Here is a 55406-nt window from a genome sequence, read left to right on the forward strand (position 1 = left end):
AGGGGTGTCAACTCGACGAAAAGCGTGTCGAGTTGACACCCCTGACCTGATGCAGCAAGAGCTATGGCGCGACTCGTGACGGGACCCCACCGCCCAGCCCGTTCGGTAAAGACGGCTCGCCTTCGGCTTTGCGGTGGGTGGGGTGGTGCGTCAGGATCGCGTAAAGATCACCCGGTCGTGCTGAGCGTTCGTGTTGGTGCGCGGTTATCTTGCGGGCACCAGGCGGTCTAGGGGGTTGTTCGTGGCTGATCAGCAGGTTTCCGGCGCGTCGTCTCGGCGGAAGCTCGCGCATGATGGCGTTCGGCTCGCTGTGATCGTTGGGGCGCTCGGTGTTGTCTTTGGTGACATCGGTACCAGCCCGATTTATACGATTCAGACGGTGTTCAACCCCTCTGACCCGCATCCGGTGCCCGTTAGCGTGGACAACGTTTATGGGGTTGTGTCGCTGATCTTCTGGTCGGTCATGATCGTTGTGACTGTCACCTACGTGTTGCTTGCCATGCGTGTTCACAACGATGGTGAGGGTGGGATCATGGCCCTCATCACCCTGTTGCGGCGGTGGAAGGCCAAGCAGGGGCGGAAGGCTGCGGCCACGTTGGCGGCGCTTGGGGTTTTCGGTGCTGCCTTGTTCTTTGGCGACAGCATGATCACGCCTGCTATTTCGGTGTTGTCCGCTGTGGAGGGGTTGAAGGTCGTCGAGCCCGAGTTGGAGCGGTTCGTCGTGCCGATCACCGCTGTGATCATCGTTGGGCTGTTCCTGGTGCAGCGGCGGGGGAGTGGGGTGGTCGGGCGGTTCTTCGGGCCCGTGATGATCCTGTGGTTCGCCGTGATCGGGGTGGCCGGGATCGTGGGGATCGCCGGTCATCCGGAGATTCTCAAGGCGTTGTTGCCCACGTACGCGGTTGGGTTCTTGTTCGGGCACTTCGACATCGCGTTCTTCGCGCTTGCCGCTGTGGTGCTGGCGGTTACTGGTGCTGAGGCGTTGTACGCGGACATGGGGCACTTCGGGCGGCCGGCCATTGCTCGTGGGTGGTTGTTCTTGGTGTTTCCGGCTTGTGTGCTCAGTTACATGGGGCAAGGGGCGTTGATTCTGGACGACCCCGCCAACGTCAGCGGGCCGTTCTTCCTGTTGGTGCCCGAGTGGGCGCGGTGGCCGATGGTTGTGTTGGCCACGGCGGCTACCGTGATTGCATCGCAGGCTGTGATCACTGGGGCCTACTCGGTGGCGTCGCAGGCTGCGCAGCTCGGGTACCTGCCTCGGTTGCGGATCGCGCACACGTCTGAGTCGACTATCGGGCAGATCTACGTGCCTTGGATCAACTGGATGTTGATGATCTCGGTGCTGACGCTGGTGTTCGCGTTTCAGACGTCGGCGGCGTTGGCGTTCGCGTTCGGGATGGCCGTTACCGGGACCATCACGATCACCACTACGTTGTTCCTGTTCATCGCTCGCTTGAAGTTCGGTGCTCCGGCTTGGGCGATCGGGCTCGGCTGTGTGCTGTTGCTGGGTGTGGACCTGCTGTTTCTTGCCGCCAACATGACGAAGTTGTTGCATGGTGCGTGGTTGCCGTTGTTGATCGGGCTGACCGCGTTCACCGTCATGACGACCTGGCAGCGTGGGCGGGCGATCGTCACCAAGGCTCGGCGGGAGGCTGAAGGGTCGTTGCAGGCGTTCGTCGAGGAGCTGCACTCGCAGCAGCTGACGCGGGTGCCCGGGTGTGCGGTGTTCCTCAACCGCGGCAAGGAGACCGCGCCGCTGGCCATGCGGGCGAACGTTGAGCACAACCACGTGTTGCACGAGCGGGTGGTGATCGTGTCCATCGAGACCGAGCCGGTGCCGCGGGTGCCGCAGGAGCGGCGGGTTCAGGTCGACGAGCTCGGGTATGCCGACGACGGCATTGTCTACGTGAGCGCTCGTTTTGGGTACATGGAGACGCCGGACGTGCCTGCGGCGCTGGCGTTGCTGGATCCGGCGCAGACCGAAGGGGCGCTGGATCTCTCGCAGGCGCGGTACTTCCTGTCGAAGATCGAGCTGCAGCGCGGGCCGAAGCGCACCATGGCCGGGTGGCGCAAGCGGTTGTTCGTGGCGACGTCGTACATCACGGCTGACGCTGCCGAGCACTTCGGATTGCCCCGAGAGCGAACAGTGATCATGGGTGCGCACATCGATGTTTAGGTGGGGCCATGACGGACCTCTACCTGAACCTCGAACCCACGACGGAGCGTCCTGTCGTCGTGCTGGTCGCCGGGATTCCCGGTGCGGGCAAGAGCACGCTCGCGGAGTCGCTGGCTCGTCGCCTGCGGACGCCGATCTTCTCCCAGGACTGGGTGATGGGGGCGTTGGTGCTGGGGCGCGCGATCACCGACGAGAACGCTTACGAGGTGGGCGATCTGCAGCTTCGTGCTTCGGTGGCACGGCACGTCCAGCTGGGGATCGACGTGATCGTGGACGCCACCGGGCACACCCGCGAGGAGCGTGGCCGGTGGCGTGAGCTCACTGAACGGCTCGGGGGCGTGTTCGTCGGCGTCGAGTGCGTCTGTTCGGACGAAGTCGTGCATCGGGAACGCGTCGAAGGCCGGGAACGGGGGATTCCTGGTTGGCACGCAACGGTTCCGTGGCAGCACGTTCAGCGCATGCGCGGCCTGTGGGAGCCGTGGGAGGACGACCACCTGGTGCTCGACTCGGCCGTCGAGACTCCGGACAGTTCGCTTGAACGCGTCCTGGAGGTGGTGCGGGGCCTGCGGTCAACAGGGGAGACCGCAGACCCCGTGATCCTGGGCCGCTAGGCGCTTTCCGCCGCTGCGGCGCGGCCTGCCGCGCGTCCGGAGAACAGGCAGCCGCCGAGGAACGTGCCCTCCAGCGCGCGGTAGCCGTGCACGCCGCCACCGCCGAAGCCGGCGACCTCGCCCGCCGCGTACAGGCCGCGGACCGGCTGGCCGTTCGAGCCGAGCACGCGGCCCTGCAGGTCGGTTTGCAGGCCGCCCAGCGTCTTGCGGGTCAGGATGTTCATCCTGATCGCGATCAACGGGCCGGAACCGGCGTCGAGGAGCTTGTGCAACGGGGCCGTGCGGGCGAGGCTGTCGCCGCTGTAGGCCAGGGAGTTGCGGATGCCCATCACCTGGACGTCCTTGGTGAACGGGTTGTCCGTCTGCTGGTCGCGGACGGTGATCTGCCGGCGCAGGTCGTCGAGGTTGATCAGGTTCTGCCCGGTGAGAGCGTTCATCCCGGCGACGAGGTCCGGCAGGTTGTTCTTGATGACGAAGTCGACGCCCTTGTCCATGAACGCCTTCACCGGCGGCGGTGTGCTGTTCAGCAGTCGCATCGCGAGGTAGGCGATCAGGTTCTTGGCGGTGATCTCCGGGTTCTGCTCGGAACCGGAGAGCACGAACTCCTTGTCGATGATCTTCTTGTTGAGCACGAACCACGAGTAGTCGTAGCCGGACTTGCCGATCAGCTCCAGCGTGCCGAGCGTGTCCAGCGACGGGATGCCGGGGTTGGGGAAGCGCTTGCCCCTCGCGTCGAGCCACAGCGACGACGGCGCGGCCAGCACGCGGATGCCGTGGTCCGGCCAGATCGGCGTGTGGTTGATCATGCCCTCGGTGTAGTGCCACATGCGGTCGCGGTTCACGATCCGGCCGCCTGCCAGCTCTGTGATCGCCAACATCCGGCCGTCGACGTGCGCGGGAACGCCGGTGACGAGTCGCCGCGGGGCCGGGCCGAGGCGGGCGGGCCAGTTGCGGCGCACCAGGTCGTGGTTCGCGCCGATGCCGCCCGACGTGACGACCACCATCGGCGCGTACAGCTCGAAGTCACCGACCTTGGTGCGGGAGCTGGGGGTGCCGCGCGCGGCGCCGCTGGGTTCGAGGACGGTGCCGCGCACGCCCGTCACGGCGCCGTTGCTGACGATCAGCCCGTCGACCTGGTGGCGGAACTTGAAGGTGACCTTGCCGTCGCGGACGGCGTCGCGCACCTTCTTCTCGAACGGCTCCATCACGCCGGGGCCGGTGCCCAGCGTCATGTGGAAGCGCGGCACCGAGTTGCCGGGCCCGTCCGCGAGCTGGCCACCGCGTTCGGCCCAGCCGACGATCGGCACCCAGCGCACGCCCAGGCCGTACAGCCAGTCGCGCTTCTCGCCCGCGGCGAAGTTCAGGTAGGCCTCAGCCCACTTCGCCGCCCAGTAGTCCTCGCCCAGGGGATCGCTCACACCGCGGTCGAAGCCGGCGGTGTTGAACCAGTCGGCGCGGGCCAGCTCCAGCGAGTCCTTGATGCCCGCGGTCCGCTGCTCCTGCGAGTTGACGAAGAAGAGACCGCCGAGCGACCAGAACGCCTGTCCACCCAGGCTCGCCTCGGGTTCCTGGTCCAGCAGCAGGACCTTGCGACCCGCCGCGGCCAGTTCGGAGGTCGCGACGAGACCGGCCAGGCCGTGCCCGATGACGATCACGTCCGCGTCGACTCTCGGCGCCGCCCCGGCGACTGCCTGCCCCAGGGTCCCGCTCGCGGCGATCGCGCCGATCGCTCCGCTGGCGGCGAGCAGGTTGCGGCGGCTGATGTTCCGGTCTGACATCCCAGGGCCTTCCTCGTTGAAGGGTGGTGCCAACGCGAATTACTCTCGCGTAAAGCAACTAACCAGTAACCGGAGAGCGGGGGATAGGGGCCCGTCACCAAACGGCGACGGCTGTGTTGTGGCCGTCACACAACGTGGTGTTTGGAGGCGCTGTGCCGGGAATGTCCGCGATGGTCCGCCGGGTGCTCGAAGCCGTCGCCGCCGACGAGAAGGTGGTCGAACGGGTCGTCGACGCCGCCCGCGGCAACTCGCCGGAGGTCGCCAGGCTGCCCGCGGAGGAGAACCGCAGGCACATCGCCTTCCTGCTGGCCGAAGGGATCGCGCACCTCGAACGCGGCGGCGCGCCCGACGACGGCGACTTCTCCGCCGCGTTGTCGCTGGGGGCTGATCGCGCTGCTCAGGGCGTGTCGATGGCGGGACTGCTGCGCGGCGTGCACGCGGGGCGCACCGAGTTGATCAGGGCGAGCGTCGAGCTGGCGCGGTCGCTGGGCGTGGCCGACGGCACGATCCTGGACTTCATGATCGACCTGGACCACTACGTCGGCGCGGTCGAGCGGCACATCATCAGCGGCTACCACACGGCCGAACTGCAGCTGTCCCGCACGGCCAGGGATCTGAACGCCCAGGTGCTGCGGCGGCTGCTGGTGACCGGCGAGTTCCCGGACGCCTCCGAACTCGCTCGCACCGGCCTGCGTCCCGATGGTCGCTATCACTGCGTGGTGTCCGGGGTGACCGACCCGAGTCACGCGCGGACGCTGGAACAGCGGTTGCACACGTTCGGCGGCGTGTACGGGCTGGTGGAAGGACGGCTCGCGGGGCTCACGCACGTGCCGCCGTCGTGGTCGGACGACCTGCTCGTGGTGTCACCGGCGACGGCGCTGAAGTCGTTGCGGGGCACGTACTCCCTGTGCACGCGGGCGCTGGCGGCCGCGGGGGCCGCCCTGGGAGTGCGGCTGCTGACCGATCTCGCTGGTGAGACCGCTCTCGCGGCGGTCCCGGCGCTGGCGGACACGCTCGCCGACTCGTTGCTCGGCCAGCTGGATCCGAAGAGCACGTTCCACCACGAGATGGTGGTGACGGCGTTGTGCTACCTGGACAACGGTGGCCGGCTCAGCGCGACTGCCTCGGCGTTGCACATCCACGCGAACACCGTGCGGTACCGGCTCGACCGGCTGGTGGAGCTGACCCTGGTCGACCTCGGTGAGAACCCGCACGTGGAACGTTCACACGTGCTGACGACGCTGCACACCTGGTGGGCGCTGCGGTCGTGGATCGACCGCAGCGCCAGGTGAGGCGTCAGAGGCGGTAGAAGTTCGCGTAGTGGTCCGGGGAGAAGTAGACCGCGCCGGCGGTGCGGTCGACGATGATCCGGTACGCGTCCCGGGACGCGCCGCAGGCACGCGGGTAGACGTCGAACTCCAGGTAGCTGTGGCCGGCGGGCAGCTGGCCCTCGCGGTTCTGGTGGACGCCACCGGCGTAGTTGCACTGGCTGCCCGACCAGTTGCTGACCCAGCCGCGCGTGCTCGGGTAGCCCTTCGCCTTCCACGTCGTGTTGGCGGAACGGGCCGCGGAACAGCGCGACTGCGTGCAGGAGCTGTAGACCGCGGCGTCGGCGGCAGGGGCGACGACCGTGGTCACGCCGAGAACCGACGCGATGACGGCGAGGGCGGCGAGGGTGCGACGTGTCCAGTGCTGTTGCAGGGTTTGCACTTCAGACCTCCATCGGCAGGGTACGAGGGAACGTCCTGATCCTGACTGTTGATCACCACGAGCCGATGAACGGCAGGGAACCATCCGCGCAACTGTGGCCTCTCCACGCTCGCACACCCGGCGTCGTCCCGCGAGGCTTGACCGTCCACGACTCTGAACGCCGGAGTTGATCAACTCCGAACAGTCGATTGCGCATGCTGCCTCCGGCGATAAGTTTGTCCAATGGCAGCACGGAAGCACTTGTTGGTGCTGTTGACCTTGCTCGTGGCCGGGTGCACGGCCCCGCAGGACGGCAGACCTTTCCCCGCACCACGCGTTTCTTCTTCCTCAGCGGAGAAAGAGCCGTCCACAAAGGTGCGTGCTGTTGTGGACGGCCGCACCGTCGAGCTGGCCGACGGTACGCGCGCCCGCATCGCGCGCCTGGCCGAGCCTCCGTCGTGCGCCGCAGCGGTCGCCCTCGACTTCGCCACGAAGACGTTGCTGGACAAGGAAGTCCGGGTGAGCAGCATCACCCCCGGCGAGGTCTCGCTGACGCTGCCGGACGGCGCCGACTACGCGTTGCTGGCAGTGCAGTACGGCATCCTGCGCACCGCGGGCGTGGACGGCGGCCCGCTGGTCGAGGCGGAGACCAAGGCCTCGAAGGCGAAACTCGGTCTGTGGGCGCAGGACTGTCCCTCCTCGACCGCCCCGCCGCCCTCCTCGACCGCTGCCACGCCCCCGCCCGCGGCGCCCTGCGTCGTGGTCTACCGGATCACCAGTCAGTGGGCCGGCGCGTTCCAGGGCGAGGTGACCGTGCGCAACGTCAGCGGCGCGTTGGTCCAGGGCTGGACGGTGCGCTGGCGGTTCGCCGGCGGGGAGACCGTGACGCAGCTGTGGAACGGCACGGTCGCCCAGTCCGGCGCGGATGTGAGCGTGACCAACGCCGACTACAACGCGCTGATCGTCACGGACGGCTCGGTGTCGTTCGGTTTCAACGGCTCCGTCACCGGTCCCAGTTCGCCGCCGGCCTCGTTCAGCGTGAACGGCGCGGCCTGCACGACCGGTTAGTTGTTCTTCTGCCACCAGGTGGTGACGATCCGGGCGTACTCGTCCGCGTTCTCCTCCCACACGAAGTGCGCGGCGTCCACGACGTCCAGCCTGCTGTTCGGCAACCGCTCGTGCAGGTACTCCGCGTTGGAGACCGGCACCACGGTGTCGTGCCTGCCGTTGATCAGCTGGACGGGCGTCGTGATGCCCGGCAGGAGCTTGCTCAGTTCCTGCAACTCCGCCGGGTACGCGCGCACGTACGCCATCTGATCGACGAACCGCTCGCCCTGGTAACCGGCGAGGTAGTCCTGCCGCACCACGTCCGGCAGTTCGTAGCCCTGGATGGCGTCCATGGCAACGTTCACGATGTCCTTGGGGCCCAGCGCCCGGTAGGGCGTGAGGTCCTCGTCGTGCACCCACTCGTGCAACGGGGTGCCCAGATCCGTCGGTGACAGCGCGCCGCCGCTGCCGATCACGATGCTGCGGAACCTGTCCGGTGCCTTCTCCGCGGCGAACAGCGCCGCGCTGGTGCCGATGTCGGGACCGACGACGTGGGGCTGCTCGAGGTCGAACTCGTCGGCGATGCGCACGAGGAAATCGCCCATGGCCTTGGGGGACAGCAGGTCCTCGCGCAGGTCGGAGTGCCCGAAGCCGGGCAGGTCGACCGCGATCAGGCTCGCGTGCTCCGCGAGTCTCGTCCAGGTCGGGTCGTAGGCGTAGACGCTCTCGGGCCACGGGCTGAGCAGCAGCGCGGCCGGCCTGCTGTTAGCGCTCACGGCGTAACGGATGGACAGGCCGTCGATGGTGCGGAACCTCGGTTGGATGTCGCTCATGACTTCAATATGACCGGTCGTCTTGAGTTCGTCAAGAGGTAAGACGGTCGGTCGTATTGAGCCGGGTCTCAGTGCAGGACGACCTCGAAGGCGACCGTGAAGAACGCGGCGAACGCCGACCCGTCCTTGGCCGCCCGTTCGCCGACGATGGCGCCTTCCCAGGAGTTGAGCAGGAACTTGGCCAGGGTCTCGGGGCTCTGGGTGGTCGTCACGTCGCCGGCGTCCTGTGCCTCGCGGATCACGGCGGCGATCGCGTTCCCCCAGAGGTCGAAGGCGGTCCTGACCCCGTCGCGGATCGCGGGGATGTGGTCTGCGGCCTCGACGCTGAAGTTGCCGTAGACGCAGCCGCGTTCGTAGCCGAAGTCCACGATGTCCTGCGCCAGCGCGTCGAAGTGGTCGCGCAGCCGGGTGAGCGGGGCGGTCTTCGGGGTTTGGAGCTTCTCCAAGTGCCGCGTCTGGCCGTAGCGGTCCATCACGACGAGGGCGAGCGCTTCCTTGCTCTCGAAGTGGTTGTAGAACGAGCCCTTGGGCACGCCCGCGCTGTCGGTGATCAGCTTGACGCCGCACGCGTTGTAGCCGTGCTTGTGGAACTGCTCGAACGCGGCGTCCACGATCTGCTCTCGCACACTTGCCCTGGGCATACCACCAATATGAGCGGTCGTCTCGGAGGCGTCAAGTTGGTGCGCGGCTTCCGTTCAGTGGAAAGCCTTGGTCGACTCCGGCGTGGTGCTTGCCTAGCGTTCGAAGGCGTGACGACCAGCCAGCACGAGATCAGCGACGAGATCGCGAAGATCCAGGCCGACTCACCGAGGGGTGCGCCGCTGCTGGACTTCGCGCCGTACCGCAGTACGACGTTGCGCCACCCCACCAAGGAACCGCTGCACGTCGACCCCGAGGGCGCCGAGCTGCTCGCGCCCGTCTTCGGCCACTCGGACGTCGACGCCGTCGAGGCCGACCTGACCCTGCAGCGCGGCGGCGAGCCGATCGGCGAACGCATCCGGGTGCACGGGCGCGTGCTCGACGGTGACGGCCGTCCGGTGCGCCGCCAGCTCGTCGAGGTCTGGCAGGCCAACGCCGCCGGCCGCTACTCGCACCAGGGCGACCAGCACCCGGCGCCGCTGGACCCGAACTTCCACGGCGTCGGCCGCTGCCTGACCGACGACGACGGCTGGTACTCGTTCACCTCGATCAAGCCGGGCCCCTACCCGTGGCGCAACCACCACAACGCCTGGCGGCCCGCGCACATCCACTTCTCCTTGTTCGGCACGGACTTCACCCAGCGGCTGATCACGCAGATGTACTTCCCCGGCGACCAGTTGCTGGCGCTGGACCCGATCGCGCAGTCGATCACCGACCCCGCCGCCCTCGCCCGGCTCATCGCGTCGTACGACCACGCGCAGTCCGAGCACGAATGGTTGCTGGGCTACCGCTGGGACATCGTCCTGACCGGCAGCCACGCGACCTACCTGGAGCCGTCCGATGACTGACTCGACGCCCGGCCAGACCGTCGGCCCGTTCTTCCACCACGCGCTGGCGTTCCCCGGCGACTCCGAACTGGTGCCGTTCGGCTCGGCCGGATCCGTGGTGCTGCACGGCTACGTCTACGACGGCGCGGGCGATCCGGTGCCCGACGCGATGATCGAGATCCGCCAGTCCGACGCCGCCGGTGTCGTGCCGCGGACCGGCGGGTCGTTGCGGCGGCGCGGCGCCGGGTTCACGGGCTGGGGCCGGTCCTGCACCGACGGCGCCGGGCACTACTGGTTCAGCACCGTCGAACCCGGACTGCCGTTCTTCGCGGTGACGGTCTTCGCGCGCGGGTTGCTCGACCGGTTGTTCACGCGCATCTACCTGCCTGGTGCTCAGGATGCCGTGGAGGGGCTGGTGTCGGAGCGGGAGGACGACGGGCGGCTGCGGTTCGACGTTCACCTGCAGGGGCCGTCCGAGACGGCGTTCTTCAAGTTCCCGCGGACGTGATCGTGCTGCCCGGTTCCCATCGCGCCGCCGGCCTCGTCGACGATGCCGCGCTGGTGCGCGCGATGCTGGAGGTCGAGGTCGCCTGGTCGCGCGTGCTCGGGAGCTCGCTCTCGCTGGGCGACTGGGTTCCCGCGCTGGACCCGGTCGAGGTCGAGGCGGCGGGCAATCCCGTGCTGCCGCTGGTCTCCGCTTTGCGCGCTCGTGTTTCCACGCCTGTCCACACCGGACTGACGAGTCAGGACGTGCTCGACTCCGCGCTGATGTTGCTGGCGCGCGGGGCTTTGGGGCGGGTGTCGGCGGATCTGGGACGGGTTGGCGTCGCGTTGGCCCGGTTGGCTGACGAGCACCGGTCGAGCGTGATGGCCGGGCGGACGCTGACGCAGTACGCCGTGCCGATCACGTTCGGGCTCAAGGCCGCGCGGTGGCTGGTCGGGGTGCTGGACGCGCTGGACGAGCTGGACGCCGTGGCTCGGCGTTTGCCGGTGCAGTGCGGAGGCGCGGCGGGGACGTTGTCGCGCGTCGCGGATCCGGTCGCTTCGGCGTCGGCCTTCGCCGGGCATCTGGGGCTGGTGTGGCCGGGGATGCCCTGGCACACCAGTCGCGCGCCGATCACCCGGCTCGGTGACGCGGTGGTGCGGTGTTGCGACGCGCTCGGGGTGATGGCGGCGGATCTGCTGACGTTGGGGCGGCCGGAGGTCGGCGAGGTGCGCGAGGGGTTCGTGGCGGGGCGGGGTGGGTCGTCGACCATGCCGCACAAGCGGAACCCGGTGCTGTCGGTGCTGGTGAACAGCGCGGCCCTGCGGGCTCCCGGGCTGGGGGCGCAGCTGCACCTGTGCGCGGCGCGGGCGGTGGACGAGCGGCCGGACGGGGCCTGGCACGCGGAGTGGCCTGCGTTGCGGGCGCTGCTGGAGCTGGCGGTGGTGGCGGCTTCGCAGGCCGCGGAGTTGGTGGAGGGGCTGGAGGTGCACGCGGACGTGATGGCTCGGCGGGCTGCCGAGGCTGCTGGGGAGTTGCTGGCGGAACGCGGTGGTGGCGGCGATCCGGGCTCTTATCTCGGGGCGGCCGAGGTGTTCGTGGACGAAGCGCTGAAGAGGTGGGCGGCGCGATGACGGCTGAGCTGAGCCTGACGCGGCTTGCCGGGGCCGAGGGTTCCGGGCGGCTTCTGGTGGTCGGGCCTTCCCTGGGCACGTCGGTGGCCCTGCTGTGGCGGGACTGCGCGAGGACGCTCGGCGGCGAGTTCGAGGTGATCGGCTGGGACCTGCCCGGGCACGGCAGCGGCGGTCCGGCGGAGGAAGCCTTCACCGTGCAGGACATTGCTGACGAACTGGTGGAGCGCACAGGAGCGCTGGCCGGTGGGCGGTCGGCGGCGTATGCCGGGGTGTCGTTCGGCGGGGCGGTTGGGTTCGAGCTGGCATCGCGGGCGGAGGGGCCGTTCGAGGCGGTCGTCTGCATCGGGGCGGCGCCGCGGATCGGGCTGCCCGAGATGTGGCGGGATCGGGCGGCACTGGTCCGGCGGGCCGGGACTCCGGTGACGGTGGACGGGTCGGCTCAGCGGTGGTTCGCGCCGGGGTTCATCGCGCGGGCGCCGCAGGTGGCCGGGGCGTTGCTGCGGGCGTTGGCGGAGGTCGACAAGGAGTCGTACGCGTTGGCGTGTGAGGCGTTGGCGGTGTTCGAGGCCGGTACGGCTGTCCGGCCTTTGCGGGTGTTGGTGGGCGAGCACGACGTCGTGGTCTCGCCGGACGGCGCCGACGTCGTGCTGGCGGGGTGTGGGCACTTGCCGCCCGCCGAGGAGCCGGCCGCGGTGGCGCGGACGTTGGTCGAGGTGCTTGAGGAGATGCGGTGTCCTACGACGACGGCATGAAGGTTCGGCGCGAGGTGCTCGGGGACGCGCACGTCGACAGGGCGACGCCGGACGAGTTCACGCGCGACTTCCAGGAGTTCATCACCAAGTACGCGTGGGGCGAGATCTGGACGCGGCCCGGGCTCGACCGGCGGATGCGCAGCGCGATCACGCTCACGGCGTTGATCGCGCAGGGGCACTGGGACGAGTTGAAGCTGCACGTCGCGGCGGCGGTGCGCAACGGGCTGAGCGAGGACGAGATCGGCGAGGTGATCCTGCAGAGCGCGATCTACTGCGGGGTGCCCGCGGCCAATCACGCGTTCGCGGTGGCGCGGTCGGTGCTGAAGGAGGGCGTGTGAACGTTCACAGCACCCCGCTGGAGGCCGTCGCGGACACGCCGGACGGGGCGACCGTGCTGATCGGCGGGTTCGGGCCGGCGGGGGAGCCCGTGGAGTTGATCGAGGCGCTGCTCGAGTGCGGGGCGAAGGGGCTCACGGTGGTGAGCAACAACGCCGGCTCCGGGGAGAACGGGATCGCGGCGCTGATCCGGGAGAAGAGGGTGGCGAAGATCGTGTGTTCGTACCCCCGTCAGGTCGACTCGCGGCACTTCGACGAGGCCTACCGGTCGGGACGGGTCGAGCTCGACCTGGTGCCCCAGGGGAATCTCGCCGAACGGATCAGGGCCGGTGGCGCGGGCATCGGGGCGTTCTTCACGCCCACCGGCTACGGCACGATGCTGGCCGAGGGCAAGGAAACCCGCGTGATCGACGGCAAGGGCTTCGTGCTGGAGTACCCGATCAAGGGTGATCTGGCGCTGGTGAAGGCTCACAGGGCCGACGACCACGGGAATCTCGTCTACCGCAAGACCGGGCGGAACTTCGGGCCGATCATGGCGGCCGCCGCGACCACGACCGTCGTGCAGGTCGAGGAGTTCGGCGGGATCGACCCCGAACACGTGGTGACGCCGGGGATCTACGTGAACCGGATCGTCCACATCGGACGTGTGGCATGATCGACCGGCGGACTCTGGCGAAGCTGGTGGCGGCGGACATCCCGGCAGGGGCGTTCGTGAACCTCGGCATCGGGCAGCCCACCGAGGTCGCGGACCACCTCGCGCCGGGCAGCGGTGTCGTGCTGCACACCGAGAACGGCATGCTCGGGATGGGGCCGCAGGCGCAGGGTGACGACGTCGACCTCGACCTGATCAACGCGGGCAAGATCCCGGTCACGGAACTGCCGGGCGCCTCGTACTTCCACCACGCCGACTCGTTCGCGATGATGCGCGGCGGCCATCTCGACGTGTGCGTTCTCGGCGCGTACCAGGTGTCGGCGCGGGGCGATCTCGCGAACTGGCACAGCGGGTCGCCGGACGCGATCCCCGCGGTCGGCGGCGCGATGGACCTCGCCGTCGGTGCGAAGCAGGTGTTCGTGATGATGAACCTGCTGACCCGCGACGGAAAACCGAAGCTGCTCGACGAGTGCACGTATCCGCTGACCGGACTGCGGTGCGTGAGCCGCGTCTACACCGACCTCGCGACGTTCCTGATCACCGGCGACGGTGTGGTCGTGCGCGATCTGCACGGCATCTCGTTCACCGATCTCCAGGCACTGCTCGATGTTCCGTTGAAGGAGCTCTCATGACGCGCACCCAGGTCGGCATCGTCGGAGCGGGACCTGCCGGGCTGATGCTCTCGCATCTGTTGTCCCTCAACGGGATCGACAGCGTTGTTGTCGACAACAGGACCCGTCTGGAGATCGAGAACACCGTCCGCGCCGGCATTCTGGAAGCCGACAGCGCGCGGTTGCTGGCCGAGACCGGGGTGTCGGACCGGGTGCTGCGCGACGGGCATCCGCACGAGGGCATCGACCTGCGGTTCGGCGGCGAGAGCCATCGCGTCGACTTCCGCGCGCTGGTCGGCGAGTCGGTCTGGCTCTACCCGCAGACCGACGTGTTCGTGGACCTGGCGAACGCCCGCGAACGCGACGGCGGCGACGTCCGGTTCGGCGTCAGCGACACGTCGGTCGACATCACCGAGCCCGCGATCCGGTTCGTCGACAGCGACGGCGTGCGGCAGGAGGTGCGCTGTGACCTGCTCGTCGGCGCGGACGGCTCCCGTTCGATCTGCCGCGCCCAAGTGCCGGAAGCCCTGCGCACGCACAGCTTCCGCGAGTACCCGTTCGCCTGGTTCGGCATCATCACCCAGGCGCCGCGCAGCGCCCCCGAGCTGGTCTACGCGCACTCGCCGCGCGGGTTCGCGTTGATCAGCCAGCGCACCGAGACGCACCAGCGCATGTACTTCCAGTGCGACCCGGAGACCGATCCCGCGGCGTGGTCCGCCGATCGGATCTGGGAGGAGCTGCAGGCGCGGGTCGCCGGGCCGGACGGGTTCACTTTGAAGGAAGGGCCGATCACCGAGAAGACGGTGCTGCGCTTCCGGTCGTTCGTCGCGGAACCCATGCGCCACGGCAAGTTGCTGCTCGCCGGCGATGCCGCCCACACCGTGCCGCCGACCGGCGCGAAGGGCCTGAACCTCGCGCTGCAGGACGTCCGGGTGCTCGCCGAGGTCATCGAACGCGCGCTGCTCAAGAACGACGACGACGCACTGGACGAGTACGGGCCGCGTGCGCTGGACCGGGTGTGGAAGGCGCAGCACTTCTCGTACTGGATGACCACGATGCTGCACTCCCTGCCCGGCGCTACGGACTTCGACGTGCGCAGGCAGCTCGGTGAGCTGCGCTCGGTGGTCGGGTCGGAGGCGGGATCGAGGTTCCTCGCGGAGGGGTACACGGGCTGCTGGCCCGCTTGAGCGGGACTGGAGCGCGGCCCGCCAGACTGTCCTGATGGACATCGCGGCGCTGCGCCTCGGCAACATCGGGCGGCTCCAGTCGGCGGAGGACGTCGTCCGCTCACTGGGAGCCGTGCAGGGCCAGGACTACGGCCAGTCGCTGTGGGCGATCGGCCTGCGCACGGCGGATGGGCGCATCGCCGACGTCGAGGAGGCGCTGCAGGCCGGACGCGTCGTCCGCACGTGGCTGATGCGCGGCACGATCCACTACGTCCTGGCCGAGGACGTCCGGTGGATGCTGGGCCTGTTCGGCGCCCGCGACCTCGCCAGGCTCACACCCAAGGCGTGGCAGTACCACCACATGACGCCCGAGCTGATGTCGTTGGCGCGCAAGACGTTCGTGGAGGCGCTCACCGGCGGCGGCTGCCTCACCCGGCGCGAGATGATCGACCTGATGGCGGGCGTCGGCATCCCGGACGACCGGCAGCAGAGCTACTTCACCTTCATCCATCTCGCCCAGGAGGGCCTGGTGGTGCCGGGACCGCCGCGCGGCAAGGAGCAGACCTTCGTGCTGCTGGACGAATGGGCGCCGAAGCAGCGTTCGCTCGAAGGCGACGAGGCGATGGCCGTGCTGGCGTCGCGGTTCTTCGGCAGCCACGGCCCGGCGACGCTCGCGGACTTCGCGAACTGGTGCGGCATCGGCGTGCGCGAGGCCTCCCGCGGACTGGAGGCGGTGAAGCACGAGCTGGTGTGCGAGACGTTCGACGGCAAGGAGTACTGGCTGCCGCCGGACCTCACGCCGGGCTCGGGCGCGTTCGTGCTGCCCGCGTACGACGAGCTGGTGATCGGGTACAAGGACCGCAGCGCGTTCTTCACCCGCTACGACGAGATCCCGATCTCCACGTACAACGGCATGTTCTACGCGACGATCATCGAGGACGGCCAGATCGCGGGACTGTGGCGGCGGGTCATGAAGAAGACCTCGGTGGACGTGGAACTGCGGCCGCTGCCGGGGTTCGACGTCGACCGGCTCGCCGAGCACACCGCCCGGTTTGGCGACTTCCTCGGACTGCCGGTGCGGACCGTCGTGAAGGACGCGCCCGAGGCCGGTTCGTCGAAGGTCAGCTGGCGTTCACGCAAGTAGCTCCACCTCGCCGCCCTGGTGGCCGGGCGGGACGACCGCGAGGGCGTCCGCCAGTGCCGCGCCCCGGAGCGAACCGGGGCGGTCGTGGCCGACCGGGGTGGCCGCGTTGCCATGCCTGGTGACCGGGATCAGGCGGGTGTCGCGGGGGTGAGCGTTCACATCGCTCAGGTGGGCCGTGACCGGTGGGCGGGTGGTGTGGCCGCCGAGGATGTCCAGCAGCGGGTGGAGCAGGGTCAGGACTGCGGCGAGGGCGGCGAACGGGTTGCCGGGCAGGCCTACCACGCATCTGCCGTCGGGTAGGACGGCTAGCAGCATCGGGTGGCCGGGGCGGCAGGCGACGCCGCTGACCAGGATCTCGGCGTCGAGGTCGAGCAGGACCCGGCGGAGGTGGTCGGCCGGGCCCACCGAGGTGGCGCCGCAGGTGACCAGGACGTCGGCCTGGTTGAACGGGAATGCGTTGGCGTGGGTGGACGGATCGTCGGACTGGGGAGCGTAGGCGAGGGCGGACGGATCGCCGGACTGGGGAGCGTAGGCGAGAGGGGAAGGGTCGTCGGGCTGGAGGGCGTTGGCGAGGGGGGACGGGTCGTCGAACCGGAGGGCTCGGGCGAGCGCGGACGGGTCGTCGCGCAGGTGGGTGGTGCCGATCAGGTCCGCTCTGGCGAGCAGACCGGGGAGCATCGGGCCGATGGCGTCGCGGACCCGGCCTGGCCTGGGTGGGCCGGTGTGGAGGAGTTCGTCGCCGGTGACGATCACGGCCACCCGCGGGCGGCGGTGGGCCAGGAGGGTGTCGTGGCCTGCTGCGGCGGCGAGGCCCAGGACGGCGGGGGAGATGAGGGAACCGGCGGGGATCAGCTCGTCGCCCGCTGACCAGTCCTCGCCTCGGCGGCGGATGTGCTTGCCCGGCGGAGGGACCTCGTGCTGGTGGGTGTGGCCGTCGAGCGGCAGGCCTTCGCAGCGGGGATCCGCCGGTGGATCTTCGGGTCGGTGAGTGTGGTGGCCGGCCGGATCGTCGTGCCGTCGGCGATCGTGGCTGCCGGACAGGTGACCTGTGGGCTCGCGGCGGTCGCCGGCGCGGTGACGTGGTGCCTGTCGATGTTGCGCGTCCGCGGTGTGCCGGAGCAGCGTGCCGTCGACGGAGCAGCGCTCCACCGGGACCACCGAACGCGACCCGTCCGGCACCGGCGCGCCCGTGGCCACGCCGAACGCCTCGCCGGAGCGCAGCACCACCAAGGGCACCGGGTCTCCCGCCGCCACGCGTCCCACGACGGTCCACGGGCCGGGGCCCGCCACCGCGTAGCCGTCCATCGCCGACGTGTCGCAGGTCGGCTGGCTGGTGAGGGCGCGCACGGTCGAGGCGAGTGCGAGGCCCAGGGCGTCGGGCAGGGCTCGTTCGGCCGCGTCCAGTGGTTTGGCGGCTTCGCGTGCTGTCTGGCGGGCGAGCGTCCAGGGCATGTTCATCAGGGCTCCCGTGGTATAGCCTACCGAATACTGTATGCAATCCTCGGGACGGGGTGAAGGGCATGTCGGTCGCGACTTACGTCCGGGATCACGTCGGCAGGCTCTACCGGGTGGGGGAGACCGACGTCGAAGCGTCGGGGCGTTCGCGCCGCACGGTGCTGTGGGCCGCTTGGGCGGCGATGCTCGCGGCCGGCATCGGGCAGTACGGGTTCGGGGCGCTGATCCCCCAGTTGCAGGACCGGTGGAGTGTGCCGGAGTTGTTCTGGGCACTGGCGTTGTGGACCGTCTGTCAGGCGGGCACGGCGTTTCCGGTGGCCTGGCTCAGAGAGCGGAAGAGGCTGACGTCCACCGGCGCGATGTGGATCGGCGCGATCCTGTGCGGCGCCGGGCTTCTGACGCTCGGGCAGGGGCAACTGGTCGGGTACGCCGTCCTCGGCGGCATCGGCGCCGGGCTGGTCTACGCGACGTGCCTCGGCACGGTCGTCCGCTGGTATCCGGAGCGCGTGACGCGGAAGGTCGCGTTCGTCAGCGGGGCGTTCGCGTACGGGTCGGTGCCGTTCGTGCTGGCGGCCGGGATCTTCTTCGGTGGCGGGTTCCTGACGCAGGCCGGGATCGCGATCGCCGTGGTCGTGGCGGTGGCGGGCGCGGTGCTGAAGGACCCGCCCGAGCACTGGTGGCCGCCGCACATCCCGCCGCGCGAGTGGGCGCTCGACCGGGCGCGCGTGCCGAACCGGTCTGCTCTCAAGGAGTTCCGGACGCACGAGGCCATGCGGTGCGGCACGTTCTGGTGGCTGTACGGCGGTGTGGCGTTCGCGGCGGCTGTTTCGCTTTACGACCTGGCGTACCTGCCGCTGTTCGTCGGCGACGAGGTGCTCGGGGCCGTCGCACTGGCGACGCTGGCCGCGGCGACGGGCACCGGGCGCGTGCTGGTCGGGTGGATCTCCGACCGGGTCGGGCGGCGGAAGGCGCTGGTCTGGACGCTGGCGACCGGTGGGCTGGCGCAGTTCGTATTGCTGTACTCCCAGAACGTGCCAGGGCTGCTCATCGGCGCCACGCTCGCGGGTCTCGGCACCGGCTGCTGCTACTCGTTGCTGGTCGGCGTCACCAGGGAGTACTTCGGCGAGACGAACGGCGCGCAGAACTTCGGCGTCCTCTACACCGCCAAGGCCGCGGGGGCGTTGATCGCCGCGATCGTCCTCGCGTCACAAGGACCCACGTTCGCGTTCATCGCGGCGGGCGTGCTCGGACTGGCGGGCGCGGTGCTCACCGGGCACCTGTCGCAACCGGGAAGGCCACGCCTGTGAGCCGCCTGCCGCGGCTCTCGAAAGGCTGGCACCAGACGCCCGCGGACGGCTGCTGCCTGATGGAACTGACGTCGGTGCTCGCGGGCGAGGTGTGGTCGGACCGGCCCGCCTGCGTGCACCCGGTGCTGGCGTGCGTGGCCCGATGCGTCAACGACCAGTCCACAGACGACGGACGCCGAAAGCTCTTGCCGTTCGCCACCAAGGTGATCGGGACGCGGAAGGCACCCGCCGAACGTCTGATAGCGCACTGCACGAGCAGGGCCGGGATCGTCGCGCCGAGGTGGTGGCCGCGCAACTGGGTCGTGGCCAAGGCGGTCAGGGCGATGTCCGGGGACGAGGTGTTGCGGCGCCTGCTCGACGAGTGCGTCGCGATCTGCTGGGAGGTAAGGCATGGGACGAGTGACGAGCAGGCGGCGCGTCGTGCGGTTGGTGGACGACGCGGTCACCGTGCGACCGGACACGCTGGCGGTCGAGGAACCACTGGAGATCCGCGTGCGGGGCAAGTCCCTCGCCGTGACCATGCGCACGCCGGGTGACGACTTCGACCTCGCCGCGGGCTTCCTGGTCAGCGAGGGCGTGGTGCGCGCGCCGTCCGACATCGCGTCGATCCGCTACTGCGCCGGCGCCACGGCGGACGGCAGCAACACCTACAACGTCCTCGACGTCGGGCTCGCGGACGGCGTCGCGCCACCGGACCCGTCGATCGAACGCAACTTCTACACCACCTCTTCGTGCGGCTTGTGCGGCAAGGCGAGCCTGGACGCCGTGCGCACCGTGGCGACCTGGCAGGTCGCGGCCGACCCGATCCGCCTCGACCCGAAGCTGATCACCGAGTTCCCGACGAAACTCCGTGCCGCGCAACGGGTCTTCGACCGCACCGGCGGCCTGCACGCGGCCGGTCTGTTCGACGCCCAGGGCAACCTCCTGTGCCTGCGCGAGGACGTCGGCCGCCACAACGCGGTCGACAAGGTCGTCGGCTGGGCCACGCGCGGCGGACGGCTGCCGCTGACGAGCACCGTGCTGATGGTGAGCGGCCGGGCGTCGTTCGAACTGGTGCAGAAGGCGGTCATGGCCGGGATTCCCGTGCTCACGGCGGTGTCCGCGCCGTCGTCGCTCGCCGCCGACCTGGCAGAGGAGATGGGCGTGACGCTGATCGGCTTCCTGCGCGGGACGTCGATGAACGTCTACACCGGCGGGCACCGGCTGGGGGTCACCGCCGGAGTCCGCTAGTGCAGGACCAAGCCGCCGACCGGGACCGCAGCGACATGCCCGGTCGGCGGCATCCCCAGGGCGAGCGCGAGTCCGACGTCGACCAGCGCGGCCCTGCGCAGAGCGGCTACGTCGGCCAGCGGTGTCCACACAGGATCGACGGTCGCCCCGTTCGGCTCCGGCCGCGGTTCGCCGGTGATCCGGACCGCGTAGAAGACACCGATGTTCTGGTGCGGCCCCTTTTCCGGCATGTGGCGCTCGGCCGCGGGGATGAACCGGGAGTCCACGCCGAGCAGCCGTTCGACCTCGCCGGCGCACCCGGTCTCCTCGGCGACCTCCCGGACCACGGCGTCGAACGGGTCCTCGCCGTGCTCCACCGCGCCACCGGGCAGCGACCAGTGGCCCTCGTCGAACGCTGATGTGCAACGAACGAGCAGCACGCGGTCGTTCTCGATGCTCACGGCGTAGGCGGCCAGCCGGAAGGTCGTCATGCGGGGCACGTTAGCCCGTAAGGGGTCCTCCGCGAGGATGATGCCGCGCGGCGGACGCGATCTTGAACGCCGCGACCTACCGTTCTCCCCATGTTGACTGTCAGGGGGATCAGCCGGAGCTTCGGCGATCACAAGGTGCTCGACGAGGTGAGCTTCGACGTCCGGCCCGGCCGGATGACGGGCTTCCTGGGCGCCAACGGGTCGGGCAAGACGACCACCATGCGCATCGTGCTGGGGGTGCTCGCCGCCCACGGGGGAGCGGTGAGCTGGCAGGGGGCCGAGGTCGGGCCGCAGAACCGGCCCGACTTCGGTTACATGCCGGAGGAGCGCGGGCTCTACCCGAAGATGAAGGTGCGCGACCAGATCACGTGGCTGGCGCGGTTGCACGGCATGGACCGCGAGACCGCGCAGCGCAACACCGACGCGCTGCTGGCGGACCTGGAGCTGACCGACCGGGCCGGGGACCGGCTCGAGGAGTTGTCGCTCGGCAACCAGCAGCGCGTGCAGATCGCGGCCGCGCTGGTGCACGACCCGGCCGTGCTGATCCTGGACGAACCGTTCTCCGGCCTCGACCCGATCGCCGTCGAGACCGTGCTGGACGTGCTGCGCAAGCGGGCGGCGGGCGGCGTGCCGGTGTTGTTCTCGAGCCACCAGCTGGCGATCGTGGAACGGCTCTGCGACGACGTCGTGATCATCTCAAAGGGACGGATCGTGGCCAACGGGTCACGCGAGGAGCTGCGCGTCAAGCACGCGGGCGAGCGGCACGAGATCGTCGTGCAGGAGGACGCGGGCTGGGTGCGCGACGTGCCCGGCGTCCGGATCCTGGAGCTCGATGGGCCGCGCGCGGTGTTCGAGGCGGAACCCCAGCAGGTGCTCAGGGCGGCACTGGACCGCGGCGAGGTCCGCTCGTTCACGCCGGTCGTGCCCACGCTGGACGAGATCTTCAGGGAAGTGATCTGACATGGCTCGCGCCTCCTTCAGCCAGGCGACGTGGCTCGTCGCCGAACGTGAGATGAAGACCCTGGTCGGTACCAAGGGCTTCTGGATCGGCTTCCTCTTCACGGTCGTCGGGTTGTTCGCGCTCACGATCCTGCCGACGGTGTTCGGCGGCGACGACCCCAAGGTCGCGGCGGTCGGTTCCGCCGTGCAGACGTTGCAGGGCAAGGCACTCGACGTGCAGGAGGTCGGCAGCGTCCAGGAGGCCGCCGACCTGGTCAGGGCCGACGACGTCGACGCCGCCATCGTGCCGGACGGCGCCGGGATCAAGGTCCTCGCGCTCAACAGCCCGCCCAACGGCGTGATCCGCCAGCTCGTCGAGTCGCCCCCGGTGGAGTTGCTCGAGGCCTCGGCGGTGACGTCCGGCCAGCGCTCCGTCACGGTGATCGTGTTCGGGCTGGTGTTCCTCATGTTCGGCATGGGCGGCGCGGCCATCGCGCAGAGCACCGTGACCGAGAAGCAGACGCGGATCGTGGAGATCCTCGTGTCGACCGTGCCGGTGCGGGCGCTGCTCGCCGGCAAGATCCTCGGGCACACGATCCTGACGCTCCTCCAGGTCGTCGTCCTGGCGCTCGCGGCACCGATCGCGTTGCGGGTCGCGGGACTCGGCGAACTGCTGGGGGTGGTCGCGCCCGCGCTGGGCTGGTTCATCCCGTTCCTGATGCTCGGGTTCGTGCTGATCTCGTCCATGTGGGCCGTGGCGGGTGCGCTCGTCAGCCGTCAGGAGGACCTCGGCTCGACGATGGGCCTGGTCATGATCGCGGTCATGGGGCCGTACTTCGGCGTGCAGTTCTTCTACGAGAACCCCGTCGTGCTCAAGTGGATGTCGTTCGTGCCGTTCACGGCCGGCGTCGCGATGCCGGTGCGGTTGTTCTCCGAACAGGCCGCGGCGTGGGAGGCGGTCCTCTCGCTCGGCATCCTCGCGGTGACCGTCGTGGTGATCCTGCTGGTCGCGTCGCGGCTCTACACCGGCTCGTTGCTGCAGACCGGTGGGCGGGTGAAGCTCTCCAAGGCCTGGGCACCTGCAGAATAGGCGCATGATCGCTGACCCGATTCGCCTCGCCGTCGTCGGCCTGGGAGCCATGGGCACCCGGATGCTGACGGCGGCGCTGGCACATCCAGACTTCACCGTGGTCGCGGGCGTCGACGTCGCACCCCGCACGCTCGACGTCCCGGTCGTCACGAACCTGGACGACGTGCTGTCCGAAGTGGACGCGGTGTACGTCTCGACGCCACCCGCCTCGCACGCCGAGCTGACCACGAAGGCGTTCCAGGCCGGCAAGGCGGTGTTCTGCGAGAAGCCCCTCGCGGTCGATCTCGCCGAGGCCCGCGCGATGGCCGATGCCGCCCAGGGCCGGCCGAACGCGGTGAACTTCGCGTTGTCCGACATGGTGGCGACGGTCGAGATCGAACGGCGGCTGCCCGAACTGGGCATGGTGCGCGGCATCGAGATCCGGCTGCAGTTCCCCGTCTGGCCGCGCGCGTTCCAGGCGGACGCGACGTGGCTGTCGCGGTCCGAGCAGGGCGGGTTCGTCCGCGAGGTGTTGTCGCACTTCGTCTACCTCACCGACCGGATGCTCGGACCGCTCACCGTCGAGTCGGTGTCGTCGGACTTCCCCGAGCCCGGTGCGGCCGAGGTGGCGTCCCGCGGCGTGCTGCGGGGCGGTGGCGTGCCGGTGCACGTGTCGGCGTTCTCCGGACTGGCCGGGCCCGAGATCTACGAGTGGACCGCCTGGGGCACCGAACGGTCGCTGCGCCTCGACCAGTGGGCCCTGCTGTCCACTTCGGACGGCGGCGCGTGGGAACCCGTGCCGCTGGAGCAGACCGGGTCCGACTACGCGCGGCTCACGCTGTTCGCACAGGCCGTGCGCGGCGAGCACCCGCGTGACCTGGCGGACTTCGCCAGCGGGCTGCGCGTGGCCGAGGTGATCGAGGCCTTCCTGCGGTAAACCGCTTGACCCCGTTCGGCAGGATCGGGCCAATGGGGATCTTGTTCGTCACGCTCGCAGGCCATGGCCACGTCACGCCGACCCTGGCGGTCGTCGAGGAGCTGGCCAAACGCGGCGCCGAGGTCGACTACGCGACCGGCGCCGAGCACGCCGAGGCGGTGATCGGAGCGGGCGCGCGGTGGGTGGAACTTCCCGCGCTGCCCGACTTCCGGCCCGTCACCGCCAACCCGATCGACGAGTGGTTTCCGCACTACTTCCGGGCGATGAGCGCGACCTACCCGGTCCTGCTCGACCGCTGCCGGACCACCGAACCCGACCTGATCTGCTACGACTCCACGAACTGGCCCGCCAGGCTGATCGCGCACGCACTCGGTATACAGGCTGTACGCACGGTGCCGCACACGGCATCCAACGCGCATTACAACCTGATGGACGCGAACCTGGCGCGCTACATCGCCGACGACCTGGTGGAGTTCACCAGCCGGTACGACGTCGAGCTCGACATCCCGAGCACCATCGAGGCACCCGAGGCGTGCAGCATCGTGTTCGTGCCACGGGAGTTCCAGCCTCACGAGGAGACGTTCGACGAGTCGTTCCACTTCGTCGGCCCGGTGCTGGGCAGCAGGCTCGACGAGGAGTGGTCACCGCGCCGCGACGACCTGCCGCTGCTGTTCGTCTCGCTCGGCTCGATCATGAGCGACGCCGGCTTCTACCGGGCCTGTGCAGAGCAGTTCGGCGACGGCGCCTGGCAGGTCGCGATGACCGCCAAGGACGTGGAGAGCACGGGGGAAATCGACGTCCGGCCGTGGTTCCCGCAGCCCGCGGTGTTGAAGCACGCCAAGGCGTTCATCAGCCACGGCGGCATGAACTCCACGATGGAGGCGCTGCACCAGGGCGTGCCGCTGGTCGTCGTGCCGCAGACGCCGGAACAGGTCGCGAACGCCGACCGCGTGGCCGAACTCGGTCTGGGCGAACGGGTCGACGACCACGCGGACCTGCGGGCGGCCGTCGAACGGGTGGCGGCCAGCGGCACGATCCGGCGCAACCTCGACCGGATGCGTGCCGCCATCGCTCACGGCGGTGGCGCCGCGAAGGCCGCCGAGATCATCCTCAGCCGAGCACCTCGCGCAGCCTGACGCCGAACTCCTCCGGCTTGCCCGCGTAACCGAACTCGCCGCCGAGGAAACCACCGTGGTGGCTGGGGAACACGGTGGCTTCCTGGCCGAGCAGCCGTGCCGTGTGGACGGCCGTGCGTCCGGTGAACGCGTCGCCCGTCTCCTCGCCCACGGCGATCACGACGCGCGTGGACGCGGCCGCCAGAGCCTGCACCCGCGGGTAGTAGTCGGTGATGGCGAGCGAGGCGGCGCTGAGCAACGGGTCTTCGCGCTTGCCGTCGTCCTCGGCCGGCATCCCGAACTGCGCGGGATCCGGCAACGGCAGCGCGAAGTACTCGTCGGTGTACTCGCCCTGCCACGAGGTCATGTGCATGAACGCCGCCATGCCCGCGCCCCAGCCCTTGGCCTGGTAGGCGTTCATGAACCCGTCACGGGCCCGGCGCGCCGGGGGAGCGTCGGGCAGGACGTCGATGAGTGGCGGCTCGTGCGCGACGAGCGTGACGACGTCGTCCGGGTAGGCCGCCACCAGTTCGAGGGCCGTGACCGCGCCGCCGCTGGACGCGAACAGGTCGACCGGACCGCCGACGGCCTCGATCACCGCGTGCACGTCGGCGGCCTGGATCTCGGGCGTGTTCTCGGTGCGACCGTCGGAACGGGTGCTGCGGCCGAGCCCGCGCGGGTCGTAGGTGATCACCGTGCGGTCGGGGAACTGCTCGCGCAACGCCACGAAGCCGCTCGCGTCCATCGGCTGGCCGATCATCATCAACGGACGGCCGCCTTCACCGCTCACGTCGTAGGTGATGGCCGCTTTGTCGGTTTCCAGAACGTGCGTTTCCATCGGATTCTCCCCAGCGGAGTAGGTCTGAGCAGCCTAGTCACAGACGTGAAATCCGCTGGGCCAACAGGCCGATCGACCTGCATGTATTCCCCTGTTATCAAAGGTCGCATGACACGAACAGCAGTGGTGACCGGCGGCGGCACCGGCATCGGCAGGGCGGTGGCCGCCCGGCTCGCCGAGCAGGGCCTGGACGTGGTGATCACGGGCAGGCGCGAGGACGTGCTCAAGGCGGCGGCTGGGGAGATCGGCGCACGGGCGGTCGTGTTCGACGCGGCGGATCCGGACTCGGTCGAGGCGGCGCTGAACGACCTGCCGTCCTCAGTGGACGTTCTGGTCAACAACGCGGGCGGCAACATGACCCGCCGCCTGCCCGCGCCGCAGAACCTGACCGACGTGCGGAACCTGTGGCTCGCGAACTACGAGTCCAACGTGATCAGCGCCGTGCTCGTGACGACCGCGCTGGAACCGCGCCTGGCCGACAACGCACGGGTGGTGACGCTCGGTTCGATCGCGGGCCGGCGGGGGTCGGGTGCCTACGGCGCGGCCAAGTCCGCGGTCGAGGCGTGGACGGCGGACCTCGCGTTCGCCGTGGGGGCGAGGGGGATCACGGTCAACGTGGTGTCGCCGGGCGTCACCGAGGACACCGAGTTCTTCGGCGGCACCCTGAGCGAGGAACGGCGCAAGAAGCTCGTCGGCGCTCCGGCGAACGGCCGCGCGGGCACCCCGGCCGACGTGGCCGCGACGATCGCGTTCCTGACCTCACCGGAGGCCGGGCACATCACCGCGCAGGTCATCGGGGTGAACGGCGGAGCTGGCCTCGGACGCTGAACCCGATGACCGCGACCAGCACGACGACGAGCGCGATCCACGAGAACTCCGCGAGGTAGTGCTCGGCGGCTTCTCCTACGAAGTAGACAGCCGCCGTCGTGCCGCCGGCCCACGCGATGCCGCCAGCTGCGTTGGCCAGCAGGAACTTCCCGTAGTGCATGCCCATCGTGGCCGCGAGCGGTCCGGACAGGATCCGCAGCAACGCCACGAACCGGCCGAAGAAGACCGCCCAGGCGCCGTAGCGCTCGAACAGCGCCTGGGCGCGGCCGACCTTGTCCGGACTGAAGTGGCTGGGGAACTTCTCGCCCGCCCAGCCGAAGATCCGCTGCCCGAACCGCTTGCCCAGCGCGTACCCGACGCTGTCGCCGATGATCGCCCCTGCCGACGCGGCGATGCCGACCCACAGCGGGGAGATGCCGTCGTGGTGCGAGGCCATCAGCGCCGCCGCGACGAGCACGACCTCGCCCGGCAGCGGGATCCCCATGCTCTCGACACCGACCACCAGGCCCACGACGACGTAGACCAGCAGCGGTGGAACGGTCTGGAGCCACGAGGTCAGCACATCCGCGATCTTCCTCCAACCGGATGGGTTCGGCCACGAGACACGGCCGTCTCGGTACCCTGCTGATCATCAGGACGAGGGGGCGGTTGTGGCGAGCCAGTTCGGCTTACTGCTGCGTCAGTGGCGGCAGCGGGCCGGCTTGAGCCAGGAGGCGCTCGCCCAGCGCGCTGCCGTTGGCATTCGTACCGTGCGTGGGCTGGAGACCGGCGAACGCACCGATCCACGCATGGGCACCGTGCGCGCGTTGGCCGACGCACTGGAGCTCACCGGCGCCGAACGCACGAAGCTGTTCTCCGCCGCCGGGCGCGACGAACCCGTGGCCGCCGTGGAGCCCGTGCGGTTCGATCCGCTGCACGAGGCCGTCGAGACGTTGAAGGTCGCGATCGAGGCGCGGTGGCGGCGCGAGGAGGAGCAGCGGCAGATCCACGACCCGGTGCCGCTGCCGGTGCGGTGGGACGCGGCGCCCGCGCCGTTGATGGACAGCTGGCTCAACATCGGCGGTGAGGCCGCGCTCGGGGGACGGCTGGACCAGGTCGTCGAGGTGTATCGCGGAGTCGGGTCGCGGCGGTTGGTGGTGCTGGGGCGGGCCGGGTCCGGCAAGACGGTGCTGACCACGCGGTTCGTGCTGGACCTGCTCGGTGCGCGCAACCCGGCCGATCCGGTGCCGGTGATCTTCAGCCTCGGGGCGTGGCATCCCGGACGGACCGGGCTGCGCGACTGGCTCGCCGACCAGCTCACGCGCGATCACCCGTTCCTCGCGGCTCCCGGTCCGAGCGGCGGGACGCTGGCGGCGGCGCTGGTCGACTCGCAGCGGGTGCTGCCGGTGCTGGACGGCTTCGACGAGATCGCGACCGGACTGCACCGGCCCGCGCTCACCGCGCTGAACACCACCACTCTGCCGTTGCTGCTGACCAGCCGGGTGGACGAGTACCGCGACGCGGTCGAGGGCACGGACGTGCTGACGTCGGCCGCCGCGGTCGTGCTGGCCGATCTGACGTGCGACGACCTCGCGGACTACCTGCCGCGCACCACGCGCAAGACCGGGCCGGGCGGCAACGTCTGGAAGCCCGTGCTGGACGAGGTGCGGTGTGGCGGTCCGCTCGCCGAGGTGCTGACGACGCCGTTGATGGTGGCGCTCGCCCGGCGGATCTACAGCGACACCCCCGACCACGATCCGGCCGCGTTGCTGGACCTGCATGAGCCCGACGAGATCGAACGACACCTGCTCAGCAGCTTCGTACCGGCTGTGTACGGGGTGCATGCAGAGCGTGTACGGCCGTGGCTCGGTCATCTCGCCGATCATCTGACCAGGCTCGGAACGCACGACGTGGCGTGGTGGCAGTTCGGTACGTCGTCGGCGGTGACCGGACTGAGCATCGGGCTCGCGGTCGGGGTGGCCGACCTCGTGCTCGAAGCCGTTCTCGTCGGAGCGCTGATCGCCAGGGGCGTGCTGTTCGCGGTCATGATCGGGCTGGTCACCGGGCTGCTGTTCGGGGCGGCGCACCGGTACGTGGTGCGCAGGAACCCGCTCGAACCCGTGCGGACCCGGCTGCGGTGGCGTGGCAGGGCTGGGCGTCGGGTGTGGTCGCGGGGGCTGCTCGGGCTGGCGTTCGGCGGGGCGGTCGGAGCCGCGTACGGGCTGGTGCGCGCGATGGCGTTCTGGCTGGTCACGCCCGATGTTCCGTGGTCGGCCGGGGTGCTGGTCGACATCGGGGTGTTCGGCCTGGTGTTCGGGCTCGGCGCCGCCCTGGTGTTCGCCGTGGTCGCCGCGATGGAGGCGCCGCTCGACGTGCGGTCGGCGGGCAGTCCCGACGGGCTGTTGGAGGCGAACCGGCGCGCGGTGCTCGGACTCGTGGCGGTGATGGTGCCGGTGTTCGCGGTGTTCGTGATGGGTGCCACCGGGGTCGTCGCGAGCGGGCTCACGGCGTTGCGGTTCGAGGTGCTGTGGAGCCCGACGACGGCACTGGCGCTCGGGCTCGTCGGCGGAGTCGGGGGCGGGCTGGCGTACGTGCTGAGCCTGACCGCGTGGGGGCAGTGGGTGGTGTTCGCGCGCGTCTGGTTGCCGTTGACCGGGAAGCTGCCGTGGGGGTTGCCGGCGTTCCTGGACGACGCCTATCGGCGTGGCGTGCTGCGGCGGGCCGGTGCGGTCTACCAGTTCCGGCACGCGCGCCTGCAGGAGCATTTCGCGCGTTTGCGCTGATCAGGTGGACCGGCCACAAGTGGCCGGTCGTCTGGCCTGTTCCCTCGTTTGGCCCGGTGTGATCGTTTGCCGGGACGAAGGGGGAACCAGGGGTGTCAGGCATCAACTGGGAGGCGTACAGCCATGAAGAGTTGCACCGGATGCTGTGGCAGGACGCTGATGTAGCGGACGTGAGCACCGTCGCCGACGAGTGGACGCGGCACCGCGCCGCGTTGGACGCGCACGCCGAGGTGCTCCGGGAGCAGCGGACCGCGTTGCTCGACGGGTGGGCGGGGGCCGCGGCGGAGGAGGCCGCAGCTCGGCTGGGGGCACTGGCCGAGCGGGTCGAGAAGATCAGCGAACTGGCCGTTGCCGGGCAGAAGGCCGCGCAGGACTCGGCGGACGCGCTGGCCGCGGCCCGTGCCGCGATGCCGCCGCCACCGGCTCCCGGGACGACGATGCCGGCGTTCGCGGGGCTGCCCCCTGCTCCGGCGCCCTTCGCGCCGGCCTCGTTCGCGCTTCCGAGCGCTCCTGCGCCGTTGGGCTTGCCGACCGCGCCCGCTTCGTTCGCGCCCGCGCCGTTCACACTGCCGAGCGCGCCCGCGCCGATGGCCCTGCCGAGCGCTCCGACCATGGCCGCCGGAGCCACCTCGGGCTTCTACTTCTACTTCGGCGCAGCCTCGGCCGACCAGCAGAAGGCCCAGGCGGTCCGGGCGATGCAGACCTACGAGTCGAGCCTCAACGGCAGCGGCCGTCTCATCGACGACGCCCGCGGCAACATCCCGCAGGCCGCGCCCACGCCGCGTGGGGCGGCCACGGCACAGGTGAAGACGCCCAGCTCAGGCGGTGTGCCGTGGCAACGCCTCGTGGGCGGCGGCAGCGGCGGTGGCTCGGTGGCGACGACCCGAGGCCCGGTGATCGGCGCCGCCACCCCGGTCAGCCAGCAGCTCACCCCGGGCATGCGTGCGGGGGTGGTGTTCGGTCAGCACGGCGGGATCGCCGCGTCCGGAACGCTCACCGCCGACCCGAGAACCTCGGCCCAGAACAACGCGATGGGCGCGCCGCCGCCGGGTGGAGCACGCAAGGACGAGGACGAACAGCACGAGAACCAGATGCCGACGCTCGACCACGACCTGTTCGCGGTGACCGAGCGCGTGTCTCCGGCGGTCATCGGGGAGGAACAGTGACCGGCTACGAGGTCTCGCCCGACCAGTTGCAGGACCGGGTGAAGACGCTGAGCAGGCTGGCCGAGCTGACCGGCGACCTGGTGTCGACGGCGAGCAGGCTGGCGGAGCGGACGCCGTTGCTCGGCACCGCCCCGCCCGCCCAGGACCTGTCGCGCCGGCTCAAGGACGCCGGGTCGGGGCTCGCCGGAGAGGTGAGCGCCGCCGAACGGGAGGTGCGCGAGTTCCGGCAGATGCTCGCGGAGATCAGGACCACGTACGCCGAGACCGACGCCGACCAGGCGCGTAAGGCGGCACGATGATCGCCTTCGACCTCGTGGAGATGGACCTGCTCGCCACGCACGCCGGGGTGCGCTGGCCGTTCCCGCTGCGGGTGCCGTCGTTCGGAAAGCTCGCGGACGAACGCGCGACCCTCCTCGCCGAGGCGGGCCACGGGTTGCAGGCGCGTGGCCTGGCGGCATCGCACGGCCCGACGGGCATGGCCGCCGAACTGGTCACCGCGCTGCACGAGCACACGGCCGTGGTCGACCTCGTCGTGCCGGGAACGGGCGCGGTCGCGATGGTCTACGGCGACGGCGCGCTGGTGTGCACGCAGACCGAGAGCACGGTCCGGGTGACGCACGTCGAGGCGGAGACGCTCGGCGACGAACTCGTGGCGTTGATCCCGGAGTCGAGGCCCGCGCAGCTCATGCCGATCACCCTGCCGCCCGGCGCCGGACTCGACCTGGAGGTCACCGGGCAAGGCCAGGCGGGCGTGATCAGGGGCGGGCAGCGGCAGGAAGTGTCCTGGTTGGACAGTGCGGGCGGACGGGTCAGGGTCGACGCGGGCGACGACGGCTGGGTCAGCGTCAACCCGTTGCGGCACCACGACCTGGTCCGGTTGATCGGTGAGCTCGCCGCGGTCGCGCGAGCCTGGAAGAGGGGGAGAAGTGGATCCAGCACAGTGGCTGGCGGACTACCAGGAACGCCTGGAGCGCGTCGCGTACAGCGCGCGGTCGGCGAGCGCGAGCCTGGCCGAGGTCGGGGCCAAGGCGACCTCGCCACGCGGTGAGGTCACGGTGACCGTGAACGCGGGCGGCGTGCTCGGCGACGTCACGCTGACGCCGGCGGCGCGCAAGCTCGACGTCGACGCGCTCGCGATGCTGATCGTCAGCACCGCGCGGGAGGCACAACGGCTGGCGAGCGCGCGGATGACCGAGGTGATGGCGGACTACCTCGGCGAGAGCGACGCCCTGCACCAGATCACGAGGCACCTGCCGGAGGCCGTGCGATGAGCTTCACCGCCGACCACGAGCAGTTGCGGCGCCACGCCACGACGTTGACCGGGTGCGCCGACCAGCTGTCCGAGACCGGAACCCGGCTGCCCGACCAGCTCGGTCAGGAGTCGCTCGGCTCGTTCGCACAGTTCCTCACCACGGGCCTGAGTGGTCCGATGGGGGAGACGATGGGCGCCTTCGCGCACGTCGCGTCCACAATGGACAAGGTCGGGGAGGGTATGCGGCGCACCGCCGAGAACTACCAGCGCACCGACGAGCGCAACGCCGAGAGCATCACGGGGGCCGGCCGATGACCGCCACCGCGACGGACGCGGGCACGATCGCCGCGCTGCTGAACGAACTCCGCACCACCACGAACGCCATCGCGGGCGACGAGTGGCTGTCGTCCGACCTCGCCGCCACGCCCAAGGCCCAGATGAGCGAGCTGGGCTCGAACGGGAAACCGTTGCAGGCACTGGACAGCGCGGGCGTCGGATTCCTCACGCCGATGATCTCCTTCCTGGAGGAGCCGCTCAACCAGTTGCGCGGCAACCCGGACGGCGTGCGCCAGGGTGCGGGCGAGTTCCAGAACGCGAGCAAGGCCGCGACCACCCTCGCCGGCGAGTACGGCGCGAAGGCGAGCAGCGAGACCGACAGCTGGACCGGCGAGAGCGCGGCCGAGTACGCCAAGACCGGCAAGGAGATCGTCGACGGCGTGCTGTCCGTCGCCGAGACGGCGCTCACCAACGCCACCGCGCTGATCAAGGCGGGCGAGGTGGTCGCGCAGGTCGTCGCCGAGGTGACGCGGCTGATCGCCGAGGCGGTCGGCAAGATCGTGCCGATCATGACCCAGGCGATCGCGGCGGCGGCCGCGACGTTCGGGCAGAGCATCGCCGTGGCGATCCCGCAGTGCGTGCAGATCGCCGTGGAGTGCGGGGCGCAGATCGCGGCCAAGCTCGGTGAGCTGCTGGCCAGCGGCGAGAACCTGATCAAGCTGGTCGAGGGTGCGCAGGCCGTGCTGAAGATCGTGAAGCAGGCGATGTCGGTGATCGGGGACAAGGCCGAGGGGGGCTCGGCCGAGTCCGCTTCCTCGACCGGCAAGGCCTCGACCGGCACCACGCCCGGCCGTGCGGAACTGCCGACCGTCTCGGCCCGCACTGAGGCGGACCGGGACAGCCGACTCGTCAGCCGGTCCGCATCGGGGTCGGACCGGGCAGAGCAGCCCGTCGGTTAGGGCGCGGTCGTCCCGGCCCGCAAGGAGGCGGACCGGGACAGCCGGCCTGCCGCCCGCGGCCGTCTCGGCCCGCGCCCTGGCGGACCGAGACGGCCGGTTCGGCTAGCTGGTCAGGATCGCCCTGGCCAGGGCGGCGGTCTCCGACGGCGTCTTGCCGACCTTGATCCCCACCGCCTCCATGGCCAGCTTCTTGGCCTCCGCCGTGCCCGAGGACCCCGAGACGATGGCGCCCGCGTGGCCCATCGTCTTGCCCTCGGGCGCGGTGAAGCCGGCGACGTAGCCGACCACGGGCTTGGACACGTTGTCCCGCACGAACTCCGCCGCCCGTTCCTCCGCGTCGCCGCCGATCTCGCCGATCATCACGATCAGCTCGGTGTCCGGGTCCGCCTCGAACGCCTCGATGGCGTCGATGTGCGTGGTGCCGACGATCGGGTCGCCACCGATGCCGACGCACGTGGTGAAGCCGAAGTCCTTCAGCTCGTGCATCAGCTGGTACGTCAGGGTTCCGGACTTCGACACCAGGCCGATCGAGCCGGGTTTGGTGATGTCGGCGGGGATGATGCCCGCGTTGGACTTGCCGGGGCTGATGATGCCGGGGCAGTTCGGGCCGATGATCCTGGTGGACTTACCGGCCGCGTGTGCCCAGAAACGTGCCGTGTCGTGGACCGGGACGCCCTCGGTGATCACCACGGCCAGGCCGATGCCCGCGTCGACGGCCTCGATCACCGCGTCGCCGGTGAAGGCGGGCGGGACGAAGAGCACCGACACGTTCGCGCCGGTCTCCGCCATCGCCTCGGCGACCGTGCCGAACACCGGCAGCGTCACGTCGTCGAAGCCGACGGACGTGCCGGCCTTGCGCGCGTTGACGCCGCCGACGACCTGCGTGCCGGCCGCGAGCATGCGGCGGGTGTGCTTGGCACCCTCCGAGCCCGTCATGCCCTGCACGATCACGCGGCTGTTCTCGTCGAGGAAGATCGCCATCAGGACTCCTTGCCAGCGAGAGCGGCGGCACGGCCCGCCGCGTCGTCCATCGTGTGCGCCACGGTGATCAGCGGGTGTCGTGCCTCGTCGAGGATGCGGTGGCCCGCGTCGGCGTTGTTGCCGTCGAGCCGGACGACCAGCGGTTTGTCCGCGCGGTCGCCGAGCATGCCGAGGGCCTGCACGATTCCGTTGGCCACCGCGTCGCACGCGGTGATGCCACCGAACACGTTCACGAACACGCTGCGGACCGCCGGGTCCGAGAGGATCACGTCGAGGCCATCTGCCATCACCTGGGCCGAGGCGCCGCCGCCGATGTCGAGGAAGTTCGCGGGTGCGGCACCGGCCAGCGCCACGACGTCCAATGTGGACATGACGAGCCCCGCGCCGTTGCCGATGACACCGACGGTGCCGTCGAGCTTGACGTAGTTCAGCCCCTTCTCGGCGGCCCGCACCTCCAGCGGGTCACCGACAGCGCTGTCCGAAGGCCGAGAGTGCCGGAACGACGCGTTGTCGTCCAGCGTCACTTTCCCGTCCAGAGCGACGATTCGGCCGTCCTTGGTGCGTGCCAACGGGTTCACCTCGACCAGCGTCGCGTCCTCGGACACGAAGACCTTCCACAGAGCGGAAGCGACGGCGTTCACTTCCGCGGCGACAGACGGTGGGAACACCGCCGATGCGTCGAAGGACGAAGCTGGCATTCGAGTGATGGAGTCCGCCATCTCCTCGATCTCCACGCCACCGGTCGCCGAGGCCATGCCGATGAACGTCCTGTTGGCACGATCAAGCAGGAACGACAGGTAGTACTCCTCGGCGATCTCGCTCGCCTCGGTGACCAGGACCTTGTGCACGGTGTGGCCCTTGATGTCCATCCCCAGGATGGCGGTGGCCGCGCCGAGAGCTTCGTCGGGCGTCGAAGCGAGTTTGATGCCGCCGGCTTTGCCGCGCCCGCCGGTCTTCACCTGAGCCTTCACGACGACAGTGCCGCCGAGCCTGGAGGCGGCCTCGCGCGCGGACTCAGGAGTGTCCGCCACGAAACCACGCGGAACGGGCACCCCGTGCCGCTCGAAGAGGTCCCGCGCCTCGTGTTCGAAAAGATCCACCGTCTACGTCCTCTCGCCGAAAACTTGCGGCCATCTATGGACATCCGGTTGGTAGCGGAGTAACGATATGCCTACCTCATACGGTATGCAATCTACAGTCGAAGCGCCAAAGGGGAGCTGATCGCCGATGACGAGTTCCGCGGAGCCGGAGTCGATTTCTGGAGGCCACCTGGTGGCCAAGGCGCTCAAAGCCGAGGGCGTCGACACCATCTTCACGCTGTGCGGCGGGCACATCATCGACATCTACGACGGCTGCGTGGACGAGGGCATCGCCGTCATCGACGTCCGGCACGAGCAGGTCGCGGCGCACGCGGCCGACGGTTACGCCCGCATCACCGGCAAGCCCGGTTGCGCCGTCGTCACGGCGGGCCCGGGCACCACCGACGCCGTCACGGGCGTCGCGAACGCGTTCCGCGCGGAGAGCCCCATGCTGCTGATCGGCGGCCAGGGCGCGTTGAGCCAGCACAAGATGGGCTCACTGCAGGACCTCCCGCACGTGGACATGATGACGCCGATCACGAAGTTCGCGGCCAACGTCCCGCACACCGCCCGCATCGCGGACATGGTGTCGATGGCGTTCCGCGAGGCCAACGCCGGCGCGCCGGGCCCGTCGTTCCTGGAGATCCCGCGGGACGTCCTGGACGCCAAGGTGCCGGTGAGCACGGCACGAGTACCGGAGGCGGGCCACTACCGCGCGTCCACGCGCAGCGTCGGTGACCCGGCGGACATCGAGAAGCTCGCGGACCTGTTGGTGCACGCCAAGAAACCCGCGATCCTGCTGGGCAGCCAGGTGTGGACGACGCGGGCCACGGACTCCGCGATCGACCTCGTCCGCACCCTCAACATTCCCGCCTACATGAACGGGGCGGGCCGCGGCACCCTGCCGCCCGGCGACCCGCACCACTTCCAGCTGTCGCGCCGCTACGCCTTCGACAACGCCGACGTCATCGTGATCGTCGGAACCCCGTTCGACTTCCGGATGGGCTACGGCCGAAGGCTTTCCGCGAACGCGACGGTCGTCCAGATCGACCTCGACTACCGCACCGTCGGCAAGAACCGCGACGTCGACCTCGGCATCGTCGGTGACGCCGACCTGGTCCTGTCCAGCGTCACTGCGGCAGCGTCGGGCCGTGAGGACAACGGCGCGATGGGCCGCAAGGTGTGGTTGGAGGAACTGCAGGCGGTCGAGGAGAAGGCCCGGCAGAAGCGTTCGGAACACCTGCTCTCCGAGGACATGCCGATCCACCCGTACCGGCTGGTGAGCGAGATCAACGACTTCCTCACCGAGGACTCCATCTACATCGGCGACGGCGGCGACGTCGTCACGTTCTCCGGTCAGGTCGTGCAGCCCAAGTCGCCGGGCCACTGGATGGATCCCGGTCCTCTCGGGACACTCGGCGTCGGCATCCCGTTCGTGCTGGCCGCGAAACTGGCCAGGCCGGACAAGGAGGTCGTGGCCCTGTTCGGCGACGGCGCGTTCAGCCTCACCGGCTGGGACTTCGAGACGCTGGTCCGCTACAACCTGCCGTTCGTCGGCATCGTCGGCAACAACTCGTCGATGAACCAGATCCGCTACGGCCAGGCGGCCAAGTACGGGCTGGAGCGCGAACGCGTCGGCAACACGCTGGGCGACGTCCGCTACGACCAGTTCGCCAAGATGCTCGGCGGCTACGGCGAGGAAGTGCGCGACCCCAAGGACATCGGGCCCGCTCTGCAACGTGCCCGCGAGTCGGGCAAGCCCTCGCTGATCAACGTGTGGATCGACCCCGACGTGTACGCGCCCGGAACCATGAACCAGACGATGTACAAGTAGGTGAGCTGACATGGCCAAGGCCCTGGAGGGCGTCAAAGTCCTCGACATGACGCACGTGCAGTCCGGACCGTCGTCGACCCAGCTGCTCGCCTGGCTGGGCGCGGACGTCATCAAGCTGGAAACGCCGGGACGGGGGGACATCACCCGCGGCCAGCTGCGCGATCTGCCCGAAGTGGACAGTCTGTACTTCACGATGCTCAACTGCAACAAGCGGAGCATCACCCTCAACATGAAGGCCCCTGAAGGAAAAGAGGTCTTCGAGAAGCTCATCGGCGACGTCGACGTCCTCGTCGAGAACTTCGGCCCCGGCGTCGTCGAGCGGTTCGGTTACCCGTGGGAGAAGCTGCAGGCGCTCAACGAGAAGCTCATCTACGCGTCGATCAAGGGCTTCGGGCCCGGCCGCTACGCCGACTTCAAGGCGTACGAGGTGATCGCGCAGGCGATGGGCGGCTCGATGAGCACCACCGGGTTCGAGGAGGGGCCGCCGCTCGCCACCGGCGCGCAGATCGGCGACTCGGGCACCGGCATCCACCTGGTGGCCGCGATCCTGGCCGCGCTGTACCAACGGACCAACACCGGACGCGGCCAGCGCGTCCAGGTCGCGATGCAGGACGCCGTCCTGAACCTGTGCCGGGTGAAGCTGCGCGACCAGCAGCGGCTCACCCACGGGCCGCTGGGGGAGTACCCGAACGAGCAGTTCGGGGACGAGGTGCCCCGCTCCGGCAACGCATCCGGTGGTGGCCAGCCCGGCTGGGCGGTGCGCTGTGCCCCCGGCGGCCCCAACGACTACATCTACGTGATCATCCAGCCCGTCGGCTGGGCCCCGCTGACCGAACTGATCGGCAGGCCCGAACTCGCCGAGGACCCGGCCTGGAACACGCCCGAGGTCCGGCTCTCCAAGCTGGACAAGGCGTTCGCGCTGATCGAGGAGTGGACGGAGAAGCACACCAAGTGGGAGGTGATGGACAAGCTCAACGCCCACAACATCCCGTGCGGACCCATTCTGTCCACAAAGGAGATCATCGAGGACGAGACACTGGCGGAGCTCGGCACCGTGGTCGAGGTCGAGCACCCCGAACGCGGCTCGTTCAAGACGGTCGGCAACCCCCTCAAGCTCTCCGACAGCACGGTCGAGGTCCTGCGGCCGCCGTTGCTCGGTGAGCACAACGACGAGGTCCTCGGAGCACTCGGTTACAGCGCGGACCGCCTCGCGGGACTGCGCGCCGCCGGCGTCATCTAATCCTCAGGGGAGAAGAATCTCATGCCGGACAACGGCTACGACCGCGCCGCGGTCGAGAACGTACTCGCGAAGGTGCGGGCGGAGGGACGGTCGTCGCTCACCGCACCGGAGGGCAAGAGGGTCTGCGACGCCTACGGGATCGCGACCCCGGCCGAGGCGCTGGCGAAGTCGTCGGAGGGCGCCGTCGCGTTCGCCGAGGAGATCGGCTACCCGGTCGTGCTCAAGATCGTCTCACCGGACATCCTGCACAAGACCGAGGCCGGCGGTGTGCTGGTGGGCCTCAAGAACGGGGCCGAGGTCGCCGAGGGCTACCGCACGATCATCCACAACGCCAAGAACTACCAGGCGGACGCGGACATCACCGGCGTCCAGGTCCAGCAGCAGCTGCAGTCCGGGAAAGAGGTCCACGAGGTCATCGTGGGCGCCACCACCGACGAGACGTTCGGCAAGATCGTCGCGTTCGGCCTCGGCGGCATCCTGGTCGAGGTGCTCAAGGACGTCACGTTCCGGCTGGCGCCGACGAGCAACGCCGAGGCCCTCTCCATGGTCAACGGCATCGCGGCGGCGGAGATCCTCCGCGGTGTCCGCGGCGCCGAGGGCGTCGACGCGGACAAGCTCGCCGACCTGATCCACCGCGTCTCGGACCTGGTCACGGACTTCCCGCAGCTGGCCGAGGTCGACCTGAACCCCGTGCTGGCAACGCCTTCCGGTGCCACCGCGGTCGACGTCCGCATCCTGGTGGACGAGGACGCCGCCAAGGAGCCGCACCGGTTCACCCAGGACGAGATCCTCGCCTCGATGAACCGGATCATGAGGCCGAACGCCGTTGCCGTGATCGGTGCCTCGAACGAAGAGGGCAAGATCGGCAACTCGGTGATGAAGAACCTCGTCAACGGCGGCTACCAGGGCGAGATCTACCCGATCAACCCCAAGGCGGACGAGATCCTCGACCGCAAGGCGTTCGCGAGCATCGCCGACGTGCCGGGAGACATCGACGTCGCGGTGTTCGCCATCCCGGCCAAGTTCGTGCCGGCGGCGTTGGAGGAGGTCGGCAAGAAGGGCGTCGGCGGCGCGATCATGATCCCGTCCGGCTTCGGCGAGACGGGCAACATCGAGCTGCAGGACGAGATCGTCGCGATCGCGCGCAAGCACGGAGTGCGCATCCTCGGCCCGAACATCTACGGCTACTACTACACGCCGGAGAACCTCTCAGCGACGTTCTGCACGCCGTACGACGTCAAGGGCGGCGTCGCCCTCACGTCGCAAAGTGGCGGAATCGGAATGGCGATCCTCGGATTCAGCCGTTCCGCCGGCATGGGCGTCTCGTCGATCGTCGGTGTGGGCAACAAGGCCGACATCGACGAGGACGACCTGCTGACGTTCTTCGAGTCCGACCCGAACACCCAGCTCGTCGCGATGCACCTGGAGGACCTCAAGGACGGCCGGTCCTTCGCGGAAACGGCGAAACGCGTCTCGGAAAAGAAACCGGTCGTGGTCCTCAAGGCGGGACGGACCGACCAGGGTGCCAAGGCCGCGAGCTCGCACACCGGCGCACTGGCCGGCAACGACCGGGTCTACGACGACATCCTCAAGCAGAGCGGCGTGATCCGCGCACCCGGCCTGAACGACCTGCTGGAGTACGCGCGCGGAATCCCGCTGCTGGCCACGCCCAAGGGCGAGAACGTCGTCATCATCACCGGCGCGGGCGGCTCGGGCGTGCTGCTCTCGGATGCCTGCGTGGACAACGGGTTGTCGCTCATGAGCATCCCGGACGACCTGGACGCGGCGTTCCGGAAGTTCATCCCGCCGTTCGGCGCGGCGGGCAACCCCGTCGACATCACCGGCGGCGAACCCCCTTCGACGTACCGGAACACCATCGCGCTCGGTCTCGCCGACGACCGCATCCACTCGTTGATCCTCGGCTACTGGCACACCATCGTCACGCCACCGATGGTGTTCGCGAAGCTCGTGGTCGACGTAGTGGAGGAGTACCGGGCGAACGGAATCCACAAGCCGGTCGTCGCCTCGCTCGCGGGCGACGTCGAGGTCGAGGAAGCAAGTGAGTACCTGTACCGGAACGGAGTGGTTGCGTACCCGTACACAACGGAGAAGCCTGTCGCGGTACTGGGTGCCAAATACCGGTGGGCCCGTGCTGCCGGCTTGCTGTAGATAAGTCGTGAGTGGTCGTTGGTCTTGGGAGAGACCGGCGACCACTTTGCGGCAGTGCAAGGAGAGATGGCCCGTCCGCGACCGTGAACACGCCCACGGTCGCGAACCCGCCAGGGAGGTCAACGAAGACAGCCGGTCCTCTGGAGGTTGTTAACCGTGGATGATCCAAATCTGGCAGCTCGCACGGAAACCAGCACGCCACCTGAGAAGGAGCGCGTCTGGGCCGCGGGCAAGCTGGAAGCGATGCCCATCAGGAAACTTCCCGACGCACCACCGTCGATCCACCTGCTCGGTCCCACGGTGTTCCTGGTGGCTCTTGGCGTGGGCATGGGCGAGTCCTACATGTGGCCCCGCCTGGTGCTGGTCTTCGGACCGGACATCAGGTGGCTCTTCCTGATCGGCGTCACGCTGCAGGCCGTCGTCATGCTCGAGATGGCGCGGTACGCGATGGCGACGGGGGAGAGCATCTTCTTCGGCGCCGCACGCGTGTTCAAACCGATCATGTGGTTCTTCTTCGTGGTCGCGATACTCGTCTACATCTGGCCGGGCCATCTCTCCGCCGGAGCGGCGGCCCTGGAGAAGATCACCGGCATACCCTGGACGGTGTCGGCGTGTGTCGGACTGATCCTGGTCGGGGTGCTGTTCAGCCTCGCCAAGGTCATCTACAACCTGCTCGAGAACCTGCTGTCCATCCTCATCGGACTGCTCGTCGTCAGCACCTCCGTGGTGGCGGCGATGGTCGGCACGTGGGGCGACCTGACCAGCACCCTGACCGGCATGCTCCAGTTCGGGTACTTCCCGGCCCAGGCCATGTCGCCGGAGTGGTTCCCGATCATCGTCGGTTCGATCGCGTTCGCCGGGCCGTCCGGCATGCAGCAGATGTGGTACACGCTGCACCTGCGCGACAGCGGTGCCGGCATGGGCGCGCACATCCCGAAGGTCCGCGGGCTGCGGCACGCGGGCGAGGAGGAGAAGATGCCGGCCCGCGGCTTCATGTTCGACACCGAGGACAAGGCGGAACTCGCGAAGTGGAAGGGCTGGCGGCGCTGGGTCACGTTCGACGCGCTGCTGCTGTTCTGGGGCATCACGATGCTCGTCACGGTTTCTTTCACGGTCCTCGCGCAGTCGGCTTCACGGACCAGTCCGGACGTCAAGGCGCTCATCGAGTCCGGTGAGCGGGAAGCCGCGTTGAACGCCATGTCGGACGCCTTCGCGTCGGCGGGTGGACCGGTGCTCGGCGCGGTGTTCCTCGGGTTCATCGCGTTGATCGGCCTGAACGCCACGCTGGGTCTGTTCGACTCGTTCTCGCGCGGCCAGGCGGACATGACGTACCACTTCGTGAAGGGTGCGAAGAGGTTCCGCATGTCGCACCTCTACGCGGGATTCCTCTGGGGTGTCATCACCTTCGGCATCCTGATCCTGCTGTTCGGACCCGCCGACGGACCGGGCGCGATCCTCGACGTGCTCGCGTTCCTGTCGACGTTCGCCATGGGCGCCTACTGCGTGGTGCTCCTGCTGGTGAACAACCGGATGCTGCCCAAACCCATCCGCCCCAAGCTGGTCACGAACCTCATCATCGGCTTCGGAGCGTTGTTCTACCTGGGCATGCTGTTCTTCAGTCTCATCAAGTTCGGAGTAGTGGTGGGCTGAGATGGCGATCCGCGAAGGCTTTCTCAAGGAAGCGGTGCCCGGCGCGTTCGTCGGTCTCGCCGCTGGGCTCATCGCGGGAGGGCTGGCCGCGCTCGTCGGCCAGCCGCTCGGGTGGGCACTCGTCACGACGGTCGCCCTCGGCCTGCCGCTGGGTGCGTTCGGCGGCGGCTTCGGCCTGCTGGTGGCGGCGGGCCGGCTCCCGGCCGGACGGTTCGCTCCGGTGGCCCTCTACTGGCTGGTCGCGTTTCCCGCGGCCCGGCTGGTGCACGAGATCACCGTGAGCCTCGTGCTCACCGGTCAGGTCCGGCTGCCCTCGGATCTGGCCGGTTTCCTCGCCTACCAAGGGATCGTGAGTTTCGGCTGGGCCATCGGTTTCCTGTGGCTGCACGAACGCATCTCCATGCGCCTGCGAGCTACCGCCTCCCGCTGACCTTCCCTTCCGCCGAAGGAGCCCAAGGATGTTGGATCTTCCCGTCTGGGTGTGGATCGCGACCATGGGCGGCATCGCCGCCATCATCGCGTTCGACTTCTACCTGGTGGTGCGCAAGCCGCACGAACCGTCGTTCCGCGAGTCGTTGTACTGGGTGATCTTCTACGTCGGCCTGGCCGTCCTCTTCGGACTCGGCGTCACGGTGTTCGCCGGGCCCGGCCACGGCGGTGAGTTCTTCGCCGGCTGGATCACCGAGTACTCGCTGAGCGTCGACAACCTGTTCGTGTTCGTGATCATCATGGCCCGGTTCGCGGTGCCGCGGGAGTACCGGCAGAAGGTGCTCATCGTCGGCATCATCCTGGCCCTGTTGCTGCGCGCGGTGTTCATCGCCGCGGGAGCACAGGCGATCGCGCGGTTCGACTGGCTGTTCTACTTCTTCGGCGCGTTCCTGATCTTCACGGCGTGGAAGCTGCTGAAGCAGGACGAGACCGACGAGGCCGACGTTCCGGAGAACGCCGCTTTGCGCGCGGTGAAGCGGTTCCTGCCGGCGACCACGGTCTACCACGGCGCCGCGTTGACGACGCGCATGAACGGCAAGCGCGTCGTGACGCCGATGCTGATCGTCATGGTCGCGGTCGGCACCACGGACCTGTTGTTCGCGGTGGACTCGATCCCGGCGATCTTCGGGCTCACCAAGGAGCCGTACCTGGTGCTGACCGCCAACGCGTTCGCGTTGATGGGCCTGCGCCAGCTCTTCTTCCTGGTGGGCGGTCTGCTGGATCGCCTGGTGCACCTGAGCAAGGGCCTCGCGGTGGTGCTCGCGTTCATCGGGTTCAAGCTCATCTTCGAAGCGATGCACCACCACGGTGTCTCGTGGGCTCCGGAGATCCCGATCGTGGTGTCTCTCGGGGTCATCCTGGCGACGCTCACCGTCACGACGGTCTGGAGCCTGCACACCTCTCGACGGGCCGCCCGGTCCGCCGTGGAGGACGCCGAGAGCGCGCGAAGGAGCGAAGACGCTCCTGTGAAGGACTCTCAGCCGTGAATCGTGTGGCCTTCGGCGTCCTTGCGGAGCGTCTTGGCCACGGCCGCCTGGGCCTCGGCGTCCTTGCGCTGTTCCGTCAGCGCGGTGGACAGTCCGAGGCCCAGCGCGCGGCCGTCAGCGGAGAAACCCTCACGCGGCTGGGTGAGCGAACGAGCGAAGTTCTTCAAGCGGGACATGGTCTTCCTCCTGACGATGGTGGCTCCCGAGGCGCGCAGCAGCCTGAAAGGCACTGTGGCACGGGAGGAACAGGGTTGCGGCCGGGGTCTTGTCCACCGGATGCCCATCGTGTGGGTACCCGGCGGGAAACCTCTCGCGGGTCTCCGTTGACCCCGTCCCTGTTGCGATTCAGCATACTGCGTTTTGTATGCAATCGGCCGCCATCGTGTCGCGGATCACCCGTACGGTACCAAATGACCGAATTGGGTGATCTGAGAGTAATGGATCAGTCGCTGTCCGTAGAGCTTTCGGGCGTCTTGCGGTCGTGATACGTCTGGCGGGTCTGCTCCGCGTGGTTGTGCATGACCTCGCCGGCCCGCTCCGCGTCGCCGTCCGCGATGGCCGTGACCAGCTCGGCGTGCTCGTTCCAGGAGTCGCGGCTGCGCGGGCGGGCGATCGGCGTGTAGTACCAGCGCACCCTGCGGTCGACCAGTCCGATCATCTCGGACAGGACCTTGTTGCGGCCGATCGCCGCGACGGCCGCGTGCAGATCGGCGTTCGCCTTGACCAGGCGCTCGACGTTCGCGGTGACCAGGGCCTCCTCGCCGGCCTTCTGCAGCTTCCTGAGAAGCTTCACGTCGGACGCGGTCGCGTGCTCGGCGGCGAGCTTGGCGGAGTAGGTCTCCAGCACGCTGCGCACGGCGAGCAGCTGGTCGGCCTCCTCCTCGGTCGGGGTGTGCACGAAGGCGCCCTGGGCGGGCCGCAGGTCGACCCAGCCGTCGGTCTGCAGTCGTTGCAGGGCCTCGCGCACCGGCTGCCTGCTCACGCCCAGGTACTCGGCCAGCTCGGCCTCGACCAGGTGCTGGCCGGGGGCGAGGGTGCGGTTGACGATGAGCTCGAGCAGAGCGTCGTAGACGGCCTGTCGCAGCGGTGCGGGACGTTCGACCCGGCGGGTCGCGGCGGCACTGAGTGAGCCGCGAGGTGCCCGGCGGCCACTGGGCAAAGAGGTCATGCCGGACAGAATACAGCTTTTGGTATGCAAAAAGCACTTCTAGAGAAATACCCGTGTTGTCCGTATACTGTATGCAATCCTTGACGAGCGGGGCGTGCTATGAGGATCGCTGTTCTCGGAGCCGGAGCGATCGGTGCCTACGTCGGTGCGGCTTTGCATCGTGCGGGCGTGGAAGTCCATCTGATCGCGCGTGGAGCCCATCTCGCCGCAATGCGCGAGCACGGCGTGCGGGTGCTGAGCCCGCGCGGTGATTTCACCGCGCGTCCACATGCGACCTCCGATCCCGCCGAGGTGGGAGAGGTCGACTACGTTTTCCTCGGTCTGAAGGCGTATTCCTACGCGTCTTCAGGCGATCTGCTGGCACCGCTGATGGGTCCGGACACCGCCGTGATCGCGGCGCAGAACGGGATCCCGTGGTGGTACTTCCACGGCATGACCGGGCATCCCCTTGAAGGACAACGGATCGAGGCCGTGGACCCGGGCGGGTCCGTCACCGCCGTGCTGCCCATGGAACGGGCGATCGGTTGCGTCGTCTACTGCTCGACCGAGATCGAGGCACCTGGGGTGATCCGGCACCTGGAGGGCACGCGGTTCTCCATCGGGGAGCCGGACCGGTCGATCTCCCCGCGGTGCGTCGCGCTGAGCGAGGCGATGATCGCGGGCGGGCTGAAGTGCCCGGTGGAGAAGGACGTCCGCGAGGACATCTGGATCAAGCTGATGGGCAACGTGGCGTTCAACCCGTTGAGCGCGCTGACCCGCGCGACGATGGTGGAGATCTGCGACCACTCGGACAGCCGCGACCTGGTGGCCCAGATGATGGCGGAGACCCTGACCGTCGCGCGGGCCGCGGGCTGCGATCCGCAGATCTCCATCGACAAGCGCATCGACGGCGCCCGCCGCGTCGGGCACCACAAGACGTCGATGCTGCAGGACCTGGAGGCCGGCAAACGGCTGGAGATCGACGCGATCATCGCCGCGGTGGTGGAGATCGCCGAGCTCACCCGCGTGCCGGCACCGACGCTGCGGCACGTCTACGCGGCGATCGACCTGCTGTCGCGCACGTCGCTGGTGTCGTAGTTGTTGCTGCGTCAGCTGGAGTACCTGGTCGCCCTGGCGCGCGAACGCCACTTCGCGCGTGCGGCCGAGGCGTGCCACGTGTCCCAGCCGTCGTTGTCGGCGGCGATCAGCAAGCTCGAACGCGAGCTCGGGGTGCCGATCGTGTCCCGCGGCCGCCGGTTCGAGTCGCTGACACCGGAGGGGGAACGGGTCCTGTTGTGGGCGCACCGCATGCTCGCGGATCGCGACGCGCTGCGGCAGGACCTGTCCCGCATGAGGGAGTCGCTGTCGGGGGTGCTCCGGATCGGAGCCATCCCGACGGCGCTCCCGGTCGCGCCGCTGCTCACGGCGCCGTTCTGCGAGCGCTACCCGCACGTCCGGGTCACGCTGGAATCGTTGTCCTCGGTGGAGATCACGCACGGACTGGAGGAGTTCGAGCTCGACATCGCGATGACCTATGTGGACAGTTCGGTGCGTGCGATGCCGTTGTACGAGGAACGATATGTCCTGCTGACGCCCGCCGACGAGTCTCGCACCGCCCGGTACCTGCTGCTTCAAAGCTGAGCGGATCGTGCAACGGACCGAGCCCATCGGTCTAGGTGATCACGCTCGCCGGGGCCTTGAATCGGGGTATGTCGCTTGATTCGTACATCACCCTCGGCCGCTCCGGCCTGCGCGTCAGCCCGTTCACCCTCGGCACGATGACCTTCGGCGAGGACTGGGGCTGGGGCAGCAGTCCGGAGGAGTCCGCGAAGATCCTCGCCTCCTACGTGGAGCGCGGCGGCAACTCGATCGACACCGCCAACATGTACACCGCCGGGCACTCGGAGAAGATCATCGGTGACTTCTTCGCGGACCGCCCGTCGTTGCGCGACCGCGTGGTGCTCGGCACGAAGTTCTTCTGCAACCTGCACGTCGGCGACCCGAACGGCGGCGGGCCCGGCCGCAAGGCGATCGTGCACCAGTTGGAGGACTCCCTTCGCCGGTTGCGGACCGATCACGTGGACATCTACTGGCTGCACAACTTCGACCCGGCCACGCCCGTCGAGGAGACGCTGCGCGCGCTCGACGACCAGGTGCGCGCCGGCAAGATCCGCTACGTCGGGTTCTCCGACATCCCGGCCTGGGCGACGGCCGAGGCCGCGACGCTCGCCCGGTGGTACGGCTGGTCGCCGATCATCGCGCTCCAGCTGTGCTACTCGCTGCTGGAGCGCACCTCCGAAGGCGAGCAGATCCCGATGGCGCAGGCCATGGGCATGGGCGTGCTGCCGTGGTCACCTCTGGCGGGAGGTCTGTTGTCCGGCAAGCACTCCGGCGACCGCGGCCAGGCGCCGAGCGCCGCCGAACAGGCCGTGATCGACGCCGTCACCGCCGTGGCCGACGAGATCGGTGTCCCCGCCGCCCAGGTCGCCCTGGCGTGGCTGCGCGGACGGCCGGGCGTCAGCTCCGTCGTGATCGGGGCCCGCCGCGTGGACCAGTTCGAGACGAACCTGGGCGCGCTGGACGTGACCCTGTCCGACGCCCAGCGCGCCGCGCTCGACGAGGTGTCCGCGCCGACGCTGAACTTCCCGGCCGACAACAACCGTCAGCTCGCGCCGATGCTGCAGTTCGCGGGGGCCACTGTGGACGGACGACCGTCCGCGGTCTACCCGTCACTGGTCACGCGCTGAGGAACTCCAGCGCCTGCCCGACGAACAGCTCGTGGTGCTGGAACAGGGCACCGTGCCCGGCGTCGGGGTAGATGCTCAACTTCGCGTTGGGCAGGTACTTCGCGAGGTTGAACGAGCTGATCGTCGGGGTCATGATGTCGTTGTCCCCGTTGACGACGAGCACCGGCTGGCTGACCTTCGCGAGACCCTCGGGCGAGCTCTGCTCCCACTTGGCCAACGCGGTCGCCTGCGCGCCGATGGTCTCGTTCGTCACCTCGGCGTCACGATCCTCCGTCCGCTCGTTCAGCCGTGCGAGGAACTCGTCGGCTGCCCGCTGGCTGGAGTCGCTGGGGGAGAAGAACAGCACGTGCTTCGGGTGCTTGCCCACCGCCGCCGACTCGTGCAACGCGCCCTGCAGCAACGTCAGCGCGTTGCCGGCTCCGGCGTCACCGGCGGGCGAGGTCCCGGCGAGGATCATCCGGCGCACCAGGCCGGGCTCCTGCTGGGCCAGCACCTGGGCGATCATGCCGCCCATCGACACGCCGAGCAGGTCGACCTCGTCGAACCCGAGAGCGCGCAGGAACCCGGCGAGGTCGGCCGCCATGGCCTCCACGCTGTCCGGCGTGGTGCCGCCGGAGCCGCCCACCCCGCGCAGGTCGACCAGGACCACCCGGTGCCGCTCGGCCAGACCGTCCACGACCGCGGGGTCCCAGTCGTCGAGCACCGCGGTGAAGTGGTGCAGGAACACCAGCGGAACGCCCTCGGTGAGGCCGATCTCGCGGTAGGCGAACGGGGTGCCGTCGACGTCGACAGTGCGCGTGACAGCGGAGTTTGCAGACATGGTCCCTCACGGATTCATAGAATAACGATCGCTATGTAACGAGCGTTATCGTATGATCATGACCCCGGTGGAAGTCAAGTGGGGAGTTCGGCGTGCGGTACGCGAAGGACCACAAGGAGCAGGCCAGGGCCGCGATCCTGGAAGCGGCCGGACGCCGGTTGAAGGAAAAGGGCTTCCACGGCGTCGGCGTGGACGGTCTCGCCTCGGCCGCCGAGGTCACCTCCGGCGCGATCTACTCCCACTTCGGGAGCAAGGAAGGGTTGCTGGAACAGGTGATCCGCGCGAACGTCAGCCCGGAGTTCGAGGCGCTCCAGGTCGCCGACACGGACGAACGACGACGCAAGCTCGTCGCGCTCGTCTACAGCTACCTGAGCGAGGAGCACTGCGAGGGCGTCGCCGACGGCTGCGTGCTCACGGCGCTCACTGCGGACGTGGCCAGGGCCGGCGACTCGGTGCGCGAGGTCTACCAGCTGCAGATCTCCCGCATGGTCGCGCTGGTCCTGCCCGCCATGCCCGGTGACTTCGAGGAGCAGCGGCAGCGCGCGTGGGCGCTCGTCGCCGCCATCATCGGCGCGGTGTCGGTCGCTCGGGCGCTGCCGGCCGGAGCGCACCGCGACGCCGTTCTCCAGTCGACGCTGCGGTCGATCGAGGAGTCGATCTCGGCTTAGTTCTGCCACACCCGGACGGAGAAAACGATGAAGCCCTCCGGGTCGTTCACGCCGAGTGCCACGGTCTTGACGCGGGCCCAGCCGATCTGGCCGTCCGAGGTGCGGAAGCAGTACTGCGTCCCCGCGGTGGTCGGGAGCGCCGCGGGTTCGTTGTTCCTCCTGGCGGTGACGGCGTCGGTGCACCGCTTCTCGGCCCCGTCCTCGTGGCCCTTGTCGGTGAGGAAGCCGGTTCCGCTGGCCTCCAGGAGAGTGCGGTCGGTGAGGTAGAGGTCGGTGTCGTCGGTGGCGCCGGCGCTCGGCCTGGCCGAGTTGTCGTCCCCGTCGACGTCGGCGCCGGTTTCCCGGGGCAGCCGGATCTCTTTTGCCTGCGGGCCGTTCGCGGGTGCGCTGGTCCGGCTCGCGGAGCCGTTCTGCGCGGTCACCGGTGATCCGTCGGCCGGCCCGTCCGTCGCGATGAGCTTCCACGCCGTGAACCCGATGGCCAGGGTCAGCACCACGCCCGCGATCACGCCGAACGCGCCCAGGCTGACCGTGGTCGAGCGAGAGTTGGTCGAGTTGCCGAGGTGCGCGTCGCCGCCGATCTCGCCTGCCTGGTAAGCGGTTCCGGAATCCCGTATTCGCGCGTCGTTGTCGTACCGCGGGCCGTCTGGTCCGGTCATGTTCGTCCTCGTCCTGGCGTTCGTTTGACAGACAAGCGATCGAGGTTCGGGTCCGAAGCGTTTCACCGATTCCAGTCGATGAGGCCAGATCAGCGGCACGATCCCGAAACAGGGGCTAGCGCATACCGAAGATTGCATACAGTATGGGCAGAGGAGGTGCAGACGATGAGCAGGCGGAAGAAGACCGAGCCCTACGTGCGGCTGACCCAGCCACTGGTGCGCGACGCGGGAGTCCTGCGGCCGGCCACCTGGGACGAGGCGCTGGACAAGGCAGCAGAGGGCTTCCGCAGGAACGTGGCCAGCGGTGGTCCGGACGCGTTCGGCATGTTCTCCTGTGCGCGGGCCACCAACGAGATGAACTACATGGCCCAGAAGTTCACCAGGGCTGTCATCGGCACGAACAACGTCGACTCGTGCAACCGCACGTGTCACGCGCCGAGTGTGGCCGGTCTGGCCAAGGTGTTCGGCAGCGGCGGCGGTACCTCCTCCTACCAGGAGATCGAGGACGCCGACCTGATCGTGCTGTGGGGCTCGAACGCGCGGGAGGCGCACCCGATCTTCTTCCAGCACGTGCTGAAGGCGGTCAACAAGGGCGCGAAGCTGTACGTGGTCGACCCCCGGCTGACCAGCACCGGCAAGTGGGCGCACCGGTGGTTGCGGCTCAAGGTCGGCACGGACATCCCGCTGGCGCACGCCATCGCGCGGGAGATCATCGCGTCGAACCTCACGAACATGTCGTTCGTCGAGCGCGCGACCGAGGGTTTCCAGGAGTTCGTGAAGGCCGTCGAGCCGTGGACGCTGCCGGTCGCCGAACTCGAGACCGGGGTGCCGGCCGAGCTCATCCGCGAGCTCGCGCACGCCTACGCCAAGGCGGATCGCGGCCAGCTGAGCTGGACGCTCGGCATCACCGAGCACCACAACGGCACCAACAACGTGCTGAGCCTCATCAACCTGTCGCTGCTCACGGGGCAGGTCGGTCGGTACGGCGCGGGGCTGAACCCGTTGCGCGGGCAGAACAACGTGCAGGGCGGCGGCGACATGGGCGCCATCCCCGACCGGCTGCCCGGCTTCCAGGACATCACGGATCCGAGCGTCGCCAAGAAGTTCAACGACGCGTGGGGATCGAACTTCAAGGCCTCCAAGGGCTGGAACCTCACCCAGATGCTGGAGGCGATGGAACGCGGTGACATGACCACCGTGTACATCATCGGCGAGAACCCGGTGCAGTCCGAGGCCGACTGCGAGCACACGATCAAACGACTGTCCAACCTGGACCACGTCGTGGTGCAGGACATCTTCCTCACCAAGACCGCGCAGCTCGCGCACGTCGTGCTTCCCGCCGCGGCCGCGTGGTGCGAGACGGACGGCACGTTCACGAACAGCGAGCGCCGGGTCCAGCGGGTCAGGAAAGCCCTGACTCCGCCCGAGGGCGCGCGCGACGACATCGAGATCATGGGTGAGATCGCGACGCGGCTCGGTGCGGACTGGCAGCACAAGACCGGCGAGGACGTCTGGGACGAGCTGCGCAGCCTGTCGCCGATCCACACCGGCATGACCTACGACCGGCTGGAGAAGCTCGGCGGCATCCAGTGGCCGTGCCCCAGCGAGGACTCCCTCGAACCCAGCTTCCTGCACGGCAGGCTCTGGGAGGACGACCCGGTCAAGCGCGGCATGCCCGCCACGTTCTCGCCGGTGCCGCACAGCCCGCCGGTCGACGAGCTGACCGAGGAGTTCCCGTTCCGGCTCACCACCGGCCGCCGGCTCGACTCCTACAACACCGGGGTGCAGTCGAGCGGCTTCGAGTCGCCGTTGCGCATGGGCGAGACGCTCGACCTGTGCCCGCAGGACGCTCGGATGCTCGGGGTGGAGGCCGGCGAGGAGGTGGCGATCACCAGCAGGCGCGGGCAGATCCAGGCGCCGGTGCGGATCGACGACGGACTGACGCCGGGTCTGGTGTTCATGACGTTCCACTTCCCGGACGAGATCGACGTCAACATCATCACGATCGAGGCGACCTGCCCGATCGCCGGCACCGCCGAGTACAAGGCCGCGGCCATTCGCATCGACAAGCTTCCGGTGAAGGTGGGCTGAGTGGATCTCAAACTGCTCGACGTCGAGCCGTCCGAGGCCGAACGCGTCGTCGTGGACCTGTTCACCGGCATGGGCAGGGACCAGTTGCTGCCCGCCCTGCACGCGGTCAACGACCGGGTCGGCTGGATCAGCCAGGGCGCGCTGAACCACATCTGCCGCGTCCTGCACATCCCGCCGGCCGAGGCCTACGGGGTGGCGAGCTTCTACGCGTTGTTCTCGCTGACCGAACGGCCGGCGAAAGTCGTGCACGTCTGCGTCGACCTGGCCTGCCAGGTCAACGGCGCGAAGGCGTTGTGCGACAGGCTGACCGACGAGCTCGGCCCGGCGGGGGCGAAGAGCGGCTGGTTGCGCAGCCCGTGTCTCGGGGTGTGCGAGAAGGCTCCGGCCGCGCTCGCGTTCGAGGCGGGGGAGGTGGCGAAGGAGCAACTCCTGGCGCCCACCCACGCCGGTGAGGTGATCGCGGTGGCGGCCGCCGGTCCCTCCCAAGTGGACGGTGAGCGCGCGGAGGTGCCGCAGGCCGGTGCGGCCGGCCTGCGGCTGCTCAAACGGGTGGGTGTCGTCGATCCGGAGTCGCTCGACGACTACCGGGCGACGGGCGGCTACGCGGCGTTGCGGACGGCTCTCCTCCTGGGCCCGTCCGGGGTGATCCGCGAGGTCACCGACGCCAAGCTGATGGGCCGCGGCGGCGCGGCGTTCCCGACGGGACGCAAGTGGGACGCGACCGCCCGCCAACCCGTCCGGACGCACTACCTGGTCTGCAACGCGGACGAGAGCGAGCCCGGCACGTTCAAGGACCGGTTGCTGATGGAGGGCGACCCGTTCGCGGTGATCGAGTCCATGACGATCGCCGGGTTCGCGGCCGGTTGCTCGCGCGGCTACCTGTACCTGCGCGGCGAGTACCCGCGGGCGTTGCATCTGCTGCGCAACGCCATCGCCCGCGCGAAGGAGCGCAACTTCCTCGGCGAGAACATCATGGGCCACGAGGGTTTCTCGTTCGACATCGAGATCCGCCGCGGCGCCGGCGCGTACATCTGCGGCGAGGAAACGGCGATCTTCAACTCCATCGAGGGCTTCCGCGGTGAGCCGCGCTCGAAGCCGCCGTTCCCGGTGGAGTCGGGGCTCTTCGGCAAACCGACGGTGGTCAACAACGTGGAGACGCTGGTCAACGTGCCGGTGATCCTCACGGACGGATGCGAGGCCTACACCCGCATCGGCACCGAGGCCTCGACGGGCCCGAAGCTCTTCTGCCTGTCGGGCAACGTGAGTCGTCCGGGCGTGTACGAGGTGCCGTTCGGCACCACGCTCGGAGAACTCCTCGATCTGGCGGGAGGCGTGCCGCCAGGCCGGGAGCTGCGAGCGGTACTGCTCGGCGGGGCGGCAGGCGGGTTCGTCCGCCCGGACGAGCTCGACCTGCCGCTCACCATGGAGGACGCGCGTGCCGCCGGGACCACGCTCGGCTCCGGCGTCGTGCTGGTGCTCGACGACACGGCCGACCTGGGCAGCTTCCTGTTGCGCATCGCCGCGTTCTTCCGCGACGAGTCGTGCGGCCAATGCGTGCCGTGCCGGATCGGCACCGTGCGCCAGGAAGAGGCGATGCACCGGTTGGTGGGCAAGCGTCCGCTGAGCACTTCCGCCGCCGATCTCCAGCTGCTGCGCGAGGTCGGGCAGGTCATGCGCGACTCGTCGATCTGCGGGCTGGGTCAAACAGCTTGGAACGCCATCGAATCAGCCCTCGACCGGTTGGGCTACGCGGAGGAGGCGGCATCATGACGATTGTCGAGATCGGGCTTCCGAAGCGACTGGTCGAGCTGACCCTGGACGGCGAGTCCGTGCGGGTACCGGAAGGCGCGACGATCCTGGACGCCTGTACGGCGCAAGGGAAATCGATCCCGACGCTGTGCTACGGCGACACCCTGGAGCCCGCAAACGCTTGCCGCGTCTGCATGGTCGAGGTCGAAGGGGCGCGTACGCTCGTGCCGTCGTGCTCGCGCAAGGTCGAGCCGGGCATGGTCGTGCGCACGGACTCCGAACGCACGCAACACAGTCGCAAGCTGGTACTGGAACTTCTCGGGTCCGCCACGGACCTCTCCACCACGCCGCACGTGGACGAGTGGATGTCCGCGTGCGGCGCCGAACCTTCTCGCTTCGGTCCGGACGCTGCCACCGTGCAACAACCGATCAAAGTGGACAATCCGCTGTACGTCCGCGACTTGAGCAAGTGCATCATGTGTTACAAGTGCGTCGACGCGTGCGGTGATCAGTGGCAGAACACCTTCGCGATCTCGGTGGCCGGCCGCGGCTTCGACTCGCGGATCTCCACGGAGTTCTCCGTGCCACTGCCCGAAAGCGCTTGCGTCTACTGCGGAAACTGCATCGAGGTGTGCCCGACCGGTGCGCTGAGCTTCAAGCGCGAGCACGACAAGCGCGAGGACGGCACCTGGGACGAAGAGGCCCAGACCCAGACCACGACCATCTGCACGTTCTGCGGTGTGGGGTGCAACCTCACCCTGCACGTGCAGGACAACGAGATCGTCAAGGTCACGTCGCCGCACGAAAGCACGGTCACGCATGGAAACCTGTGCATCAAGGGCCGTTTCGGCTGGCAGCACGTGCAAAACCGCTGAGCAGTGACATCTCCTCTGGAGTGGAGGGCCGCCCAATGCCGTTGATCCTCAAGCCCGGCACGTCGTGGCACGACGTCTACTCGCAGTGTGTGAAAGCCGCACCCGAAGCGTTCCACGACGATCGGTTGCTCAACCACTTCGGCGGCGAGTGGAGTCGTTCCGGCGAGCCGATGCCCGCCACCACGCCGGTCGACGGCTCCACCATCGCGGGCCCGCCGTTCCTCGACTTCGACGTCGCGGGACGAGCCGTGGTCGCGGCCGTCGACCAGCACATCGAGTGGCGCAACGTGTCACTGGCGGAACGCAAGGCCCGCGTCTCGGAGGCGCTGGACGCCCTCACCGAGCACCGCGACCTGCTGTCGTTGCTGCTGGTGTGGGAGATCGGCAAGCCGTGGCGGCTCGCGACGGCCGACGTCGACCGCTGCATCGAGGGCGTGCGCTGGTACGTCGAGGAGATCGACTCGATGCTCGTCGGCCGGGCGCCGTTGAACGGCCCGGTCAGCAACATCGCCTCGTGGAACTACCCGATGAGCGTGCTGATGCACGCGATGCTGGTGCAGGCGCTGGCGGGCAACGCCGTCATCGCCAAGGCGCCGACGGACGGTGGCGTCAGCTGTCTGACCCTGGCGACCGCGCTGGCCGTGCGGTCGGGACTGCCGCTGACGCTGGTGTCCGGAAGCGGTGCGGAACTCGCGCCGGTGCTGGTCGGGTCGTCGTTCCTGGGCTGTGTGTCCTTTGTGGGCGGTCGCGACGTCGGCAGCGCCATCGCGACGCGCCTGGTCGACTCGAACCGCAGGCACGTCCTGGAGCAGGAGGGCCTGAACTGCTGGGGCATCTGGGAGACCGACTCCTGGGACATGCTCGGCACCCAGATCCGCAAGGCCTTCGACTACGGCAAGCAGCGCTGCACCGCCTACCCGCGCTACGTGGTGCAGCGGTCGCTGTTCGACAAGTTCCTGAGCGTCTACCTGCCCGCGGTGCGGGACGTGAAGTTCGGCCACCCGCTCGCCGTCGCTTCACCCGGCGACGAGCTGCCCGAGCTGGACTTCGGGCCGTTGATCAACGACGCGAAGGCCAAGGAGCTCGGCGACGTCGTGGACGAGGCGGTGCGCGCCGGGGGTGTGCCGCTGTACCGGGGATCGCCGGAATCCGGCCGGTTCCTGCCGGGCCAGCAGACCGCCGCCTACCTGGCGCCGGTCGCGATCCTCGATCCGCCGCGCTCGTCGGTGCTGCACCACGCCGAGCCGTTCGGACCGGTCGACACCATCGTCCTGGTGGACACCGAGGCCGAGCTGCTGGCCGCGATGAACGCCTCGAACGGTGCCCTGGTCGCGTCGCTGGCCTGCGACGACGAGGCCACGGCCCGCCGGCTGAGCGAGGACGTCCAGGCGTTCAAGGTCGGCATCAACAAGCCGCGGTCGCGGGGTGACCGGGACGAGGTGTTCGGCGGCCGTGGCGCTTCGTGGCGCGGTGCGTTCGTCGGCGGCTCGTTGCTCGTGCACGCCGTGACGGAGGGCCCGCCCGACGAACGGACGTACGGCAACTTCCCCTCCTACTCGCTCTACCCGCCGACGTGACGTACCGGGCGGACCTGCTCCGCATCGTGCAGACCGTGGTGGCGCCGAACGCCGCCGACATCGACCAGCACTCCAGATTCCCGCGCGCCGCCCTGAACGCACTGGGCGCGCGCGGCCTGCTCGGAATGACGATCTCCCGCACGGTCGGTGGAGGAGGCCAGGAC

General features: G+C 69.2%; 56 protein-coding genes (1 of these 56 running past the window's edge). 42 read left to right on the forward strand and 14 right to left on the reverse strand.

Annotation, left to right across the window (positions count from 1 at the left end; genetic code table 11):
* Window positions 1-241: 241 nt before the first annotated feature.
* Both ACIQF0_RS11590 and ACIQF0_RS11595 read left to right on the forward strand, forming a co-directional pair.
* On the forward strand, window positions 242-2176 hold the full coding sequence (locus ACIQF0_RS11590; RefSeq protein WP_401027856.1) for a potassium transporter Kup: 1935 nt from the start codon (window positions 242-244) through the stop codon (window positions 2174-2176).
* Window positions 2177-2184: 8 nt separating this feature from the next.
* Entirely contained in the window at window positions 2185-2787 is a 603-nt protein-coding gene (locus tag ACIQF0_RS11595) for an AAA family ATPase (RefSeq protein WP_401027859.1), read from the forward strand.
* Here ACIQF0_RS11595 and ACIQF0_RS11600 read toward each other — a convergent pair.
* Window positions 2784-4565: an FAD-binding dehydrogenase gene (locus ACIQF0_RS11600; protein ID WP_401027862.1), complete on the reverse strand. Its 1782-nt coding sequence runs from the start codon at window positions 4563-4565 to the stop codon at window positions 2784-2786. The genes ACIQF0_RS11595 and ACIQF0_RS11600 overlap by 4 nt on opposite strands.
* A gap of 161 nt (window positions 4566-4726) precedes the next feature.
* On the opposite strand from ACIQF0_RS11600, the gene ACIQF0_RS11605 reads away from it, so the two are divergent.
* Complete coding sequence (locus tag ACIQF0_RS11605; protein ID WP_401029904.1) at window positions 4727-5857, forward strand: helix-turn-helix domain-containing protein; 1131 nt, start codon at window positions 4727-4729, stop codon at window positions 5855-5857.
* Between the two features lie 4 nt (window positions 5858-5861).
* Here ACIQF0_RS11605 and ACIQF0_RS11610 read toward each other — a convergent pair whose 3' ends face one another.
* Window positions 5862-6275 carry a ribonuclease domain-containing protein gene (locus tag ACIQF0_RS11610; RefSeq protein WP_401027864.1) on the reverse strand — a complete coding sequence of 138 codons (414 nt, stop codon included), beginning with the start codon at window positions 6273-6275 and terminating at the stop codon, window positions 5862-5864.
* A 354-nt stretch (window positions 6276-6629) separates the two neighbouring features.
* Between ACIQF0_RS11610 and ACIQF0_RS11615 the strand changes: the two genes are divergently transcribed.
* Window positions 6630-7322 (forward strand): cellulose binding domain-containing protein, encoded by a 693-nt coding sequence (locus tag ACIQF0_RS11615; protein ID WP_401027866.1) that lies wholly within the window; start codon window positions 6630-6632, stop codon window positions 7320-7322.
* Here ACIQF0_RS11615 and ACIQF0_RS11620 read toward each other — a convergent pair.
* Window positions 7319-8134, reverse strand: coding sequence for an alpha/beta fold hydrolase (locus ACIQF0_RS11620; RefSeq protein WP_401027869.1), 816 nt, complete (start codon window positions 8132-8134; stop codon window positions 7319-7321). The two genes, ACIQF0_RS11615 and ACIQF0_RS11620, sit on opposite strands and share 4 nt — an antisense overlap.
* A 68-nt stretch (window positions 8135-8202) precedes the next feature.
* On the reverse strand, window positions 8203-8775 hold the full coding sequence (locus ACIQF0_RS11625; RefSeq protein ID WP_401027872.1) for a TetR/AcrR family transcriptional regulator: 573 nt from the start codon (window positions 8773-8775) through the stop codon (window positions 8203-8205).
* A gap of 108 nt (window positions 8776-8883) precedes the next feature.
* Here ACIQF0_RS11625 and pcaH point away from each other — a divergent pair, with 108 nt between their 5' ends.
* Genes pcaH through ACIQF0_RS11670 form a run of 9 tightly spaced genes read left to right on the forward strand, consistent with a single transcriptional unit; the run spans window position 8884 to window position 15878 of the window.
* Complete coding sequence (gene pcaH / locus ACIQF0_RS11630) at window positions 8884-9621, forward strand: protocatechuate 3,4-dioxygenase subunit beta (RefSeq protein ID WP_401027875.1); 738 nt, start codon at window positions 8884-8886, stop codon at window positions 9619-9621.
* Window positions 9614-10108, forward strand: a complete 495-nt coding sequence (locus tag ACIQF0_RS11635; protein WP_401027878.1) for a protocatechuate 3,4-dioxygenase subunit alpha — start codon at window positions 9614-9616, stop codon at window positions 10106-10108. Before pcaH ends, ACIQF0_RS11635 begins: the two co-directional genes overlap by 8 nt.
* Window positions 10105-11217, forward strand: a complete 1113-nt coding sequence (locus ACIQF0_RS11640; RefSeq protein WP_401027880.1) for a lyase family protein — start codon at window positions 10105-10107, stop codon at window positions 11215-11217. Before ACIQF0_RS11635 ends, ACIQF0_RS11640 begins: the two co-directional genes overlap by 4 nt.
* Complete coding sequence (locus ACIQF0_RS11645) at window positions 11214-11969, forward strand: alpha/beta fold hydrolase (protein ID WP_401027883.1); 756 nt, start codon at window positions 11214-11216, stop codon at window positions 11967-11969. Before ACIQF0_RS11640 ends, ACIQF0_RS11645 begins: the two co-directional genes overlap by 4 nt.
* Window positions 11966-12307 carry a carboxymuconolactone decarboxylase family protein gene (locus ACIQF0_RS11650; protein ID WP_401029907.1) on the forward strand — a complete coding sequence of 114 codons (342 nt, stop codon included), beginning with the start codon at window positions 11966-11968 and terminating at the stop codon, window positions 12305-12307. The genes ACIQF0_RS11645 and ACIQF0_RS11650 overlap by 4 nt, the downstream gene beginning before the upstream one ends.
* A complete protein-coding gene (locus ACIQF0_RS11655) occupies window positions 12304-12960 on the forward strand; it encodes a 3-oxoacid CoA-transferase subunit A (protein ID WP_401027886.1) in 657 nt (218 codons plus the stop codon). The genes ACIQF0_RS11650 and ACIQF0_RS11655 overlap by 4 nt, the downstream gene beginning before the upstream one ends.
* The gene (locus tag ACIQF0_RS11660; protein ID WP_401027889.1) at window positions 12957-13589 is read left to right on the forward strand and encodes a 3-oxoacid CoA-transferase subunit B; all 633 of its coding nucleotides are present in this window, start codon (window positions 12957-12959) and stop codon (window positions 13587-13589) included. Before ACIQF0_RS11655 ends, ACIQF0_RS11660 begins: the two co-directional genes overlap by 4 nt.
* Window positions 13586-14755, forward strand: a complete 1170-nt coding sequence (locus ACIQF0_RS11665) for a 4-hydroxybenzoate 3-monooxygenase (protein ID WP_401027892.1) — start codon at window positions 13586-13588, stop codon at window positions 14753-14755. Before ACIQF0_RS11660 ends, ACIQF0_RS11665 begins: the two co-directional genes overlap by 4 nt.
* Window positions 14756-14789: 34 nt before the next feature.
* Window positions 14790-15878 carry a winged helix DNA-binding domain-containing protein gene (locus ACIQF0_RS11670; protein WP_401027894.1) on the forward strand — a complete coding sequence of 363 codons (1089 nt, stop codon included), beginning with the start codon at window positions 14790-14792 and terminating at the stop codon, window positions 15876-15878.
* Here ACIQF0_RS11670 and ACIQF0_RS11675 read toward each other — a convergent pair.
* Window positions 15867-17336: a molybdopterin molybdotransferase MoeA gene (locus ACIQF0_RS11675; RefSeq protein WP_401027897.1), complete on the reverse strand. Its 1470-nt coding sequence runs from the start codon at window positions 17334-17336 to the stop codon at window positions 15867-15869. The genes ACIQF0_RS11670 and ACIQF0_RS11675 overlap by 12 nt on opposite strands.
* A 62-nt stretch (window positions 17337-17398) precedes the next feature.
* On the opposite strand from ACIQF0_RS11675, the gene ACIQF0_RS11680 reads away from it, so the two are divergent.
* Entirely contained in the window at window positions 17399-18640 is a 1242-nt protein-coding gene (locus ACIQF0_RS11680) for an MFS transporter (RefSeq protein ID WP_401027900.1), read from the forward strand.
* Between the two features lie 390 nt (window positions 18641-19030).
* Window positions 19031-19870, forward strand: coding sequence for a formate dehydrogenase accessory sulfurtransferase FdhD (gene fdhD / locus ACIQF0_RS11685; protein WP_401027903.1), 840 nt, complete (start codon window positions 19031-19033; stop codon window positions 19868-19870).
* Here the strand turns inward: fdhD and ACIQF0_RS11690 are convergent.
* Window positions 19867-20340: an NUDIX hydrolase gene (locus ACIQF0_RS11690; RefSeq protein WP_401027906.1), complete on the reverse strand. Its 474-nt coding sequence runs from the start codon at window positions 20338-20340 to the stop codon at window positions 19867-19869. The genes fdhD and ACIQF0_RS11690 overlap by 4 nt on opposite strands.
* A 90-nt stretch (window positions 20341-20430) precedes the next feature.
* Here ACIQF0_RS11690 and ACIQF0_RS11695 point away from each other — a divergent pair, with 90 nt between their 5' ends.
* From ACIQF0_RS11695 to ACIQF0_RS11710, 4 genes are read left to right on the forward strand one after another with little or no spacing between them, the layout of a single operon-like run.
* Window positions 20431-21300, forward strand: coding sequence for an ABC transporter ATP-binding protein (locus ACIQF0_RS11695; protein ID WP_401027909.1), 870 nt, complete (start codon window positions 20431-20433; stop codon window positions 21298-21300).
* Window position 21301: 1 nt separating this feature from the next.
* Complete coding sequence (locus ACIQF0_RS11700) at window positions 21302-22369, forward strand: ABC transporter permease (RefSeq protein WP_401027912.1); 1068 nt, start codon at window positions 21302-21304, stop codon at window positions 22367-22369.
* 4 nt (window positions 22370-22373) lie between these two features.
* A complete protein-coding gene (locus ACIQF0_RS11705) occupies window positions 22374-23285 on the forward strand; it encodes a Gfo/Idh/MocA family protein (protein ID WP_401027915.1) in 912 nt (303 codons plus the stop codon).
* A 32-nt stretch (window positions 23286-23317) separates the two neighbouring features.
* Entirely contained in the window at window positions 23318-24421 is a 1104-nt protein-coding gene (locus tag ACIQF0_RS11710) for a macrolide family glycosyltransferase (RefSeq protein ID WP_401027917.1), read from the forward strand.
* Here the strand turns inward: ACIQF0_RS11710 and ACIQF0_RS11715 are convergent.
* A complete protein-coding gene (locus tag ACIQF0_RS11715; RefSeq protein ID WP_401027919.1) occupies window positions 24396-25238 on the reverse strand; it encodes an alpha/beta fold hydrolase in 843 nt (280 codons plus the stop codon). The two genes, ACIQF0_RS11710 and ACIQF0_RS11715, sit on opposite strands and share 26 nt — an antisense overlap.
* Window positions 25239-25346: 108 nt before the next feature.
* Between ACIQF0_RS11715 and ACIQF0_RS11720 the strand changes: the two genes are divergently transcribed.
* Window positions 25347-26066: an SDR family NAD(P)-dependent oxidoreductase gene (locus tag ACIQF0_RS11720; RefSeq protein WP_401027922.1), complete on the forward strand. Its 720-nt coding sequence runs from the start codon at window positions 25347-25349 to the stop codon at window positions 26064-26066.
* Here the strand turns inward: ACIQF0_RS11720 and ACIQF0_RS11725 are convergent.
* Window positions 26029-26628: a DedA family protein gene (locus tag ACIQF0_RS11725; protein WP_401027924.1), complete on the reverse strand. Its 600-nt coding sequence runs from the start codon at window positions 26626-26628 to the stop codon at window positions 26029-26031. The two genes, ACIQF0_RS11720 and ACIQF0_RS11725, sit on opposite strands and share 38 nt — an antisense overlap.
* Before the next feature lie 88 nt (window positions 26629-26716).
* Here ACIQF0_RS11725 and ACIQF0_RS11730 point away from each other — a divergent pair, with 88 nt between their 5' ends.
* The 7 genes from ACIQF0_RS11730 to ACIQF0_RS11760 all read left to right on the forward strand — a co-directional run bounded on the left by ACIQF0_RS11730 (window position 26717) and on the right by ACIQF0_RS11760 (window position 32481).
* Complete coding sequence (locus ACIQF0_RS11730) at window positions 26717-28828, forward strand: helix-turn-helix domain-containing protein (RefSeq protein WP_401027927.1); 2112 nt, start codon at window positions 26717-26719, stop codon at window positions 28826-28828.
* 92 nt (window positions 28829-28920) lie between these two features.
* Window positions 28921-29994: a hypothetical protein gene (locus ACIQF0_RS11735; protein ID WP_401027930.1), complete on the forward strand. Its 1074-nt coding sequence runs from the start codon at window positions 28921-28923 to the stop codon at window positions 29992-29994.
* Window positions 29991-30293, forward strand: a complete 303-nt coding sequence (locus ACIQF0_RS11740; protein WP_401027933.1) for a hypothetical protein — start codon at window positions 29991-29993, stop codon at window positions 30291-30293. The genes ACIQF0_RS11735 and ACIQF0_RS11740 overlap by 4 nt, the downstream gene beginning before the upstream one ends.
* Entirely contained in the window at window positions 30290-31042 is a 753-nt protein-coding gene (locus tag ACIQF0_RS11745) for an ESX secretion-associated protein EspG (RefSeq protein ID WP_401027936.1), read from the forward strand. Before ACIQF0_RS11740 ends, ACIQF0_RS11745 begins: the two co-directional genes overlap by 4 nt.
* Window positions 31002-31265, forward strand: a complete 264-nt coding sequence (locus ACIQF0_RS11750; RefSeq protein ID WP_401029910.1) for a YbaB/EbfC family nucleoid-associated protein — start codon at window positions 31002-31004, stop codon at window positions 31263-31265. Before ACIQF0_RS11745 ends, ACIQF0_RS11750 begins: the two co-directional genes overlap by 41 nt.
* Window positions 31262-31561, forward strand: coding sequence for a type VII secretion target (locus tag ACIQF0_RS11755; protein ID WP_401027939.1), 300 nt, complete (start codon window positions 31262-31264; stop codon window positions 31559-31561). The genes ACIQF0_RS11750 and ACIQF0_RS11755 overlap by 4 nt, the downstream gene beginning before the upstream one ends.
* Window positions 31558-32481, forward strand: a complete 924-nt coding sequence (locus ACIQF0_RS11760) for a hypothetical protein (protein ID WP_401027942.1) — start codon at window positions 31558-31560, stop codon at window positions 32479-32481. The genes ACIQF0_RS11755 and ACIQF0_RS11760 overlap by 4 nt, the downstream gene beginning before the upstream one ends.
* 102 nt (window positions 32482-32583) lie before the next feature.
* On the opposite strand, the gene sucD is transcribed toward ACIQF0_RS11760, so the two are convergent.
* Entirely contained in the window at window positions 32584-33462 is an 879-nt protein-coding gene (gene sucD / locus ACIQF0_RS11765; RefSeq protein WP_401027945.1) for a succinate--CoA ligase subunit alpha, read from the reverse strand.
* Window positions 33462-34562 carry an ADP-forming succinate--CoA ligase subunit beta gene (gene sucC, locus ACIQF0_RS11770; RefSeq protein WP_401027948.1) on the reverse strand — a complete coding sequence of 367 codons (1101 nt, stop codon included), beginning with the start codon at window positions 34560-34562 and terminating at the stop codon, window positions 33462-33464. The genes sucD and sucC overlap by 1 nt, the downstream gene beginning before the upstream one ends.
* Window positions 34563-34689: 127 nt before the next feature.
* Between sucC and ACIQF0_RS11775 the strand changes: the two genes are divergently transcribed.
* The 6 genes from ACIQF0_RS11775 (at window position 34690) to ACIQF0_RS11800 (ending at window position 42909) form a co-directional block, all read left to right on the forward strand.
* Window positions 34690-36375 (forward strand): thiamine pyrophosphate-binding protein, encoded by a 1686-nt coding sequence (locus ACIQF0_RS11775; RefSeq protein ID WP_360035950.1) that lies wholly within the window; start codon window positions 34690-34692, stop codon window positions 36373-36375.
* 10 nt (window positions 36376-36385) lie between these two features.
* A complete protein-coding gene (gene frc / locus ACIQF0_RS11780; RefSeq protein WP_401027952.1) occupies window positions 36386-37615 on the forward strand; it encodes a formyl-CoA transferase in 1230 nt (409 codons plus the stop codon).
* 21 nt (window positions 37616-37636) lie between these two features.
* Entirely contained in the window at window positions 37637-39784 is a 2148-nt protein-coding gene (locus ACIQF0_RS11785; protein WP_401027955.1) for an acetate--CoA ligase family protein, read from the forward strand.
* A gap of 243 nt (window positions 39785-40027) precedes the next feature.
* Entirely contained in the window at window positions 40028-41434 is a 1407-nt protein-coding gene (locus ACIQF0_RS11790; RefSeq protein ID WP_360035942.1) for an Nramp family divalent metal transporter, read from the forward strand.
* Window position 41435: 1 nt separating this feature from the next.
* On the forward strand, window positions 41436-41864 hold the full coding sequence (locus tag ACIQF0_RS11795; RefSeq protein WP_401027959.1) for a hypothetical protein: 429 nt from the start codon (window positions 41436-41438) through the stop codon (window positions 41862-41864).
* Between the two features lie 31 nt (window positions 41865-41895).
* Complete coding sequence (locus tag ACIQF0_RS11800; protein WP_401029912.1) at window positions 41896-42909, forward strand: TerC family protein; 1014 nt, start codon at window positions 41896-41898, stop codon at window positions 42907-42909.
* Here the strand turns inward: ACIQF0_RS11800 and ACIQF0_RS11805 are convergent.
* Both ACIQF0_RS11805 and ACIQF0_RS11810 read right to left on the reverse strand, forming a co-directional pair.
* Entirely contained in the window at window positions 42900-43085 is a 186-nt protein-coding gene (locus tag ACIQF0_RS11805; protein WP_093590387.1) for a hypothetical protein, read from the reverse strand. The two genes, ACIQF0_RS11800 and ACIQF0_RS11805, sit on opposite strands and share 10 nt — an antisense overlap.
* A 266-nt stretch (window positions 43086-43351) precedes the next feature.
* Window positions 43352-44077, reverse strand: a complete 726-nt coding sequence (locus tag ACIQF0_RS11810) for a GntR family transcriptional regulator (RefSeq protein WP_360035933.1) — start codon at window positions 44075-44077, stop codon at window positions 43352-43354.
* Window positions 44078-44176: 99 nt separating this feature from the next.
* Between ACIQF0_RS11810 and ACIQF0_RS11815 the strand changes: the two genes are divergently transcribed.
* The 3 genes from ACIQF0_RS11815 to ACIQF0_RS11825 all read left to right on the forward strand — a co-directional run bounded on the left by ACIQF0_RS11815 (window position 44177) and on the right by ACIQF0_RS11825 (window position 46803).
* Window positions 44177-45154, forward strand: coding sequence for a 2-dehydropantoate 2-reductase (locus ACIQF0_RS11815; RefSeq protein WP_401027963.1), 978 nt, complete (start codon window positions 44177-44179; stop codon window positions 45152-45154).
* On the forward strand, window positions 45155-45697 hold the full coding sequence (locus ACIQF0_RS11820; protein ID WP_401027966.1) for a LysR family transcriptional regulator: 543 nt from the start codon (window positions 45155-45157) through the stop codon (window positions 45695-45697). It abuts the gene before it with no gap.
* A gap of 68 nt (window positions 45698-45765) precedes the next feature.
* On the forward strand, window positions 45766-46803 hold the full coding sequence (locus ACIQF0_RS11825) for an aldo/keto reductase (RefSeq protein WP_401027969.1): 1038 nt from the start codon (window positions 45766-45768) through the stop codon (window positions 46801-46803).
* On the opposite strand, the gene ACIQF0_RS11830 is transcribed toward ACIQF0_RS11825, so the two are convergent.
* A complete protein-coding gene (locus ACIQF0_RS11830) occupies window positions 46793-47623 on the reverse strand; it encodes an alpha/beta fold hydrolase (RefSeq protein WP_401027971.1) in 831 nt (276 codons plus the stop codon). The two genes, ACIQF0_RS11825 and ACIQF0_RS11830, sit on opposite strands and share 11 nt — an antisense overlap.
* Window positions 47624-47715: 92 nt before the next feature.
* Between ACIQF0_RS11830 and ACIQF0_RS11835 the strand changes: the two genes are divergently transcribed.
* The gene (locus tag ACIQF0_RS11835; protein WP_401027974.1) at window positions 47716-48291 is read left to right on the forward strand and encodes a TetR/AcrR family transcriptional regulator; all 576 of its coding nucleotides are present in this window, start codon (window positions 47716-47718) and stop codon (window positions 48289-48291) included.
* On the opposite strand, the gene ACIQF0_RS11840 is transcribed toward ACIQF0_RS11835, so the two are convergent.
* Window positions 48288-48950: a hypothetical protein gene (locus ACIQF0_RS11840; RefSeq protein WP_401027976.1), complete on the reverse strand. Its 663-nt coding sequence runs from the start codon at window positions 48948-48950 to the stop codon at window positions 48288-48290. The genes ACIQF0_RS11835 and ACIQF0_RS11840 overlap by 4 nt on opposite strands.
* Window positions 48951-49115: 165 nt before the next feature.
* Here ACIQF0_RS11840 and ACIQF0_RS11845 point away from each other — a divergent pair, with 165 nt between their 5' ends.
* The 5 genes in view from ACIQF0_RS11845 to ACIQF0_RS11865 are tightly spaced (at most 35 nt apart) and all read left to right on the forward strand, a layout consistent with a single transcriptional unit that may run on beyond the window.
* A complete protein-coding gene (locus ACIQF0_RS11845; RefSeq protein WP_401027978.1) occupies window positions 49116-51041 on the forward strand; it encodes a molybdopterin oxidoreductase family protein in 1926 nt (641 codons plus the stop codon).
* Window positions 51042-52811, forward strand: coding sequence for an NAD(P)H-dependent oxidoreductase subunit E (locus ACIQF0_RS11850; protein WP_401027980.1), 1770 nt, complete (start codon window positions 51042-51044; stop codon window positions 52809-52811).
* Complete coding sequence (locus ACIQF0_RS11855; RefSeq protein WP_360035901.1) at window positions 52808-53665, forward strand: 2Fe-2S iron-sulfur cluster-binding protein; 858 nt, start codon at window positions 52808-52810, stop codon at window positions 53663-53665. Before ACIQF0_RS11850 ends, ACIQF0_RS11855 begins: the two co-directional genes overlap by 4 nt.
* Before the next feature lie 35 nt (window positions 53666-53700).
* Window positions 53701-55242 carry an aldehyde dehydrogenase family protein gene (locus tag ACIQF0_RS11860; RefSeq protein ID WP_401027983.1) on the forward strand — a complete coding sequence of 514 codons (1542 nt, stop codon included), beginning with the start codon at window positions 53701-53703 and terminating at the stop codon, window positions 55240-55242.
* A protein-coding gene (locus ACIQF0_RS11865) for an acyl-CoA dehydrogenase family protein (protein WP_401027986.1) crosses the window boundary here: on the forward strand, window positions 55239-55406 show its 5' portion. The gene runs 819 nt beyond the window's last position; 168 of the gene's 987 nt are visible here — the first part of the coding sequence; the start codon lies at window positions 55239-55241; its stop codon lies off the right edge, out of view. Before ACIQF0_RS11860 ends, ACIQF0_RS11865 begins: the two co-directional genes overlap by 4 nt.

The organism is Lentzea sp. NPDC092896 (assembly GCF_044754905.1).
Lineage (GTDB): Bacteria > Actinomycetota > Actinomycetes > Mycobacteriales > Pseudonocardiaceae > Lentzea.

Bases quoted from the DNA above. Each gene is read 5' to 3' on its own strand.
- ACIQF0_RS11595 (WP_401027859.1), top strand. From the start codon at position 2,185: ATGACGGACCTCTACCTGAACCTCGAACCCACGACGGAGCGTCCTGTC.
- ACIQF0_RS11600 (WP_401027862.1), bottom strand. From the start codon at position 4,565: ATGTCAGACCGGAACATCAGCCGCCGCAACCTGCTCGCCGCCAGCGGA.
- ACIQF0_RS11605 (WP_401029904.1), top strand. From the start codon at position 4,727: ATGTCCGCGATGGTCCGCCGGGTGCTCGAAGCCGTCGCCGCCGACGAG.
- ACIQF0_RS11620 (WP_401027869.1), bottom strand. From the start codon at position 8,134: ATGAGCGACATCCAACCGAGGTTCCGCACCATCGACGGCCTGTCCATC.
- ACIQF0_RS11625 (WP_401027872.1), bottom strand. From the start codon at position 8,775: ATGCCCAGGGCAAGTGTGCGAGAGCAGATCGTGGACGCCGCGTTCGAG.
- ACIQF0_RS11635 (WP_401027878.1), top strand. From the start codon at position 9,614: ATGACTGACTCGACGCCCGGCCAGACCGTCGGCCCGTTCTTCCACCAC.
- ACIQF0_RS11645 (WP_401027883.1), top strand. From the start codon at position 11,214: ATGACGGCTGAGCTGAGCCTGACGCGGCTTGCCGGGGCCGAGGGTTCC.
- ACIQF0_RS11650 (WP_401029907.1), top strand. From the start codon at position 11,966: ATGAAGGTTCGGCGCGAGGTGCTCGGGGACGCGCACGTCGACAGGGCG.
- ACIQF0_RS11660 (WP_401027889.1), top strand. From the start codon at position 12,957: ATGATCGACCGGCGGACTCTGGCGAAGCTGGTGGCGGCGGACATCCCG.
- ACIQF0_RS11665 (WP_401027892.1), top strand. From the start codon at position 13,586: ATGACGCGCACCCAGGTCGGCATCGTCGGAGCGGGACCTGCCGGGCTG.
- ACIQF0_RS11670 (WP_401027894.1), top strand. From the start codon at position 14,790: ATGGACATCGCGGCGCTGCGCCTCGGCAACATCGGGCGGCTCCAGTCG.
- ACIQF0_RS11675 (WP_401027897.1), bottom strand. From the start codon at position 17,336: ATGAACATGCCCTGGACGCTCGCCCGCCAGACAGCACGCGAAGCCGCC.
- ACIQF0_RS11680 (WP_401027900.1), top strand. From the start codon at position 17,399: ATGTCGGTCGCGACTTACGTCCGGGATCACGTCGGCAGGCTCTACCGG.
- fdhD (WP_401027903.1), top strand. From the start codon at position 19,031: ATGGGACGAGTGACGAGCAGGCGGCGCGTCGTGCGGTTGGTGGACGAC.
- ACIQF0_RS11690 (WP_401027906.1), bottom strand. From the start codon at position 20,340: ATGACGACCTTCCGGCTGGCCGCCTACGCCGTGAGCATCGAGAACGAC.
- ACIQF0_RS11695 (WP_401027909.1), top strand. From the start codon at position 20,431: ATGTTGACTGTCAGGGGGATCAGCCGGAGCTTCGGCGATCACAAGGTG.
- ACIQF0_RS11700 (WP_401027912.1), top strand. From the start codon at position 21,302: ATGGCTCGCGCCTCCTTCAGCCAGGCGACGTGGCTCGTCGCCGAACGT.
- ACIQF0_RS11705 (WP_401027915.1), top strand. From the start codon at position 22,374: ATGATCGCTGACCCGATTCGCCTCGCCGTCGTCGGCCTGGGAGCCATG.
- ACIQF0_RS11710 (WP_401027917.1), top strand. From the start codon at position 23,318: ATGGGGATCTTGTTCGTCACGCTCGCAGGCCATGGCCACGTCACGCCG.
- ACIQF0_RS11715 (WP_401027919.1), bottom strand. From the start codon at position 25,238: ATGGAAACGCACGTTCTGGAAACCGACAAAGCGGCCATCACCTACGAC.
- ACIQF0_RS11720 (WP_401027922.1), top strand. From the start codon at position 25,347: ATGACACGAACAGCAGTGGTGACCGGCGGCGGCACCGGCATCGGCAGG.
- ACIQF0_RS11745 (WP_401027936.1), top strand. From the start codon at position 30,290: ATGATCGCCTTCGACCTCGTGGAGATGGACCTGCTCGCCACGCACGCC.
- ACIQF0_RS11755 (WP_401027939.1), top strand. From the start codon at position 31,262: ATGAGCTTCACCGCCGACCACGAGCAGTTGCGGCGCCACGCCACGACG.
- ACIQF0_RS11760 (WP_401027942.1), top strand. From the start codon at position 31,558: ATGACCGCCACCGCGACGGACGCGGGCACGATCGCCGCGCTGCTGAAC.
- sucD (WP_401027945.1), bottom strand. From the start codon at position 33,462: ATGGCGATCTTCCTCGACGAGAACAGCCGCGTGATCGTGCAGGGCATG.
- ACIQF0_RS11775 (WP_360035950.1), top strand. From the start codon at position 34,690: ATGACGAGTTCCGCGGAGCCGGAGTCGATTTCTGGAGGCCACCTGGTG.
- frc (WP_401027952.1), top strand. From the start codon at position 36,386: ATGGCCAAGGCCCTGGAGGGCGTCAAAGTCCTCGACATGACGCACGTG.
- ACIQF0_RS11785 (WP_401027955.1), top strand. From the start codon at position 37,637: ATGCCGGACAACGGCTACGACCGCGCCGCGGTCGAGAACGTACTCGCG.
- ACIQF0_RS11790 (WP_360035942.1), top strand. From the start codon at position 40,028: ATGCCCATCAGGAAACTTCCCGACGCACCACCGTCGATCCACCTGCTC.
- ACIQF0_RS11795 (WP_401027959.1), top strand. From the start codon at position 41,436: ATGGCGATCCGCGAAGGCTTTCTCAAGGAAGCGGTGCCCGGCGCGTTC.
- ACIQF0_RS11805 (WP_093590387.1), bottom strand. From the start codon at position 43,085: ATGTCCCGCTTGAAGAACTTCGCTCGTTCGCTCACCCAGCCGCGTGAG.
- ACIQF0_RS11810 (WP_360035933.1), bottom strand. From the start codon at position 44,077: ATGACCTCTTTGCCCAGTGGCCGCCGGGCACCTCGCGGCTCACTCAGT.
- ACIQF0_RS11815 (WP_401027963.1), top strand. From the start codon at position 44,177: ATGAGGATCGCTGTTCTCGGAGCCGGAGCGATCGGTGCCTACGTCGGT.
- ACIQF0_RS11825 (WP_401027969.1), top strand. From the start codon at position 45,766: ATGTCGCTTGATTCGTACATCACCCTCGGCCGCTCCGGCCTGCGCGTC.
- ACIQF0_RS11830 (WP_401027971.1), bottom strand. From the start codon at position 47,623: ATGTCTGCAAACTCCGCTGTCACGCGCACTGTCGACGTCGACGGCACC.
- ACIQF0_RS11840 (WP_401027976.1), bottom strand. From the start codon at position 48,950: ATGACCGGACCAGACGGCCCGCGGTACGACAACGACGCGCGAATACGG.
- ACIQF0_RS11845 (WP_401027978.1), top strand. From the start codon at position 49,116: ATGAGCAGGCGGAAGAAGACCGAGCCCTACGTGCGGCTGACCCAGCCA.
- ACIQF0_RS11855 (WP_360035901.1), top strand. From the start codon at position 52,808: ATGACGATTGTCGAGATCGGGCTTCCGAAGCGACTGGTCGAGCTGACC.
- ACIQF0_RS11860 (WP_401027983.1), top strand. From the start codon at position 53,701: ATGCCGTTGATCCTCAAGCCCGGCACGTCGTGGCACGACGTCTACTCG.